Source organism: Ruegeria sp. BHSC223, from assembly GCF_059613025.1.
On the sequence record NZ_JBXWRR010000001.1, the window covers coordinates 445,578 to 500,953 of the forward strand.

A 55,376-nucleotide genomic window follows, 5' to 3' on the forward strand; every position below is an offset into this window, starting at 1 on the left:
TTGGGAAAACCGTGGGGTGCATAGGACACCCCGTCGACACAGACAAAGGCCCCGGCGGCATGGGCGATGGCGGTGATCTCGGTCACCGGGTTGATCTCGCCCACCACGTTGGAGCAATGGGGGAAACAGACCAGCCGCACGCTCTCGTCCAGCAGATCCTCCAGATCCTCGGGGTTGAGATGGCCGGTTTCCGGGTCGATCTGCCATTCGCGCACCTCGATCCCCGCCTCGGCCAGCCGCCGCCAGGGGCCGGAATTGGCCTCGTGATCCTGATTGGTGACGATGATCGCCTCGCCCGGCTGCATCCATTGCCGGAACGCCTGCGCCAGAACATATGTGTTCTGGGTAGTCGAGGGGCCAAAGCTCAATTCGTCAGTTTCGACCCCCAGGATCGCGGCCATGCGCGCGCGTGCCTCGTCCATCTCGGCACCGCCCAGCCGGCTTGCCTCGTAGGGCGCATAGGGCTGTACCTTGCGCTGGGTATAGAACCGGGTCAGCCGGTCGATCACCGGCTGGCAGGTATAGGACCCGCCCGCGTTTTCGAAAAACGCCTGACCGTTCAGCGACGGCTCGGCAAATGCGGGAAACTGCTTGCGGACAAAGTCGATATCCAGCGCCATCTTGACCCTCTTTTCTGCTGGCAAATGGATGCCTTCCGATTGGGGCGGGGTCAAGTCACTCCGCTGATGACAGGATTTGTCTGCATGCCGCGCGATACAGCCCTCATCGCAAGCAATGAGGTAAGACGATGAGCTACAAACCCGCGCATTTCCTGGTCTGGGGCGAACTGCCCGTGACCGATATGAAGCGCAGCCTGGCGTTCTATCAGACCGTCACCGGCGCCGAACTGAGCATCGACACCAGCGGCCCGAACCCGATGGCGGTGTTCAAACCCGCCAATACCGAAACCGGCGTGGCCCTGCATCTTTATCCCGGAAAACCCGCGGGTGACGGGCGCGGCCCGACCCTGCACCTTGCGGCCCAGGGTGCGCTGGAACAGACCATGGCGCGCGTGACCGAAGCCGGTGGCGAGGTGCTCTCGCCCGCCATCCCGCTCCCGGCCGGGCGGTTCTTTTACGCCAAGGACCTCGACGGGAATTCGGTGGGCTTCTTCGAAACCGCCGCTGCCTGACAAGGAGAGGCCCCCGGAAATGTCTCCGGGGGCCTCATGTCATTCATACCGGATCAGGCGTTGACGTCGACGACCACGCGCCCCTTGACCTGCCCCTTGAGGATATCGGCCCCCAGCTGCGGCAGATCGGACAGGGTCGCCGGTTGGATCATCGCCTCCAGCTTGTCCATCGGCAGATCGCGGGCGATCCGCTCCCAGGCCCGAACCCGGTTGTCATAAGGCTGCATGACCGAGTCGATGCCCAACAGGTTGACCCCGCGCAACAGGAACGGGATCACCGTGGCAGGCAGGCCCGCGCCCCCGGCCAGACCGACCGAAGCAACCGAGGCGCCGTATTTCATCTGGCCAAGCACCCGCGCCAGCATGGCACCGCCGACCGCGTCGACACAGCCCGCCCATGTCTCGGATTCCAGCGGGCGTTTCACGGTCTCGTTGATCTCTTCACGCGCCACGATCTGGGTGGCACCCAGCGATTTCAGGTAATCGGCGGTCTCGGGCCGCCCGGTGACCCCGGCCACCTCATAGCCGAGATGAGCCAGGATCGCAGTCGCGACAGAGCCGACACCGCCCGCGGCGCCGGTCACCAGAACCGGCCCGTGACCCGGTGTCAGGCCGTGATCCTCCAGCGCCATCACCGCCAGCATCGCGGTGAAACCGGCGGTGCCCACGGCCATCGCCCGACGGGTATCCAGCCCCTCGGGCAGCGGCACCAGCCAGTCGGCGCGCACATTGGCCTTCTGGCTGTAACCGCCCCAATGGGCCTCACCAACACGCCAGCCGGTCAGCACCACCTTGTCACCGGGCTGATAGCGCGCATCGGACGAGGCCTCGACCGTACCGGCAAAATCGATCCCCGGCACATGCGGATACTTGCGCACCAGACCGCCCCCCGGCCCGATGCACAGACCGTCCTTGTAGTTGACCGTGGAATACTCCACCGCCACCGTCACCTCGCCTTCGGGCAAATCCGCCAGCGACAATTGCTTGACTGCGGCCTGTGTCTTGCCGCTCTCTTCGTCCTTGTCGACCACCAAAGCATTGAACATCTGATCACTTCCTTCCCAGAGGAGCTTTCCTCTTGCCAAAAATATCCCGGGGGAGCCGCGGCCTGCCGCGGCGGGGGCAGCGCCCCCTTCTAACGCCAGAACCCCTCGCGCACCGTAACCGGCCGCATGCCGTCGGATGTCTCCACCTCCATCGTGCTGCCGGGCGCCCAGTGGCTGCGATCCACCATGCCGATCGCGACATTCACGCCGAATTCAGGGGAATGAATCGCAGACCCCACCTGCCCCACCCGGCGACCATCGGCCAGCAGTGGCCAGGCATCCTGACAGGGCGGGATATCGCCACCGATCACCAGCGCCCGGATCTGGCGTGCCGGTCCGTTCTTGGCCTGTTCGGCCAGAGCGGCCTTGCCGATATAGTCCTCGGGCGAGTTGCAGAACTTGCCCAGGCCGCATTCATAGGGCGTATTCTCGCGGGTCATGTCGTTGCCATAGCTCAACAGCCCGCTTTCGACACGTTCGATGTTGTTGGGGCAACCCGCGCGCACGTTCAGGTCCTCGCCCGCCGCAAACAGCGCGTTCCAGAGCGGCATGCCCAGTTCCGACCCCTCGACATAGATCTCGAAGCCGCCCTGTTTCGACCAGCCAGAGCGCGCCACCACCAGCTCGACCCCCTGAAAGGCCAGCCGTTTGTAGCGGAAAAAGCGGATATCGCGCACCGTATCGCCAAAGACCCGCGCCATCAGATCGTCCGCCTTGGGCCCCTGGACGGCCAGCGGCGACACATCGGGCTCCTCGATCTCGACATCAAAGCCGCGGGCGATGGCGATCCCCAGCGCAAATTGCAGCAGATCTCCGTCAGCCAGCGACAGCCAGTAATGATCGGCGGCCAGTTTCACCGCCACCGGGTCGTTCAGCATGCCGCCGCGATGATCGACCGTCGGCACGTAATAACACTGATCATCGGCCATGCGGTCCATGTCGCGCGGGCTGATCAGCTTCATCAGCCGCAGCGCATCGGGTCCCTTGATGCTGACCTGCCGTTCGCAGGCCACATCCCAAACCTGCACATGCTGCTTCAGATGCGCGCAGTCCGCTTGCAGACTCTCGAACACCGTGGGCAGCAGCATGTGATTGTAGACGGTATAGCCTTTGACACCAGCCGCCTCGACACCAGACGAAAAGGGAGTGCGCCGAACCCGGCGTGAGGGAAAGATGCTTGCCATGCTCAGATCTCCATTCGAGCTATTCCAGGCCGCGTTCAACAGCGGCCGCCGGTGGGTGGGCAACAATTCGGCACATGACATCAGGGCCGGTTTCCAACGCGCGCCGGCATCCAAGGGATTGCGCTTTGCCGACTCACGCCATAAGCTCTAAATGTCAGACTTTTAAATGTCAGACAAATGATTTCTGACCACCACTCCGCCGGTTCCATCACCTCACAGGCCTCCAGACATGCGGATAGACCCCAACAGCGCCACCGATCTTCCGGTTCAGATCGCCCAGGCGATCAAGGATGCGATCGTCTCGGGCGCGTTGATCGTGGACGAGCGCCTGCCATCCGAGGCGGAACTGGCCGAACAGTTCCAGGTGTCTCGTCCCACGGTGCGCGAGGCACTCAAGCGACTGGCGGCGCAATCGCTGATCCGGACCCAGCGCGGCGCCTTTGGCGGCGCTTTCGTGAACCGGCTGAGTTTCGAGGATGCGCAGGCGCAGCAGATAACCACCTCGACCCTGCTTCTGTCGATGAACGCGGTCAGTTTCGACACCGCCTGCGAGGCGCGGTTCGCGCTGGAGCGCGCCTGTGCGCCCCTGGCTGTCGAACGGCGCGGCGACACGCATCTGGCCGCGATGCGGGCCGAGATTCGGCAGCAAGGCGCGCCCGACCTCAGCGACGAGGCGTTTTGCGCCTCGGACGTGGCCTTTCACCGTGCGCTGGTCGATGCGGCCGCCAATCCGGTGCTGTCCTATCACCTGGCCGGCGCGGTCGAGGCGATGCAGCCGCTGATGAACATGATCACCTTTACCGCCCGTTCGCGCGGAACCATCGTGGCGTTGCACGCACGGATCGCCGAGGCGATCGACGCACGGGATGCGGCGCAGGCCGACACCGCGCTGGCAGAGCTGATGCACTATTCGATGTCGCTCAAGGATGATGTTATGGCGGCCCGCGCGGCGGCGCGGTCTTAACCGCGTATTTACCCTTGCCGGGCAAGTTCGGGGCATGTTCGCCTCAACCAGCCCATTCTCCCCCGAAATCTGGCTCCGGGATGTCTTTGACTGCAAGGCCGTCACCCATGGTCAGGTGATCCGCCGCAAGACCCGCGATATCGAACGATATGTCGGTATGAAACGGTTCCTGGAAGAAGTCCGCCAGCGTGGTTTTCAGGCGGTGCAGAACCGCGAACAGGTCATCATCTTCTGCAACAGCGCCCCGATCCGCCGCCTGGTCTGAGCCGTTTTCCGGCGCGGAAAACGGGCGGAAATCCTGCGAGGATTTCCGGACGCGCCCCGCCAGCCTGTTTTCCTTGCAGGAAAACAGGCCGACATCCTCGCAGGATGTCGGTTGCCGTTGCAACCGCTGCTGGAGCGACTATATTCAAGCCGTTCCCTCGGGAACTATGGACATAAACGCGCTCGTAATAAGCGGATCGGACCCGGGGGCGGTACCCGGCGGCTCCACCAGATACCCTCGTTGGGGGACCTTGGGGCCGAAACAGGATCGACGGACGTCTAAAGGGGTTAGCTTTGTCTCGGCGGGGTACCACCGTTATCGGTCCGTAAAGCATAATTGCCAACGACAATCGTGCTCCGGTCGCTCTGGCTGCGTAAGCAGTCCGAAACACCGAAATCTAAGCCCTTGCGCCTAGCAGCGTAAGGCGGGGTTCGCAGGTACCTGGCAACAGAAACCTGCACTTTCTCTCAATAAGTGTGTTTTTGATGACCGTTTCATCGACGCCATTCAGCATTCGTTCACCAATCGGGCCCATTGTGAAGACAGCGACGATGGAGGCTCAGATGAACAAGTCCGAGTTGTTGAAGGAATGGTATGCCCGGGTTTGGGAACAAGGCGATGTCGATGCGATCGATGATTTCTTTGCCGGCGACACGATGGCCGAGGGTCTGATCCCCGAGATGCAGGTGGGCGCCGACGATTTCCGCGAATTCGTTTCGGCCTTTCGCTATCACCTGGGCGATATCCGGGTGGACATCCCCAAGACGATCGAAAACGGCGACTGGCTGTCGGCGATCCTGCATGTGCATACCTCGCGCGCCGACAATGGCGCCCCGATCGAGGTTACGGGTCAGGTGATGGCCCGTTACAAGGACGGCAAGATCGTCGAGGCATACAACCAGTTCGACCTGATCTCGCTGTTCGAGCAGCTGGGGCAGATGCCGGCCGATACCCTGCCCATCTGCATGACGGGCCAGCGCCTGGAATGGGCCTGACCAAACCCCGGCATTGACGCCCAAGCCCTCAACGGGCTAGCGAGGGGCCGCAGCTTTGCTGGGGTCCGTGTCGGGATGGTTCCGCACTCTGCGCGTATCGTGACAGCTAGAGGGTGCGGGCATGACGGTAAAAACCTCCGAGGGCGGAACGCATGCTACCACCGCGCCAGCGCCGCCACCGGCACTGACCGAGATGGCCAGCGTTTTCGGCCGCATTGGCCTTCTCTCCTTTGGCGGGCCAGCGGCACAAATCGCGCTGATGCATCGCGAACTGGTCGAGACCCGCCCCTGGCTGGACGAGCGGGCCTATCTGCGTGCCCTGTCGCTGTGCATGTTGTTGCCGGGCCCCGAAGCCATGCAACTGGCCACCTATGCCGGCTGGCGTCTGCGCGGGGTGACGGGCGGGTTGCTGGCGGGAGCGTTGTTTGTGCTGCCCGGCGCGCTGGTGATCGCCGCGCTGGTGGCGGTCTATGTGCAGGTCGGCAGCGTGCCACTGGTACAGGCGGGTTTTCTGGGCATCAAGGCTGCGGTGATCGTGATCGTTGTAGAGGCGCTGCGCAAACTGGCCGCCCGAGCGCTGAAGACGCCCTCAGCCTGGATTATCGCCGGACTGGCCTTTATAGCGATCTTTGCTTTGTCACTGCCTTTTCCGCTGATCGTTCTGGCGGCAGCACTCTGGGGGGTTTTCCGAACCGCAGCGGGGGCACCGGACAAGACCGCCCTGCCCCCGCCGCCCTATCGCATTGCAGCCACCCTGCTGGTTCTGTGGCTTGGGCCACTCCTGCTGCTGGAGTTATCTGACGCGCCCCTGCTGGCCGACATAGGCTGGTTCATGGCCAAGCTGGCCGTCGTCACCTTTGGCGGCGCCTATGCGGTGCTTGCCTATATGACCCAGACCGTGGTCGATCAGTATCACTGGATCACCACCACACAGATGATCGACGCGCTGGGCCTGGCCGAAACCACGCCGGGCCCGCTGATTCTGGTAACCCAGTTCGTCGCGATGCTAAGCGCCTATCTGGCCGGTGGCGCGGGGCTGGCAGCGCTGGCGGGTCTGGTGGCACTCTGGGCTACCTTCGTGCCCTGTTTCCTTTGGATATTCACCGCCGCACCCTATCTCGACCATATCGCCGGACGCCCGCGCCCGGCGGCGGCCCTGGCCGCGATCACTGCAGCCGTGGTCGGCGTCATCCTGAACCTGTCACTGTGGTTCACGCTGCATGTCTTGTTCACCGATATCTCGATCCTACACGCCGGTCCGGTGTCGCTGCCCGTCCCGCGACCGAGCAGCCTCGACCCGCAGGCGCTGGCCCTTGCGGCGCTGGCAGCACTCTGGCTGATCCTGCTGCGCCGGGGCATGGGGGAAACGATATTGCTGCTGGTGCTGGCCGGCACAGGCAGTCATTTCATCTAACTGCGAAATGCGGCGCTGGATCTCTTTTGTTTCCAGCCGAATCCCCTATGCTGGGCTTCAAGACGGAATGAGGGCACTACATGTCGAGAGACATCGACTACGGCAACCTGATGCACACCGCGATGCGCGGCCTGATCAAGACGGTTCTGGCGGATGTGGCACAGCACGGCCTGCCGGGCGCGCATCACTTTTTCATCACGTTCGACACCCAGTACGAAGGGGTGCAGCTGGCCGATTGGCTGGCCGATCGCTATCCGGGCGAAATGACCATCGTGATGCAGCATTGGTACGAGAATCTCGACGTGGGCGAGGACGGGTTCGCCATCACGCTCAATTTCGGCGACTCGCCGGAACCCCTCTACATCCCCTATGACGCGATCCGCACCTTTGTCGATCCGTCGGTGGAATTTGGCCTGCGTTTCGAAAGCCCCGATTTCGACGAGGATGACGAGGACGATATCGAGGTCGAGGAAGAGCCCGACGCGCCCAAACCCGATGCCGAGGTGGTGTCGCTGGACAGTTTCCGCAAACCCTGATCCGCGATCGCATCCCAAACGCCCGCCATCCTTGCAAGAATGTGGCAGGCGTTGCGAAACCGGACTATTGTTTCTGCAAGAATGTCTCGACCGACTTGGCTGGGCGACCGTTCTTGACGCGCGAGAAATTCAGGATCAGCCCGCCCTCGGCAAGGGTTCGGTCGAATTGCTGCATCTCGTATCCGCCGTCATCGGCCACGAACAGCGAGAACACCGTCAGCGTATCGCCCGCGATGCGGCCCCAGACATAGGGCTCTCCCTTCATCGGATCGAGTTGCACGGTATGGCCGAATACATTGCGTCGCATCGCGGCGGCATAGACTCCATCGCGGGTGCTGGGCAGGAAATCGACCGAATAGTCGCTTTCCTTGATACGACCGTCCGGTTTCTGGATGGTGGTCGACCAACTGACGGTGAACCCGTCCTTGGTCTCTTCGATCATCACATCCATATCGCGCATCTCGGTACTGCCATCGGCGCGCTGCACCTCGGCGCTGCCCATATAGGTACCGGCAAAGCGCGCGGCCTCGCCGGCAAAGGCAATCGGCACCAAGAGCAGCAGCACCACCAGCGCCAGTACCGGACGTGTCAGGGCGGACAGGGGAATGGCAGGCATCGGGTGCTCCTGAATGCTGGGTTTTCACGATCATATTACAGGCCGCGCGCGGCGGAACAATGAACGAGTTCACGCAGCCCGCTGATTTGATCGCCCCGGCGCTATACCTTGCCCGCGCCAGACCCTATCTTTGGCGCAACCACGCCACGAGATGGAGAGGCAGATGACCGCGACCCGCACCGAGACCGACAGTTTTGGCCCGCTGGAGGTGCCCGCCGACAGGTATTGGGGTGCCCAGACCCAGCGCTCGATCCAAAACTTCCCCATCGGGTGGGAACGTCAACCCCTCGCCATCATCCACGCGCTGGGCGTGGTGAAAAAGGCCTGCGCCCTGCGCAACAGGGAAACCGGCGCGCTGGCCCCGGAACTGGCCGATGCGATTGTCGCAGCCGCCGACGAGGTGATTGCGGGCAAGCTGGACGACCATTTCCCGCTGGTGGTCTGGCAGACCGGTTCGGGCACCCAGTCGAACATGAATGCCAACGAGGTTATCGCTAACCGCGCCATCGAACTCTTGGGCGGGACGCTGGGCAGCAAGGACCCGGTACACCCGAACGACCATGTGAACATGGGGCAATCCTCGAACGACACCTTTCCCACCGCGATGCATGTGGCGGTGGCAATGACCGCGCGCGACGTACTGCTGCCGGGGCTGCGCGCCCTGCTGGCGGGGCTGGAGCAGAAGGCCGAGGAATTCAACGGTATCATCAAGATCGGCCGCACCCATACCCAGGACGCGACGCCGCTGACCCTGGGACAGGAGTTCTCGGGCTATGCCCATCAGATCCGCATGGGGCTGGCCCGGATCGAGAGCGCCTTGCCCGGCATCCATGAACTGGCCCAGGGCGGCACCGCCGTGGGCACCGGCCTGAATACAAGCGCGGGCTGGGCCGAGGCGGTGGCCGCCAACATGGCCCGGATCACCGGCCTGCCGCTGGTCACCGCGCCCAACAAGTTCGAGGCGCTGGCCGCCCATGACGCGATGGTCTTTCTGTCCGGCGCGCTGGCGACGGTGGCGGGCAGTTGCTACAAGATTGCAAACGACATCCGCTTTCTGGGCTCCGGCCCCCGCTCGGGCCTGGGGGAATTGATCCTGCCCGAAAACGAACCGGGCAGCTCGATCATGCCGGGCAAGGTCAACCCTACCCAGGCCGAGGCGCTGACCCAGGTCGCCGCCCATGTGATGGGCAATGACGCGGCGATCAAGTTCGCAGGCTCGCAGGGGCATTTCGAACTGAATGTCTATAACCCAATGATGGCATTTAACCTGTTGCAATCCATGCAACTTCTGGGGGATGCGGCGGACAGCTTCACACAGCGGATGCTGCTGGGCATCCGCGCCAACACCGCCCGGATCGATCAGTTGATGCGCGAAAGCCTGATGCTGGTCACCGCGCTGGCCCCCACCATCGGCTATGACAACGCCACCACGGTCGCCAAGACCGCGCACAAGAACGGCACCACCCTGCGCGAAGAGGCGGTGCGGCTGGGCTTTGTCGACGGCGAGACCTTTGACCGGGTGGTGCGCCCCGACCAGATGATCGGGCCGCGCGACTGATGGGCAAGCCGGTCAACCTCAACCAGTTCCGCAAACAGAAGGCGCGCGCCGAGAAAAAGGCGCGTGCGGACGAGAATGCAGTGAAATTCGGCCGCAGCAAGGCCGACAAACAGCTGGACCGCGCCCGCGCCGACAAGGCCCGGCGCGATCACGACGGCCACGAGGTCGAGGAATGAGCGGCCGCCCTGTCAAACGCTCGCTGACGCTGCGGGGGCACCGCACCTCGGTCTCGCTCGAGGATGCGTTCTGGCGAGCCTTTCGCGAGATTGCAAAGGAAAAGGATATACCGATCAATGTCCTGGCGGGCGACATTGATGCGGCGCGCGACCCCGAGACCGGCCTCGCGTCGGCCATCCGCGTCTATGTTCTGACATGGTATCGCCGCAAGGGGTAAGGCGCACTCCACCACAGCAAAGGAGACAATATGAGCACCATCCCCGGCCCCGACGGACAGCCGCGCTGTCGCTGGTGCAATGCGGCGCCGGAATTCTTCGACTATCACGACCGCGAATGGGGCTATCCGGTGGATGACGACCGGCGCCTGTTCGAAAAGCTCTGCCTTGAGAGTTTTCAGTCCGGCCTCAGCTGGCGCACCATCCTGGCCAAGCGCGAGAATTTCCGCGCCGCGTTCGACGGCTTCGACTGGACCCGCATCGCCGCCTATGACGACACGGATATCTCCCGGCTGCTGGGCGATGCCGGCATCATCCGCCATCGCGGCAAGATCGAAGCGGTGATCAACAATGCCCGTCGCATGGGTGATCTGCTGGCCGAACATGGCAGTCTGGCCGCCTATGTCTGGTCCTATGAACCTGCGTCCTCCGACCTGCCTGAGCCGCAGACGGCCAGCATCATCCCCGCCTCGACCGCGATGTCGAAGGATTTGAAGAAACGCGGCTGGAAATTTGTCGGCCCCACCACCGTGTTTGCCTTCATGCAGGCGATGGGGCTGGTCAACGATCACGCGCGCGGCTGCGTCATGCGGGACAAGGCGGCGCGGATGAGGGCCGAATTCACGCCGCCCAAATGAAAACGGGCCGCGATATCGCGGCCCGGTCTCTAAACAGCGCCGGATTTACAGCGAAGCGCGATAGATCTTGTCGATATTGCCGCCCAGGGCCGCGTTGAACTCGGCATCCGACTGCTGTTTCGACAGGCCTTCGGTCAGCGCGCGCGAGAAGGAGGCGATCATCTTGCCGTTCCGGCTCAGCAGATCGCAGGCCTGATCGGTGGAATAGCCACCCGACAGCGCCACCACCCGCACCACGCGGGGATGATCGGCCAACGCGTCATACAGGTTGGCCGTGCTGGGAATGGTCAGTTTCAGCATCACGTCCTGCCCCTCATTCAGGGTGTCGAGATGTTTCAGGATTTCCTCCTTCAGCATCTCTTCGGCCTGAGACTTGGTGGTCGAGTGGATGTTCACCTCGGGCTCGACAATCGGCACCATACCGGCGGCGATGACTTCGCGTGCCACGTCGAACTGCTGTGCCACCACCGCGGCGATGCCTTCGGCATTGGCTTCGTGAATAACCGAGCGTTCCTTGGTGCCGAATACGCCTGTCGCCTTGGCCAGGGTCGCGGCCAGACCCGGGATCGGCTTCATCATCTGCACGCCATTGGCCTCGTCTTCGAGACCCTTGTCGATCTTGAGGAAGGGCACGACACCTTTGACGTTCCACAGGTAATCGGCCACGCCGCGGCCCTCGATGCTCTCGCCCAGGGTACGTTCGAACAGGATCGCGCCGATCACCTTCTTGCTGGTGAAATCGTCGGCCAGGATGATCCGGGCGCGCATGCGCTGGATCTCGGCGAACATCTCTTCCTCGGAGCCGTATTGCGCCGCGTCCACACCATAAAGCGCCAGCGCCTTGGGGGTCGAGCCGCCGCTCTGATCCAGGGCCGCAATAAAGCCCGCGCCATTTGCCATCTGTTCGCGCATTTGTGCCTTGGACATAAGTCTTTCCCGTCTAAATGATTCCGCTTGGCACCGCATACAGTAAGGCAAACGCGGATGGTAGGATGTTAGCGCTCAACCACGCGCAGCCAGATGCCATCTGCCGCCCGGACGGTCAAATGCGCCACCGGAACCGGGTCGCGCCCCGCAACCCGCTCGAACCGGAACCGGCTGAGCAGCATCGACAGGATCAGCGGCCCCTCGACCATGGCAAACCCGGCCCCGGTGCAAACACGCGACCCGGCCGAAAACGGCATATAGGCAGTGCGCTGGCAGGTCTTGCCATTCTCGGTCTGCCAGCGAGTGGGGTCGAAGTCATCCGGCCGCTCCCACAGGCGTTCGTGCCGGTGCAGGTGCCAGGGGCTGAGGACGATCTGCGCTCCCTTCGGTACATCGCGGTCGCGAAAGTGTTCGGGGCAGGTCGTCTCGCGCACCATCATCGGCACCGGGGGATACAGGCGCAGCGCCTCGCGGAACACATCGCGGCTGAGGCGCAGTTTCGACATCACGCTGAAATCCGGGGCACCGTCCAGCGCCCGCGCCTCCTCGGCCAGCTTGTCCTGCCAGTCGGGGTAAAGCGCCATCAGGTACAGCGTCCAGGCGAGCGCCGAGGCGCTGGTTTCGTGCCCGGCCAGGAAAAAGATCGCCACCTGATCGACCATCTCGTCGGTGTCGAACCGGTCGCCCGTCTGCGGATCCGTGGTGGTCATGATCTTGGTGGCCAGGTCGTCGGGCGCGGTGCCGGCGCGGATCTCCTCCATCCGGGTGTCTGTCAGCTGCCGGATCAGGCCCCGGATCACGGCTGCATTGCGCCGGGTCTCGCGCGAATGGAACCGGGGCACCCAGCGCGGCACCGGCACGAATGCCGCAAGGTTCAACAGCGGCTGCGCCCGCTGATAGGCCCGGAACCGGGTGAACACCTGCGCCGCCACCTCATGCTCGATCGGGATCGAGAACAGGGTGCGGAAGATCACATCCGCTGCCGCGTGGCTGGTGACCTCTTCGATCTCGGTCTCCTGCCCGGCCTGTGCCGCCAGCCGGTTCACCGCCGCCTCCGAGGCCGCCCACATGGCAGGAAAGGTATCGCGCAGGCGCCCTCCTTCAAAGGCAGGATCGATGATGCGCCGCTGGCGTTTCCAGGTCGCGCCATTGGTCAGAAAGACCGAATTGCCCAACAGCGGCCGCAACCCCTCGCTGATGCGGTTCGACTTGGGGAAATCGTCGGGCCGTCCCTTCAGCACCGTGTCCACCAGGTCAGGCTGGTTCACCAGATACGAGCGAAAGAAGGGCGTGCGGAACTCGGCCATCCAGGCGCGGTACAGCCGCGCGGGCTGCGCCGACAACAGATCCTGGCGGAACAGCTTGAGATAGCGCCAGAGCGAGACCTTGTCCGGGCGCGCGGGGGGTTTGGGCGGGATCATGCGGCGCCCATGTCGGTATATTTGCTTACCGCCCGGTCGATCCGCGATTTCGACGGCGCCCGGTCGCGATAGCGCACGGCCAGCGTCTGCGGCCCGGCAGTGATGCGGAAATAGTCGTAGTCCCCCACCCGGTCAAAGGCGCAGAGATACTGAAAATGCAAACGGAAAAAGCGCCAGCGCAACTCGGCCCAGCGGGCCGCGCTCAGCGTCTGGGTAAAGGCCGCCGACAGCACCAGCGGCCAGCGCTTACCCGTCGCCGGGGCAACCCCGCTGACCGACACCGGATCGCACAGCGCGAAGGCACAGCCATCGCCCGGGGCCGAGACATCGACCCAGGCCAGCTCGTCCCGTGTGCAGAGAAAGTGCAGATCGGCGCGCAGCCGCTGCGCCTTGGGTAGGAACGAGACCATCGGCACCACCTGCCCCAGGGTCAGAAACCCCAGCGCCGGACCGTCCGCGGGCACCCTGCCCGCGCGGATCAGATCGGCCAGCACCGATACGCCCACATGCGCGCCCGAGGAATGACCCACCACCAGCACCTCGTCAGCCTCCCCCGACAGGGCCTCGGCGATACGGTCGGCGAATTCACCGATCCGCGCCTCCAGCTCGGGCGGATTGGCGCCGCGCCAGCGCGCCGAATAGGCATAATCATGCATCAGGTAATAGGCAAAGAAGGTGCCATCCTTGGCGCGGAACCACCGCAGCAGATAGACCGCCGCGCCCGCGCCCGCTGCCATCCCGGCCAGCGCGACAAGCGGCCATCCGGTCAACTCGCCCAGCCGCCAACCCAGCCAGACCAGCAGCAGTGCCGCCAGCAACTGCGCCAGCAACATCCCCACCGGGTAAAGCGCGGCGATCACCGGCCCCTTCCGCAGCCGCATCAGCCGCCACAGCACGCCCGACGCGATATAGGTCCAGGCGGTGCGCGCCAGCTGCGCATAGGTGGCCGGGATCGTGTTCGACATGCTGCCGCGCACGATATCGGACCAGACCAGCACCTCCACATCCGCCGCGACCGCCTCCCCCTCCTGTTCGGAACTGACATGCCAGCCATAAGGGCCCTTGGTGGTCTTGGGCTTCAGCGTGACGGAATAGCCCGAGATCCGCGCCTGCTCGGCGCTTTCCTTGCGATAGAGCTCGCGATACCGGCGGGGATGAATCGGGTCGTAGCCGGGGATATAGAACACCCGGCGTCGGCGCACCTGACCTGCGGATGGAACACTGCTCATGGCTCGACCTCTTTGACCCGAGCCTAGCCGATCACTGGGGCAAGATTAAGCCCAAGCAATGGCAGCGCCTGCTTCTTTCTGGTTCGAAATACTCTCGGGGGGCGGCGGGCCAAGGGCCCGGCGGCGGGGGGCAGACAGCCCCCCGGCCCCGCTCAGCCCAGCACCGCCAGCGCCGGAAAGGTTTCCAGCAGCCACCAGCTGAACTGGGTGAAGAGGCCCGTGACCAGCATGATGCCGACAAACAGCAACAGCCCGCCCATCACCTTTTCGATCAGCCCCATATGCGGCTTGATCCGGTTCATCACCGCCATCGAGCGGCTGAGGAACATCGCCGCCAGCAGAAACGGCACCCCCAGCCCCGCCGCGTAGACACCCAGCAACAGCGTGCCGCGCGCCACCGAGGCCTCGGACGCCGCCAGCGACAGGATCGCACCCAGCTGCGGCCCGATACAAGGGGTCCAGCCAAAGGCAAAGGCCAGACCCAACACATAGGCGCCAAATACCGAGCCGCCTGCGTCGCCGGTCTGCATCCGCGCCTCGCGATCCAGCAGCGGAATGCGAAAGACACTCAGAAAGTGCAGGCCAAAGACGATGACCACCACGCCCGAGACCTTGGCGAAGAGTTCCTGATTCGACAGGACAAAGGCGCCAAAGGCCGAGGCGGTGAAGCCCAAAAGCAGAAAGACGGTCGACAGGCCAAGCACAAAGAACAGTGCCGCCAGCGTCGCCTTGCGCCGGGCGGCGACCTGGTCCTGGATCTCGCCCAGGCTGACCCCGCTCATATAGGCCAGATAGGGCGGCACGATGGGCAGCACACAGGGGCTGAGAAAACTGACGATCCCGCCAAGGAGCGCCACGAACATGGCGGGCAAAAGCCCCGCGTCGATGATCTCTATTCCAAACATGACCTGCACATAGGTGATCGCTGCGGCCGCGTCACGGGGCCATGCGGTCACATCCTCGTGGCCGTGTTGTAGCAATGTCGCGCCGGGCGCTGGACAGGCGCGCGGCCCGGGCGTATCTGCGAGGCATGACCGACGATTTCGAGACCCTCGACGCGCTGGGGCTGCTCTGCCCCCTGCCCGTGCTCAAGGCCCGCAAGCGGCTGAAATCCATGGCGCCCGGGGCGGTGCTGCGGCTGTTGGCCGACGATCCGGCGGCGGTGGTGGATGTGCCCCATTTCTGCGCCGAGGCCGGTCACGCGCTGATCGGCCAGGACGAGGCGCCGGGCCACCAGATTTACCTGATCCGCCGCGCGGAATGAAAAAGGCGGGTCCCTGAGGGGCCCGCCTTTTTGGTTACTGTCCCAGCGACCACCAGCCGCGCCGTTTCGGCTTTGGCGGGCTGTCGGGTTCTGCCTCGGCCTCGGCCACCGCCAGTTCGGGCGCCGCCTCTGCCTGCGCCACTTCCGGTTCGAGCGCCGCTTCCGGATCTGCCGGGGCCGCTACGGTATCCTCGGCAGGCTGCGCGACCGTCTCGGCCACGGCCTCGGGCGCTGCTGCCTCGACGACAGGAGCAGGCTCGGGTTCGGCCACAGGGGCCTCCGCCTCGGATGCGGCTGGCTCGGCTTCGACGCTTTCCGCTGCCGGGGCCTCGGCCTTTTTGCTGCGACTGCGCGGTTTGCGCGGCTTGGGCGTTTTCTTGACCGGCGCCGCCTCAGCCTCGGCATCCGCCTCGGCCGGGGTATCGCCAGCGTCGCTTTCAGCTGCGAGGACATCCGCGCTTGCCACCGCGTCGGTGGGCGCCTCGGCAGCCGCTTCGGCCTTGACCGGTTTCTTGCGCGTGCGCGTGCGCTTTCTCGGGGTCTTGGCCGGAGTCTCAGCCTCAGCCACGGCTTCAACCTCGGCTTCGCCGCCCTCGACCGCTGCAGGTTCCGCCTCGGCCTCGGTCACCGCTGCGGCTTCGGCTGCCTCGGGCGCGGCATCCGCCGCATCCTCGACCGCCTCGTCACCGCTGTCGCCATTGTCGCCGTCGGCCGTGCTGTCCTCGCCACTATTGCCGCCGTTCTTGCGCCGACGCCGCCGACGCCGTTTCCGCTTGGGCTTGCCGTCGCCGTCCCCTTCGCCAGCTGTTTCGCTGCGGGGTTCGGTCCGGGCCTCTTCGGCCTCGTCCTCGTCCTCGGCGGCCTCGTCGGCGTCGATCTGGTCCATCAGCCGCGAGTCGACCGAGACCACGGGCGCCTGGGCCTGCGGCACCGCGCGGGTAGCGGTTTTGAACTTCTCAAGGCTGAAATCGGGGCTGACCAGATGCGCGTCGCCCTCGATCCGCACACTCAGACCATAGCGCGCCTCGATCTGCGCGATATGCTCTCGTTTCTGGTTCATCAGATAGTTGGCAATGCCCACCGGGCAGCGCACCAGCACCTCGCGCGAGCGGCGGCGGGTGCCTTCCTCCTCGATCTGACGCAGGATGCTCAGCGCCATGTTGTCATCCGAGCGGATCAGGCCGGTGCCGTGGCACGAGGGGCACGGCTGGGTCGTGGCCTCGATCATGCCGGGGCGCAGGCGCTGGCGGCTCATCTCGAGCAGGCCAAAGCCCGAGATCCGGCCCACCTGGATGCGGGCGCGATCGGATTTCAGCTTGTCCTTCAGGCGCTTTTCGACGGCGGCGTTGTTCTTGCGCTCGTCCATGTCGATGAAGTCGATCACGATCAGACCGGCCAGGTCGCGCAGGCGCAACTGGCGGGCCACCTCTTCGGCGGCCTCGAGATTGGTCTTGAGCGCGGTTTCCTCGATCGAGCCTTCCTTGGTGGCGCGGCCAGAGTTCACGTCAATCGCAACCAGTGCCTCGGTCACGCCGATCACGATGTAACCGCCGGATTTCAGCTGCACCGTCGGGTTGAACATCGAGTTCAGGTAGCTTTCCACCTGGAAACGCGCGAACAGCGGCAACTGATCCTCGTACCGCTGCACGTTCTTGGCGTGGCTGGGCATGATCATCTTCATGAAGTCCTTGGCGATGCGGTAGCCGCCTTCGCCCTCGACCAGAACTTCGTCGATATCGCGGTTGTAGAGGTCGCGGATCGAGCGTTTGATCAGGTCGCCTTCTTCATAGATCTTGGCAGGCGCGATGGATTTCAGCGTCAGTTCGCGGATCTGCTCCCACATGCGCTGAAGGTATTCATAGTCGCGCTTGATCTCGGCCTTGGTGCGCTTGGCACCGGCGGTGCGCACGATCAGGCCCGCGCCCTGGGGCACGTCCATCTCGGCGGCGATCTCTTTCAGCTTCTTGCGGTCGACGGCGTTGGTGATCTTGCGGCTGATCCCTCCGCCACGCGCGGTGTTGGGCATCAGGACGCAATAGCGGCCCGCAAGGCTCAGATAGGTGGTAAGCGCCGCGCCCTTGTTGCCGCGCTCTTCCTTGACGACCTGCACCAGCATCACCTGGCGCACCTTGATCACTTCCTGGATCTTGTATTTGCGCGCGCGCGGCTTGCGGACCGGGCGCAGATCCTCGGCATCGTCCTCTTCGGCGATGGATTCGATGCTGTCATCCTTAGAGGCGGCATCGGCCTTGCCACGACGGGGGCGCGGCGTATCCTCGCCATCATCCGCGTCCTCATCCTCGTCATCGGCGTCGTCAGCGCGATCCTCGGCACTGTCCTGCGTGGTGTCACCGTCGGCCTTGGCCGTATCGGTGTCATCGGTCGTATCAGCAGCCTCGCCCTCGGCCTGATCCGTGGCCTCATCGGCCCGGTCCTCGGGCTCTTCCACCGGGGTATCGGCCACGCGTTCCATCGGCGAGCTGCCCTCGGGCACTTCGAACATGTCGCGGTCATCGCCCTCGTCGAGGTCGATCGTCTCCATGCCGCTGATCTCAGTCGCGCTCACGTCCTTGGTTTCGACCGGATCCGAGCTGCGCAGGCTTTCGGCCTTGCTGCGCGACCGGCTGCGGCTGCGCTTGGGCTTCGGGCGCGACTTGCCGCCCTCTTCATCCTCGTCGCGCGCCTTCTGCGCCTCCGCATAGGCGCGCTCTTCCTCCATCAGCGCCTGGCGGTCGGCGACGGGGATCTGGTAGTAATCGGGATGGATTTCCGAAAAGGCGAGGAACCCGTGACGGTTGCCGCCGTAATCGACAAACGCCGCCTGAAGCGAGGGTTCGACCCGCGTGACCTTTGCCAGATAGATATTGCCAGCTAGCTGGCGTTTGTTTTCGGACTCAAAATCGAATTCCTCGACCTTGTTGCCGTCGACCACCACGACGCGGGTTTCTTCCGCGTGGGTGGCATCAATAAGCATCTTCTTTGCCATGTTTCCTTGGTGCACCGCGCAATGCGCGCCCTCCCAGGCGGCAGAACCGTCCTAAGGGGGTTACGATTTGGCGGGTGTCTTGTCAGGGCGATATGAGACGCCGCGCGGCAGAGATCGGCGCTTGGCCCCTCTGCTCGTCCACTCAAAAGTTGCGCGCGCGTCATCGCGGTTCTTCTCCGACAGGTCGGGCGTTTCCCGGGCCTGCCCATTTATTCCTGTCACCCGGCAAGCGGGCGAAGGCATTGTATTGCCCCGGTTAGGGGCCAATCGGTCTGCTTTGTCTCCGGGATCTGTGCCAGCGGGGGCAGAGCAGCGAAACTCTATTGGGTGCGGGAGCAAGGAACCCTTGGGTCCGCCCCGTTCTGTCACAATAAAAGCAGAGCTGTGGAAAAGACAATGGGCAAAGTGCATGTTCACGAGGGTCAAGGGTTCGACAGGCCCGCGAACGCACCAAAGTCCGTCCGGACGGAGGCGCGGCCGACGCCTTCCGGTCGCAGGCGGTGGCCCAGGTTCGGCCAGCCATGCCTCGGCCGCACCGGTCGCGCTTGCAAGAGCCGGTGCCGCCGGGCTGGATCAGAGGTAATCCGAGCGCTGAAGCCCGTATTTCGCCATCTTCTCGTTCAGGGTCCGGCGCGGCAGGCACAGTTCGTCCATCACCGCCGCGATCGAGCCCTTGTGGCGCCGCATCGTGTTGTCGATCAGCATCCGCTCGAACGCCTCGACATATTCCTTGAGCGGCTTGCCCTCGGTGGTCATCACCGGCTGCATGTCCTCGTGATCGGACATCAGGAGAGAGGCGATGGTGCCCGAACCGCGCCGCGCCTGCAGCACCGCGCGTTCGGCGATGTTGATCAGCTGGCGCACGTTGCCCGGCCAGGGCGCCTGCAACAGCTGCGCGGCCTCTTGCGCGCTGACCTGCGGCGCGTCACAGCCGTATTCCTCGGCGAACTGCTCGCTGAGCCGGGTGAACAGCGTCAGGATATCCTCGCCCCGCTGGCGCAGCGGCGGCATGGTCAGGCGCAGCGCGGCCAGTCGATAGAACAGGTCCGGGCGCAACACGTCCTCGCTGGTCTTGCCTGCCTCTTGCAGGTTCGAGATGGCCACGATCCGGGTTTCCGCCGGCGTGCCCTGCTGGTTCATCACTGACAACAGCTTGGCCTGAAGCGCATCGCTGAGCGACTCGATATCCTCCAGCACCAGCGTGCCACCGCGCGCTTCCTCGACTGCGGGCAATTGCGCATCCTCGGGGATCATCGGGCCAAACAGCCGCTTGGCCAGCGCCTCTTCCTCCAGCGCCGAACACGAGACCAGCACGAATTTCTTGCCCGCGCGGCTGCCCACCGCGTGCAGCGCATGGGCCACCAGGGTCTTGCCGGTGCCGGTCTCGCCGTCGATCAGCACATGGCCGTCGGCCTGGCCCAGGTCCAGAATGTCCTCGCGCAGCCGCTCCATGACCGGGCTGGTACCGATCAGCTTTTTCATAATCTGGCTGCCATCGCTCAGCTCACGCCGAAGCGCCCGGTTGTCCAGCGTCAGCCGGCGCGCATTGCTGGCGCGCTTGGCCAGATCGGACATCCGGTCGGGGTTGAACGGCTTTTCCAGAAAATCGAAGGCACCGACCCGCATCGCCTCGACCGCCATCGGCACATCGCCGTGACCGGTGATCATGATCACCGGCAGCGAGCTGTCGGCCCCCATCAACTTCTTGAGGAACTGCATGCCGTCCATGCCCGGCATCTTGATATCCGAAATGACGATGCCGGGATAATCCGAGCCCAGAACCTTCAGCGCCTCTTCGGCGCTGGCAAAGGTCTCGGTGTCATAGCCCGACAGGGCCAGCCACTGGCTGATCGACTGGCGCATGTCCTGTTCGTCATCGACAATCGCAATCTTCATCGCCTGTGCCATAGGGTATTCCCTCTTTATTCTGCGGCTTCCAGACCGTCTTCGAGGATCGGTAACTGCATCTCGAAAACGGCACCGCCATGTTGCCCATTGCGCGCCGTCAGGCGCCCTCCAAGGTCGTTGACGATCCCCGAAGAGATTGCAAGACCCAGACCCACCCCGTCGCCGGGCTGTTTGGTGGTGTAGAACGGCTCAAAGATATTATCGAAATCACTGATTCCATGGCCATTGTCGCGCACCGTCAATGTTGCGGTCTCGCCGGCAGCCAGGATGATCTCGACCTCGGGGTCACGTACCGATTTGGTGGCGTCCAGTGCATTGCGCAAGAGGTTGACCATGACCTGTTCGATCCGCATCCGGTCGCCCATCACCAGCACCGGGCGGTCGGGGAGGATCTGTGTTATCTGCACTTGCCGCTGTCGCAGCTGCGGCTCCATCATCGAAAGAGAGGCCGCAAGCGCATCGCCCATGTTTATTGGCGAAAGCGCCTCTTGCCCCTTGCGGGCATAGGATTTCAACTGCCGCGTGATCGCCCCCATCCGCTCGATCAGATCGTCGATGCGGCCAAAGCTCGACAACGCCTCTTCGGACCGGTTGCGGCGCAGCAGCAGGCGGGCACCGGCCAGATAGGTCTTCATCGCCGCCAGCGGCTGGTTCAACTCGTGGCTGACAGCGGCCGACATCTCGCCAAGCGCCGCCAGTTTCGAACTCTGCGCCAAGGTCTGCTCGGCTACTTCCAGCGTTTTTTGCACCCGTTCGCGTTCGGCGATTTCCCGCTGCAGCCGAGCGTTCAGCGCGCGAAGCTCCGCCGACTCGCGCTGAAACAGGGCCATGCGGAACGCCGTGCGCCGACTGAGCGCATAGAAGCTGAGCGCCAGAAGAATCGCGAATCCCATGATTTCCAGCGCCAGAACCCCGTTCACCCGCTCGCGGATCGAGGCATAGGTGGTGAATGAGGTCATCTGCCAACCCCGGAACGGGATACGGCTGTCCATTCGCATCACCGCCTCGCCCCGCAGATAGGCGTCAGCGGGCAGCGCGGTCCAATCGGCGGTTACCCGGATCGCCCGCTCGATCGCGTTCTCGGGTGTTTGGTGGCGCAACGCCTCAGCCTGGTTCATCCCGCGCCAGCGCGGTTCGGTGGCCAAGATGATGGTCCCCGCTGAATTGGTCACGTACACCGCGTCCGAAATTCCTGACCAGGCGCGTTCGAACTTTTGCAGATCGACCTCGACCACGATCACGCCCAGTACACCAGAACTGTCCTCCAGCCTGCGCGAATAGGTAAAGCTGTAGCCGCCAGCCTCGCGCTGGATGGTTGAGAACACGGTGGAATTGGATCGCACCGGATCAACGAAATAGGCGGCCGAGCGGTGCTGTTCGCCCAACCGGTTGCGGTCGGTCGCGGCGACGGTGCGCCCGTCGCGGTCGAGCAACATAAGCGAGGCCGCACCGATCTCTTCGACAAAGGAAATCAGCCGCTGGGTCGATTGTGAGAAATCGCTCGATTGCAACGCCGCGATAAGAGTCGGGTCGCGCGACAACAGCTGCGGTACAATGGCGTTGCGCCTGAGTTCGCTCAGCAGGTTGCCCGAGTAAAGCGCCAGTCGCAACTCGGCCCGATTGCGAGTGCTTTCAGTGAAGCGATCGGTCAGGAGCCTGTTGGTAACCCAGACAGTTGCTGTAGCGATCAACAACAGCGACACCAGCGCCACCCGCACCCGCCAGCTGAGCTGGCCGGAGCGGATCCAGTTCTGCGCCATAGGGTCCTTGCGAGCGGTACTCATGACACCACGCTACGCGCGCAGGGCGCGTTGCTCAAGTCACGCCGGGGTCAGTGCCCCCGCCAATGCGCGGAAGAGCGCCGCCCCATCCGTGCCGCCATGGCCCGCATCGGCGGCCCGTTCGGGATGCGGCATCATCCCCAGCACCCGCCGGTTGGCGCTGAGAATGCCGGCGATATCGTCGCGCGCGCCATTGGGGTTGTCGGTATAGGTGAAGGCGATCCGGTCCTCGGCCCTGAGCGCGGCCAGCGTCTCGTCATCGGCATAATAGTTGCCGTCGTGATGGGCGATCGGGATACCGATCACGTCGCCTGCATTGTAGCCCTCGGTAAAGACGCTGTTCGAGGTCTCGACCTTCAGCTCAACGGTCTTGCAGATGTATTTCAGACCGGCATTGCGCAGCAGGGCTCCGGGCAGGATGCCGGTTTCGGTCAGCACCTGGAACCCGTTGCACACGCCCAGGGCATAGCCGCCACGCTCGGTATGCTCGACCACCGCCTTGCAGATCGGCGATCGTGCGGCGATGGCACCACAGCGCAGATAGTCGCCATAGCTGAAGCCGCCGGGAATGCCGACAATGTCGATCCCCTGCGGCAGGCTGGCATCCTTGTGCCAGACCATCGAGACATCGAAGCCGGCCTGTTCAAAGGCCACGGCCAGGTCCCGGTCGCAATTCGATCCGGGGAAGACGACAACGGCTGCACGCATGGGCGAGACCTCCTAGCTAGCAAAATCGGTGATCACCGCCACGCCCGGCGGGGCGGGACGGTCAAAGGCGGCAAGCTCGTCGCTTGCCTGGGACAGGGCGATGGTGCGGGTCACCAGCGGCGACAGGTCCACATGGCCGCCGTCGATGAGAGAGAGAAGCGAAGGATAGCGCCAGGCGGGCATGCCGCGGGTGCCTTGCAGGGTCAGTTGCCCGGAATAGAGCACATCCATCGGCAGAGTCATGGCCGTATGCTCGCCCGCCGGCATGCCGATCATCACCAGCCGTCCCAGCTTGCGCAGGGCCCGCATGGCGCCGGTCATGGTGGCGGCGATCCCCAGCGCCTCGATGGCGACATGGGCGCCGCCGCCGGTCAGCGCGCGCACCGCCTCGGCCGCGTCGGTTTCGGCGGCGTTGACCACCGCATCGGCGCCAAGGCTTTTGGCATGGGTCAGTTTGTCCTCGACCACATCGACCACGACGACGCGGGCGCCAAGCGCGCGGCCCAGAAGCAGCGCCGACAGTCCGACGCCGCCGCCGCCAAACACCGCCAGCCATTCGCCCGGTCGCAGCACGGCCCGTCCGACCAGCGCCTGCCAGGCGGTGGTGACCCGGCAGCCAAGGCCGGCGGCCACATGCGGCGGCAGGCTCTCGGGCAGCGCGGTCAGGTTGGTATCGGCAAAGGGCACCGCGATCAGCTCGGCAAAGGCGCCATCGCGGGTAAAGCCCGGCACCTGCTGGTTGGCGCAGATGGTCTGATGTCCGGCCGCGCAATCGCCGCAGCGCCCGCAGGCCAGGATAAAGGGCGCGATCACCCGGTCGCCCGGCCGCCAGCGGCTGACACCGGCCCCCAGCGCCACCACCTCGCCGCAGAATTCGTGACCCGGCACCATGGGCAAGACCACATCCGGGTCGGCCCCGGTCCAGGCATGCCAGTCCGACCGGCACACCCCGCAGGCCAGCACGCGCAGCACCACCTCTCCCGGCCCCGGTGTCGGGTCCGGCAGGGTCGCCAGCGTCAGGGGCTGGCGCCAGGCGGTCAGCTGCGCGGCGCGCATGGCTCAGACCAGCTCGATCTCGTAGCGTTCGATGACCGTGTTGGCGAGCAGCTTTTCGCACATCTCGGCCACATCGGCCTCGGTGGCGCCTTCGACCAGATCGAGGTCGATCACCTTGCCCTGGCGGACACCGGTCACCTTGTCAAAGCCCATGGCGCCAAGCGCGTGGCGCACCGCCTCGCCCTGCGGATCGAGTACCCCGTTCTTGAGCATCACATGCACGCGTGCCTTCATCTTTCCTTGTCCTTCATCCTGCTCCTGCCGGACCGCGCGGCGCCACCCCTCACAGGGCCGGTCGCGCGCCCGCATAGCTGTTTCGATCTGTTGCGCGCGGCGGTCGCCATCCGCCGACGCAATGTCCCGATTTCCTGCGCCGTCCCGACCTCAGTTGATCAGCGTCGGTTTCGTCACCTGGCTTTTCGGGATCACGCCCAGGCGGCGGGCCACCTCGGAATAGGCATCGGTCAGGCTGCCCAGGTCGCGGCGGAACACGTCCTTGTCCAGCTTCTGCCCGGTGGCGATATCCCACAGACGGCAGCTGTCGGGGCTGATCTCGTCGGCGATGATCAGGCGCGGATAGTCGTTCTCGTAGACCCGGCCGATCTCGATCTTGAAGTCGATCAGCTTGATGCCGACGCCATACATCAGCCCCGAGAGGTAATCGTTCACCCGCAGCGCCAGGCTCAGGATATCGTCCATGTCCTGCTGGCTGGCCCAGCCGAAGGCCGCGATATGCTCCTCGGTCACCAGCGGGTCGCCCAGCTCGTCATTCTTGAGGCAATATTCCACGATCGGGCGCGGCAGTTGCGTGCCCTCTTCGATGCCCAGCCGTTTCGACATGGTGCCGGCGGCAAAGTTGCGCACGATCACTTCCAGCGGCACGATCTCGCAGGCGCGCACCAGTTGTTCGCGCATGTTGAGACGGCGGATGAAATGGGTCGGCACGCCGATCTGGGCCAGACCGGTCATGAAATACTCGCTCAGGCGGTTGTTCAGCACCCCCTTGCCTTCGATCACGTCCTTTTTCTGGGCGTTGAAGGCGGTGGCGTCATCCTTGAAATACTGCACGATGGTGCCCGGTTCCGGGCCTTCGTACAGGATCTTGGCCTTGCCTTCGTAAATCTTGGTGCGACGCGCCATCTGCGACCTTTCCGACTGGGGCGGGGAAATGAGTCCCCCGTCATGGCGCTCTCATACGGCAAGCGCCGCAGTGTCGCAAGGTTACCGCTGCCTCTTGCGGTCCGCCCCCGCGAACGGCATATCAGAAGCAGAGCATAATTCACTGAGGGGACGCAACCCATGACCACCTTCGACGATCGCGAACACGCATTTGAAGCCAAGTTCGCCCATGACGAGGAAATGCAGTTCAAGGCGCAGGCCCGCTGCAACAAGATGCTGGGCCTGTGGGCTGCCGGCCTGATGGGCAAGACCGGAGACGAGGCCGCCGCCTATGCCAAGACCGTCGTGATCGCCGATTTCGAAGAGGCCGGCCACGAGGACGTGGTGCGCAAGGTCACCGCCGATCTGGACGGGCTGGCCGATGCCGACACGGTGCGCGCCAAGATGGCAGAACTGCTGCCCGAGGCCAAGGCGCAGATCATGGGCGAAGCGGGCTGAACCACGCAATTCCTTTGCGATTTCAATCGCATGGAGAACCCGCAAGCACCTGCTTGCGGGTTTACTTTTGGGAAAGGGATGCACGGCTAGTCTTTGGCCAATTGCCAAAGGACCCCGCATGCATCGACCCGTCCCTTCGTTCCCCCGCCTGACCCGTCTGCTGCTGCGTCTTTGCGGCACGCTTGCGCTCACCCTTTGGCTGTTGTGGATGCTGGTCGAGCGTCTGGCGGCGATCGAGCCGGGCGCGGTGGCCCAGGCCCTGTCCGGCCTGCCCGTCTGGCGGCTGGCGGTGGCGTTGCTGGCCGCTGCGGTCAGTTTCTGGGCGGTGGGCCGCTATGACGGGGTGGCACATCGGCATTTCCGCACCGGTCTGGCGCAGAAACAGGCCCGGCTCTGCGGCATGGCGGCCATCGGGTTTTCTCAGTTCTGCGGCTGCGGCGTGCTGAGCGGCGCATTCGCCCGCTGGCGCCTGATCGGTGATCTGACCCCGGCGCTGGCGTTGCGCCTGACCGCCTTCGTCGCGGTTACCTTTCTGCTGGCGCTGGTCTTCTGGGCCTCGATCCTGTGCCTGATTGCGCCCCCGCTGCCGGGGTTGCGGCAAACCGGGTCGGTGGGGCTGGCGCTGCTGCTGCCGATCGGGGTGGTCCTGTTCCTGCTGCCACGGCTGCGGCTGGGTCGGCTTGAGCTACGCCTGCCCAGCCTGCGGGCGCTGGGGGCGATCCTGGGCTGGGCGGCGCTGGACCTGGCGGCGGCGGCGCTGGTGCTGGCGGTGCTGCTGCCCGGCCTGTCCTGGGCCGATCTGCCCTTGCTGCTCACGGCCTATGTGCTGGCACTGGCGGCGGGGCTTCTATCCGGGGCACCGGGCGGGCTGGGCGCGTTCGAACTGACGCTGCTGTCGCTGCTGACCGCTCTGCCCGAGGCCGAGTTGATGGCGGCGGTGCTGGCCTATCGGCTGATCTATGTGGCCCTGCCGGCGCTGGTGGCGGTGCCGCTGCTGTTGTCGCCGCCCGACCTTCGGCTGGGGCGGCAGAGCCGTCTGTCACGGTTGGGGCATTACCACCCGCCCGCACGCCCCCGCGCCGAAACCGCCGTGGTGACGCAATCGCGCGGCTATGTGCTGAGCGGCGGGTTTGCCGACATGGCCGTGGTCGAGACCGACCACAGCCTGATCATGCTGTTCGATCCGGTCTGTGGCGGTCGCCATCCCGACCTGTCCCTGCTGTCGCACCGGGCGGCTCAGCGCAATCTCTGCGCGCTGGTCTACAAATGCTCGGCCCGCGTCGCCGTCTCGGCCCGGCGCGCGGGCTGGCGCGTGCGGCATGTCTCGGACGAGGCGACGCTGGTGCCTGCGACCTTTACCACCGAAGGCGCGGGGCGGCGCCAGATCCGGCGCAAGCTGCGCCATGCGGTGCGCGCGGGCCTGCAAACCGATCGGGCCGGCACCCTCCCGCTGGCCCAGATGGCCGAGGTCGACAGCCTGTGGCAAAGCGCGAACGGACGGGCATGGGGGCTGACCATGGGCCGCTTCGCGCCCGGTTACCTGGCCCGGCAGGCGGTTTTCCTGGCCTGGCGCGGCCCACGGCTCGAAGGGTTCGTCAGCTTTCACCGCAGCCGGGACGAATGGTGCCTGGACCTGATGCGGGTCCGCCCCGACGCCCCCGAGGGCACCATGCATGCGCTGGTGGTCGAGGCGCTGACCGTCGCCGCCGCAGCACGGGTGCCCAGGCTTTCACTGGCGGCGGTGCCATGCGGGCAATTGGGTCGCCGCTTTGACGGCCTGCGCCGGTTCAAGGACAGTTTCGCCCCCCGCTGGCAACCGCTTTACATGGCGGCCCCGGGCTGGACCGTGATGGCAGTGGCGGCGCTCGACCTGGCCCGCCATGTCCAGGCGCCACCACCGCTGGCCGGGCGCTACCCACAGTCGGCTCATGATCATGATGAAGAGTTTGAATTTGCCTCTCTCACGGGAACGTGACACATCTGCCGGTCAAGGCGGGCCCGCGCGGGCGCCGCGCAATCGGGGAGTCGCAAGACCATGACCAACGCTTTTGCCGAGATGCTGGCCAGCCATGACGTGCTGCTGGCCGATGGCGCCACCGGCACCAACCTGTTCGCCATGGGCCTGCAATCGGGCGATGCGCCCGAGCTGTGGAACACCGATGAACCCGCCAAGATCCGCGCGCTCTATCAGGGCTCGGTCGATGCGGGTAGCGACCTGTTCCTGACCAACACTTTTGGCGGCACCGCCGCGCGGCTGAAACTGCACGACGCCCAGGGCCGCGTGCGTGAGCTGAACCGCGTCGGCGCCGAGCTGGGCCGCGAGGTCGCCGACCGCGCCGGGCGCAAGGTGATCGTCGCGGGCTCGGTCGGCCCCACCGGCGAGATCATGGAACCGGTGGGCGCGCTCAGCCATGCCGCCGCGGTCGAGATGTTCCACGAACAGGCCGAGGGGCTGAAAGAGGGCGGCGTCGACGTGTTGTGGCTGGAAACGATCAGCGCCCCCGAGGAGTTTCGCGCCGCCGCCGAGGCCTTTGCGCTGGCCGGCATGCCCTGGTGCGGCACCATGAGTTTCGACACCGCCGGGCGCACGATGATGGGCGTCACCTCGGCCGATATGGCGCAGCTGGTCGAGACGCTGCCCAACCCGCCGCTGGCCTTTGGCGCCAATTGCGGCACCGGCGCCTCGGACATCCTGCGCACGGTGCTGGGCTTTGTCGCCCAGGGCACTGAACGCCCGATCATCTCCAAGGGCAATGCCGGCATCCCGAAATATGTCGATGGTCACATCCATTACGACGGCACGCCCGAGCTGATGGGTGTCTATGCCACCATGGCCCGCGACGCCGGCGCCAAGATCATCGGCGGTTGCTGCGGCACCATGCCCGCGCATCTGACCGCAATGCGGGCGGCGCTGGACAGCACCCCGCGCGGTGCGCGCCCGACGCTTGATGAGATCGTAGACAAGATCGGCCCCTTCACCTCGGCCTCGGACGGCACCGGCGACGATGCGGGGCCCGAGCGCCGCGCGCGCGGTGGCCGCCGCCGCCGCGCCTGAGCCTGACGCCTAGTCTGCGGGTGCGCTCAGCAGCGCCCGCAGACGCGCCACCGGCACGCCCAGGTTCGAGCCGCCGAAATCCGGCAGGATGGCGGTATTGACCGCCACCACCTGACCGCGCAGGTTCAGCACCGGCCCACCGCTGCCGCCATGGGTGGTTTCGGCATCATAGGTCACCAGCGCCGGGGTCACCTGCCCTACGATGCCCCGGCTGGCCAGCGGCCAGATCAGCCCCTCACCCGCCAGCCGGGCCGCCACCTCCCAGAACCCGGTGACACCGGCGCTGCGCAGTTCCTCGACGAATCCGGTGCCCGAACGCGCCAGCATCGACATCAGCCCGGTCGGGTAACCCATCACCAGCACCTCGAGCCCCGGCGGCGGAGACACGTCTGCCAGCGGCAGACCCGGCGGCAAATCGACCGGCGCGACGGGCGCCACCAGCGCCAGATCGGCACTGTCGCTGAGGCCGCGCACCTCCAGGTCGACCGGATCGGACCGGGCCGGAAAATAGGCAATGAAACGGGTAAAGACCGGCTCCAACGTCTCCCCGCCAAAGCCCATGGCGGCGGATTTCTCCCAAGGAACAGCCACATGACGGTTGGTGGCGATCAACCCGGTCTCGGCCAGCACAAAGCCGGTGCCGGTATATTGCACCTCGGCCACCGGCCCGGTGCCGTCGAGCGAGAGCATCGGCTGCCCGTTCGGCAGCATCAGCCGGGTGCCGCCCGCATCCAGCACGTGGCGCAGCATCCGACCACTGTCGCGGTGACGCAGCCCATAGCCACCCTGGATGAAGGCCACCGATCCGGCGGCGGTCGAAATCACCCGGGTCCCGGCGCCCGAGCGCTCCTCGAGCGTGTCGAGCCGCTCGGCATTCAGTTGCAGGCGGAGGCCGATCTCGTCCTGAAGCGCGTCCAGATCGCCGGGCCGGATCGCCTCGCGCCGCGCCTCGGCCAGGGCCGAGGCCAGCGCCTCGACCTGAAAGCGACCGCTTTCATATTGCGCGCGCAGAGCACGGTCGGCGCGGATCTGCCAGATCGCCAACCCCGCCAGCCCCACGAGGCCAAGCAGGACCAGCCCGCGAAACAGCAAGGCCCCGTTGCCCAGAAGCCGGGCCAGGAACATCCCCGCCGCGCGCGGCAGACGCGCCAGCAGCGGGCGTCGGCTGGTACGCAGATAACTGAGCGCGTCCCCCAACATCTCGGCCAGGGTCGGATGCGGGCGGCGGCGCTCGTCATAGATGCGCAGGCGCGACAGCGGCCCCTGCTCGCCGAACTCGATCACATCGCCATGGGACAGGTCAGCGGCCTCGACCGGCTGACGATTGACCCAGACCCGTGCGCCCGGCGCGGTGATAAGATGATAGACCCCCTCTTGCCGTCGCACCCGCGCGATCAGCTCTCCGGGGATACCGACGTCTCCCGGTGCCAGCACCCGCAGCCACCCGTCGCGGTCAAGCAGCAGCTCGACCCGATCCGAAGTGATCCAGGAATAGAGCCCCCGGTTGCGCCCGGTCAGGTGTTCCAGGACGGCCGCGTCGGGGGTATGGCTGGGCACGCTCATGTCGCCATGATGCCCAGCCTACATGGTCGGTTGTCAATCCGGCCTTCGTTCACCGACCTTCAAACTTGGCGGCGCGCTTTTCCATGAAGGCGACGACGCCTTCCTGAAAATCGCGGCTGCGGCCGCATTCGCCCTGCAAATGCGCCTCGGTCGCCAGCTGGTCGGACAGCGCGGTGCCGTAAGTACCCCGGATCGCCTTCTTGATATTGGCGAAGGCGGCGGTGGGACCATTGGCCAGATAGGCAGCGCGCTTGCGCCAATGGGCGTCGAATTCGGCGTCGGGGACCGCCTCCCAGATCATGCCCCAGGCCTCGGCCTGGCGGGAGTCGATCTTGTCGGCGAACAGGGCCGCGCCCATCGCCTTGGCCAGGCCCATCTGGCGCGGCAGGAACCAGGTGCCGCCGGCATCGGGCATCAGGCCAATGCGGGCAAAGGCCTGCAGGAAATAGGCGCTTTCGGTTGCGATCACCACATCGGCACAGAGCGCGAGATTGGCCCCTGCCCCCGCCGCCGGGCCATTGACCGCCGCGATGGTGGGCACCGGGCAATCATAGATCGCCTCGAGCATGGGGTTGTATTCGTCGCGCAGGGTGCGTTCCAGGTCGATCTTGCCGGAACTGCCCGCATCGCCCAGATCCTGACCGGTGCAAAAGGCCCGCCCCACACCGGTCAGCACGATGGCGCGCGCCTCGCGGGCGGCGGCCTTCATGGCATGGGTGATCTCGGCCCGCATCCGGCTGGTCAGCGCGTTCATCTTGTCGGGGCGGTTCAGGGTCAGAACCGCCAGACCGTCGGCGATGTCCAGAGAGATGGTGTCGTATTGCATGCGAGAGGCCCCCGGTTGGATGCTGTTGCGCCGCAAACTGGCGCAAGTTGACGTGCTGGGAAAGCGAAACCGCGCGTCACTCTTCCAGAATACGGCGCAGACGCTCCTGCTCGTCAGCACTCAGAGCGGCCTCTGTGGCGGGGGTCGCCGCTGCCCGCCCGCGCACAAAACCCCAGCCCATGCCCGCCGCCGCCAGCAGCATCAGGGGACCGGACAGCCACAACAGCCAGTTGGCCCCCGTGGTCGTGGGTTTCAGCAGCACATATTCGCCGTAGCGGTCGACGATATAGGCCACTGCCTGTTCGTCGCTGTCCCCCGCCACCAGACGTTCGCGCAACAACAGGCGCAGGTCGCGGGCAAGTTCGGCATTGGATTCGTCGATGCTCTCGTTGCGGCAGACAAGGCAGCGCAACCCCTCGCTCAGGTCGCGCGCGCGGGATTCGAGCACGGGATCATCCAGCACCTCGTCAGGCTGCACCGCCCAGAGCGGCGCCGCGATCAGCGACAGGATCAGGATCAGGCGTTTCATTCCGCAGGCACCCCGCTGGCCGGCGCCTTGCGCGCGCCTGCCGCCACCCGGAAGCGCCGGTCGCTGAGGCTGAGCGCGCCGCCAAGCGCCATCAGGATACAGCCCCCCCATATCCAGTTGGCAAAGGGCTTGATATAGGTCCGCATGGTCCAGCCGCCGTCATCCTGACGGTCGCCGATCACCACATAGACATCGCGCAGAATGCGATAGTCGATCGCCGCCTCGGTGGTGGGCATGCGCGCGACCGGATAGTCGCGCTTTTCAGGGTGCAGCGTGGCGATGGCACGACCCGCCTTTTCCAGCCGGACATTGCCCATGGTCGAGATATAGTTGGGTCCCTGTACCCGCTCGACCCCGTCGAGCGTCAGGGTAAACCCGCCCACCTCGAACGGTTCGCCGATACGCGCGACGCGGATATCCTCGACCTCCCAGGCCATCAACCCGGCAATGGCGAACATGGTGACACCCAGACCGGAATGGGCCACCGCCTTGCCCCAGTCGGCGCGCGGCAGGCGGAACAGCCGCGCCACGCTGCCGCCGCGCCCGGTGCGGCTCCACAGATCGACGATGGCGCCGAAGGTGATCCACGCCCCCAGGAACAGGCCCACCGGTCCCAGAGCGCTGCGCCCGGTCTGCATCACCCAGACCAGGATCGCCAGCGCCAGCGCCATCACAAAGGCATAGCGCAGGCTGTGCGCCACCCGGCCCAGCTTGCCGCGTTTCCAGGGCAGCATGGCACCCAGCGGCAACACCACACCCAGCGCCACCATGAACGGGGTGAAGGCCGCGTTGAAGAACGGCGCCCCGACCGAGAGTTTGCGGTCAAAGAACATCTCGGCCAGGATCGGCCAGAGCGTGCCAAAGAACACCACAAAGGCCGACACCGCCAGCAGGATATTGTTGAGCACCAGCGCGCTTTCCCGACTGACCATGGAAAAGACGCCCTTGGCCTCCATCGCCTGGGCGCGCGCGGCGAACAGCGTCAGCGCGCCTCCGGTAAAGAGGCCCAGAATGATCAGGATGAACACGCCCCGCTCGGGGTCGTTGGCAAAGGCATGTACGCTGGTCAGCAAGCCCGAACGCACGATGAAGGTGCCAATGAGCGAGAAGCCGAAGGCAAGGATCGCCAGCAGGATGGTCCAGCTTTTCAGCGCCTCGCGCTTTTCCACCACGATGGCCGAATGCAGCAAGGCAGCCGCCAGCAGCCAGGGCATGAAACTGGCATTCTCGACCGGGTCCCAGAACCAGAAGCCGCCCCAGCCCAGCTCGTAATAGGCCCACCACGATCCGAGCGCGATCCCGATGGTCAGGAAAATCCACGCCGCCAGCGTCCAGGGACGCACCCAGCGGCCCCAGGCGGCATCGACGCGCCCCTCGATCAGGGCGGCCACGGCAAAGGAAAACGCCATGCTCAGGCCGACATAGCCAAGATACAGAAACGGCGGATGGAACGCGAGGCCCGGATCCTGCAACAGCGGGTTCAGGTCCTGCCCGTCAAAGGGCGGCACCGCAAGGCGCAGAAACGGGTTCGAGGTGAACAGGATGAAGGCAAAGAACGCCACCGCGATCGCCGATTGCACCGCCAGCACCCGCGCCTTGAGCGTTGGCGGCAGACCGCCGCCGAACCAGGCCGCCATGGCGCCAAACAGGGTGACGATCAGCACCCAGAGCAGCATGGACCCCTCGTGATTGCCCCATGTGCCGCTGATCTTGTACAGCATCGGCTTGGCCGAATGGCTGTTCAGCACCACCAGCCGCAGCGAGAAATCCGAGGTCACAAAGGCCCAGACCAGCGCCGCAAAGGCAAAGGCGGTGAGCAGGAACTGCGCCCCCGCCGCCGGTTCGGCCAGCGCCATCCAGCCGGGCCAGCGTTTATGAGCTCCGATCATCGGCACGACCATCTGCACGATGGCGACCATGAAGGCGAGGATGAGGGCGAAGTGACCGAGTTCCGTAATCATGACCCGAGATATAGACCCGGGTCCCGGCACCGCCAATCCCTTTCGCCGGGATCGGCGGCGCATAGTGTCGCGCCGTCAGGCCCGTTTCAGGCGGCGCCACTCCTCCAGCGCGGGGTTGGCCTCGGGGGTTGCGGCCGCCAGCGCAAGGCGCGCATCGGGCCCGGCATCGGCCACGCCGGGGCTGTCATGGCGCAGGGCGCGCAGCGCGCGGATGTTCTCGACCGCCTGCGGCACGCGCGCCATGGTGGCGGCCAGATCGCGCTGGAAATCCTGCGTTTTGGCCTGGTGGCGAGCACCGAAATAGAACGACACGATGACGCCCAACAGCCACCACAGCGGCTCGGGCACCAGCGCCAGCCCCTGCATCCGCTCGCCGAACCAGATCGGATCGGCCATCGCCGCAATGAACAGGCCCAGCGTCCCCAGCGCCAGCGCCGGGCGCGGCAGCCGGTTCAGCCCGTCCATGAAGCGATCGAACGCGCCACGCCGGGGCACGGTGAACTCCGCCGCGAACTGGTCCAGCGCGCCCATCTGCACCTGGGTTGCGCGTGCCGCCCCGGCCTCGGCATTCTCTCGGAACACCTCGACCGTTTCGCGCACCGCGTTGCGACCGCCGCCAAACAGCATTCCCAGCAGATCACCGATCAGCCCCATGCCGAAACCCTCCGCTGGAACTCCGCCTCGCTCAGATGGTATTCGGGCGCCATGAATTCCTCGGCCCGCTTGATCCAGCCGCCCTTGCCGCCGGCGCGGGTGCGGGCGTATTTGCGGCTGGCCGGGCGCCGGTCGGCCAGACGGAAATAGTAGTTTCGCCGCGCCACCCCATAGGCATCGCGCAGCGCCTCGGGGCGCGGCACCGCCGCATCCCGCGCGGCGCGCAGGGTCTGCGGGCCGATCGCGCCATCCAACGCCACCTCATAGCCCATATCGCGCAGCAGCTGTTGCAGGATTTTCACCGCGTTGCCGCCCGCATTCACATACATGTCAAAGAGCGAGGCCTGTACCGCCTCGGGCATCTCGCCGATCCGGGGGCGGGCATAATAGTGGGTCAGGAATATCTCGACCGCCTGATCCCGGCTCAGCGCCCGCACATCGGCCACATCCACGGTGCCGTCGCCGGTCACATCCAGCCCCAGCCGCCGCATCGTGTGGATCGTCACCCCGAAATTGGTCGCCCCGCCCGGATCGTCGGGATCGTTCACGAACCCGCCCTCGCGGGCCACGATCTCCAGGGCGATCTGTCGTACCGTCTGCATTGGTCTCGACCTCCATCAGAACCGCCCTGATGAGGCCGAAAAAGAGTTAAACCCCCGCAAGTGCAAAGGGCGCCGCTTGCGCAACGCCCCTGTCTTCAGTCCGCCTGAAATACTCCCGCCGGAGGCGCCCTTTCAGTTTTTGGTGTCAGCTCTCGGGCGCCTGATAGACGCCCTGCTCCTTGAGCGCGTCCATGACCTCTTTCGGCATATAGGTCTCGTCATGTTTGGCAAGGATTTCAGAAGCTTCAAAGACGCCATTCACGTAACGCCCGGTGCCGATCATGCCCTGGTTCTCGGCAAAGAGATCGGGCAGCACACCGGTAAAGACAACCGGCACGCTGGCGCCGCCATCGGTCACGGAAAAGCGCACGGTCTCGCCCTGACCCCGCACAAGGGTGCCGCCCTCGACCAGCCCGCCGATGCGAAAGGTCTCGCTGGGCTGCGGCGGTTCGGCGATGATGTCGCTGGGTGCCCGGAAGAAGTTGATGCCGTCGCGCATGGCATAGCCGATCAGCCCCGTCGCCAGAACCAGAGCGACAGTGGCCAGTATGATCACCTGGATACGTCGTTGTTTCTTCAGCGATTTCATCTCGTCCTCACGGGAATAGCGGGGCCATGGTCAGCCCGGTGGTCTCTGTTTCACCTAACATCAGGTTGGCGTTCTGCAAGGCCTGGCCACTGCTACCTTTTGTCAGGTTATCCAGCGCCGCGATCACGATGGCCCGGCCCGCGATACGGTCGCCCGTCACCCCGATATGGCAATGGTTCGAGCCGCGTACATGATGGGTCGAGGGTGTCTCGCCAAAGGGCAGCACATGCAGGAACGGTTCGTCCGCATAGGCCGCGGCCAGCGTCTGATGCACGGTTTGCGCATCGCCGCGCACATAGGCGGTGGCCAGGATGCCCCGGTTGGCGGGGATCAGATGCGGGGTGAACTGCACCTGCACCGGACGCCCGGCCAGCGCCGAGAATTCCTGATCGAACTCACCCAGATGCCGGTGGGTGCCGCCCACCGCATAGGCGGTATAGCCCTCGCTCAGCTCGGCATGCAGCAGGTTTTCCTTCAGGCTGCGCCCCGCACCGGATACCGCGCATTTCAGGTCAAGGATGATCTCGTCCAGGTCGATGACGCCGGCGGCGATCAGCGGTCGCAGCACATATTGCCCGGTGGCCGCGTTACAGCCCGTTCCCGCCACCAGCCGCGCGGTGCGGATCTGGTCGCGGTAGAACTCGGTCAGGCCGTAAACCGCCTCGGCCTGCTGCTCCAGCGCCACATGGTCGTTGCCATACCATTTACGATAGGCCTCGGGATCGCGCAGCCGGAAATCGGCGCTCAGATCGACGATCCTGAGCGTTGAAGGCAGGGCGCGGATCACCTCCTGGCTGGTCTTGTGCGGCAAGGCACAAAAGCACAGGTCGACCCCGGCAAAGTCGATCTCGTCGATCTTGCACAGCACCGGCAGGTCCAGATGGCGCAGATGCGGGAACACCTCGGCCATGCTCTGCCCGGCCTTGCGCTCGCCCGACAGGGCGACGATTTCCATGTTCGGATGTTCGGCGATCAGCCGGATCAGTTCGGCCCCGGTGTAACCGCTGGCGCCCAGAATTGCGATCTTGTGGGTCATGTCAGACCTCTTCTCAACTGTGGTTTCGTCGCATCGCGACCGCCCCGCATGGGGCATAAGACGGTGAGGCAGCGCGCGCCTTGACCGAAGTCAGGCGGCGGCAAAGGTGATCTGTCGTCGCAGGAACTGGGTCGCGCGATTGCTGACGGTGGCGGGCTTGCCGGTGGTGAGATACCCCGCCGCGCCGCTGCCGCGCATGTTCGGGTGACGCTCCAGGTAATCGGCCAGGCTGTCGGCCACCAGATTGCCCTGGCTGAACACCCGCACATCGGGGCCCAGTGCGTCCTGAAAGATCGGCTCCATCAGCGGGTAGTGCGTACAGCCCAGGATGGCCGCCTGCGGATAGGGCATCTTGCGTTTCAGCGCGTCCACATGGCTGCGCACCAATGCCTCGGCCAGGATCAGGTCGCCCTCTTCGATGGCATCGACCACACCACCGCAAGCCTGCGCCTCGACATCCACACCGATGGCGCGAAAGGCCAGTTCGCGCTGGAACGCGCGGCTGGCTACGGTGGCGGGCGTGGCGAACAGTGCGACGTTCTTGACCTCGACCTCGCGCGGGGGGCTGTTATCGCCCCATTGCCGCTCGGTCAGCGCCTCGATCAGCGGCACGAACACGCCCAGCACCCGCTTGCCCGGCGGCACGCCCTCTTCCTGCATCCGGCGTAGCGCGGCGGCGCTGGCGGTGTTGCAGGCCAGGATCACCAGGTCACAACCCCGGTTCCACAAATCATGCACCGCCGCGCGCGTCAGTTGAAAGATATCCTCAGGCGTGCGCACCCCATAAGGCGCATGGGCGCTGTCGGCATAGTAGAGGAACTCTACCTCCGGCAACCGTTTCTGCGCGGCTTCCAGTACGGTCAGACCACCCAGGCCCGAATCGAATATCCCTACTGCCATCTTTCCCTTCAGGCGCGATGCCGTTCCTCGAATTCATAGCCGTAGTCATAGGACTTGAGCGGCGTCGGAGACAGCTCATACGTCGCCTTGCGCAGAAAATCCATCATCTTGCGCGTGTCCCGCGCCAAGGGGTCCAGAATGTCGCGCCCAATGGGCTGGCCCACCACCACCCGCACCGGCGTATCCACCCGTTTGCGGAATTCCTTGATCAACAGACCCATGCGCAGGGTCGAATGCAGATGGCTGGCGATCTGGAACAACCGGCTGGTATGGCCGTCAAAGAACACCGGTACCACCACCGCGTTGGATTTCGCCACCATTCGCGCGGTAAAACCGCGCCAGCCCGGATCCATCGGATGCGAGAACGGATGCAGCCCGGTCGAGACGGTGCCGCCGGGAAAGATGCCGATCGCGCCATCCTGCCCCAGATAGTTCAACGCCTGTCGGCGGGTGTCGATGTTCAGCTGCATGGCCTCACGGGTGTCATCGAACGAGATCGGCAGGATGATCCGGTTGATATCCTCGGCCTTGCGGAACACGCGGTTTGCAATGATGCGGAAATCTCCCCGTGTGTGAGACAGGATATGCCCCATCATCAGCCCGTCGAGGATGCCGTAGGGATGATTGGCGATCAGGATCAGCGGGCCGTCCTGTGGAATATTCGCCAATTCTCCGCCCACCACATCCAGTGTCAGGCCATATCGCTCGGCCATCACCGCCCAGAAATCGCGGCCCCGCGCCACTTCGCGTTCGTATCCCTGCGCCCGGCGGATCAGGCCCAGACGACCGGTGGTGTTCTCCATCAGGCGGATCACCGCCCGTCCTCCCCTGGTCGCGGCGGAATGGGCATAGCTGATATCGCGGGCGATATGGCGCTGTGCGGTCATGAATAGCTCCGAAAAAAAACTGCCCCTGAAATAGGGGCAGTCCTGGATTTTGCATAGAGCCTGTAACAGTCAAATGACGCGTTATTCCGCCGCTTTTGCCAGTTCCGGCCCGCCATGACGGATCACCGACAGCAACTCCTCGCGCCGCTTGGCGGCCTTGGCCTCGTTTGCCATCTTCACCGGGCCAAAGCCGCGGATGTCCAACGGCAGCCGTGCCAGCGCCACGATGGCATCGCGGGTGCGGCTGTCGAGTTTCAGCAGCACCTCGCGCATGTCCTTTTCATATTGCCGGATCAGCGCCCTCTCCATCTTGCGCTCGGCGGTATAGCCGAACAGATCGAACGGCGTGCCGCGCAGTCCCTTCATCCGCGCGAGCAACTTGAAGAGCCCCAGCCAGCGCTCGGAAAACTCGCGCTTTTTCGGGCGCCCATCCGCATCTTTACCGCCCAGGATCGGCGGCGACAGGTGCAGGGTCAGCTTCAGATCGCCATCAAACTCGGCCGCGGCCTTGTCGCGGCTGTCGAGCAGCAGGCGCGCCACCTCGTATTCATCCTTGTAGGACAAGAGCTTGTGATAGCCCTCGGCCACCGCCGCGCGCAGATCGCCGTCCTCGATCGCGTCGACCAGCTTGCGATAGCGCTTGGCCAGTCGCGCGCCCTGATAGGCAGTCAGATGTTCGGCGCGATAGGCGATCTTGTCCTCGGGCGATTTCGGCAACTCGACCACGCCGGGCCGGATCAGCCGCGCGGCCTCGTCCGGGTGCAGCACCGCCCAGCGGCCGATGTCGAAGGCGCGCTTGTTGCGTTCGACCGCGGCACCGTTCAGTTCGATCGCCTGCATGATGGCCTCGTGGCTGACCGGCAGCAGCCCGCGCTGCCAGGCGGCGCCGAACACCATCATGTTGGAATAGATCGAATCGCCCATCACTGCGCGCGCCAGCTCTGATGCATCGAACAGGTCCAGCCGCTCTTTCAATCGCGCCTCAAGCGCAAGGCTCAGCCGATCGGCGGGGATGGTGAAATCGGTGTTGCGGGTGAAATCACCGGTGATGATCTCGTGGCTGTTGACCACCGCGCCTGTGGTTCCGGTGCGGGTCAGGCCCAGCGTCTTGGCCCCGGCGCTGACCACAAGGTCGCCGCCGATCAGCGCATGCGCCTCGCCGGTGGCGACGCGGATGGCGCTGATATCCTCGGGCCGGTTGGCGATGCGGCAATGGATATGCACCGCGCCGCCCTTTTGCGCCAACCCCGCCATCTCCATCATGCCCGCGCCCTTGCCGTCGATCTGGGCGGCCTGCGCCAGTACCGCGCCGATGGTCACCACGCCGGTACCGCCGACACCGGTGATCACCACGTTATGGGTGCCGGAGATGGCGGGCAGGTTCGGCATCGGCAGATGCGGCAGGTCGATCTCGGCTGTGGCCTCCTTGCGGATCTTGGCGCCCTGCACCGTCACGAAGGACGGGCAGAACCCCTTGACGCAAGAGAAGTCCTTGTTGCACGAGGACTGGTCGATGGCGCGTTTGCGGCCCAGTTCGGTTTCCTTGGGCACGATCGAGACACAGTTCGACTGCACCCCGCAATCGCCGCAGCCCTCGCAGATATCGGTGTTGATGAACACCCGCTTGTCCGGGTCGGGGAAGGTGCCGCGCTTGCGGCGGCGGCGTTTCTCGGCGGCGCAGGTCTGGATATAGACTATGGCGCTGACGCCCTCGATCTCGCGGAAGCGCTTTTGCACCTGCATCAGCTCCGCCCGCTCGTGGAACGGCACCCCCGAGGGGAACTGCGAGCGGTCCATATCCTCCTTGTCGTCATATACAACGGCCAGTTCCTTGACGCCCATCGCCTTCAGCTCGGCCACGATGCGGGGCGCGGTCAAATCGCCTTCGTTCTCCTGTCCGCCGGTCATTGCGACCGCGTCGTTGAACAGGATCTTATAGGTGATGTTGGTGCCAGCCGCCAAGGCGGCGCGAATCGCCTGCACGCCCGAATGGTTATAAGTGCCATCGCCCAGGTTCTGGAACACGTGCTTGGTCTTGGAAAACGGCGCCTCGCCGATCCAGTTCGCCCCTTCACCGCCCATATGGGTGAACCCTTGGGTGTTCCGGTCCATCCACTGCACCATATAGTGACAGCCGATCCCGGCATAGGCGCGGCTGCCATCGGGCACCTTGGTCGAACTGTTATGCGGGCAACCCGAGCAGAAATACGGCAGGCGCGACGCGATTTCCTGCGCGTTGTCGTTGCGCCGCGCATCGGCCAGCGCGTTCAGGCCGGCGCGGATCCCATCGGTCTCGCGCCCCTCTTCGATAAAGATCGCGCCCAGCTTCTCGGCGATCAGGATCGGGTCCAGCGCGCCCCGGGTCGGGAACAGTTCCTCTCGGTGCAGCGCCCCGGCACCGCCCTTGTACCAGCCATAGACGCGGCGCCCCTGACGGTCGTCAAAGATGGCTTCCTTGACCTGCACCTCGATCAGCTTGCGCTTTTCCTCGACAATCACCACCAGGTCGAGATCTTCGGCCCAGTCATGAAAGCTCTGCATGTCCAGCGGAAAGGTCTGGCCGACCTTGTAGGTGGTGATGCCCAGCCGCTCGGCCTCAGCCTCGTCGATGTTCAAGAGCGACATCGCATGCACCAGGTCGAGCCAGTTCTTGCCCGCCGCGGCGATGCCGATCTTGGCGCCCGGCTTGCCCCAGACCCGCTTGTCCATCCGGTTGGCGCGGCTGAACGCCTCGGCGGCAAAGCGTTTGTAATCGATGATCCGCCCCTCTTGCAGGTGCGGCGTGTCACCCAGTCGGATGTTCAACCCGCCCTCGGGCATGTCGAATTCCGGGGTCACCAGTTGCATCCGGTCGGGACGGCCATCCACGACCGAGGTCACCTCGATCGTGTCCTTCATGGTCTTGAGACCCACCCAAAGGCCCGAGAACCGGCTGAGCGCATAGCCGTAGATACCGTAATCAAGGATTTCCTGCACACCTGCGGGGCTGACCACCGGCATATAGGCATCGACCAGCGCCCATTCCGACTGGTGCAGCACGGTCGAGCTTTCGCCGGTGTGGTCGTCGCCCATCGCCATCAGGACGCCACCATGTTTGGCGGTGCCGGCCATGTTGGCGTGGCGCATCACGTCGCCCGAACGGTCCACCCCCGGCCCCTTGCCGTACCACAGGCCAAATACGCCGTCATATTTGCCGTCACCGCGCAGCCCCGCCTGTTGACTGCCCCACAGCGCGGTGGCCGCCAGATCCTCGTTCAGCCCGAACTGAAAGGTGACATCGGCCGCGTTCAGCTGCTTTTGCGCCCGGCTCATCTGCAAATCGACCGCGCCCAGCGGCGAACCGCGATAGCCGGTGACCAGACCGGCGGTGCTCAATCCGGCGGCGGCATCGCGCGCTTTCTGCATCAACATCAGGCGAACCAGGGCCTGGGTGCCATTCAGCAGAACCGGACTCTTCTCCAGATCGAACTTGTCATTTAGCGTAAGTTTGGGTTGGCTCATCAGACGTCTCCCCTGCGCCGGACCGGCTTGTCATTGATGCCCAAATATAGGTCACAATTGCTGACCTGCATAGGTGGTTTTTTCGCCTTCACGCGCAGTTATACATCGTTCCTTGTGGAATTTGTCATGTGTTTCATATAGGTGATCGGGCGCATAAAGAAAGTTGCGGATATGGACTGGGACAAGCTTCGGATATTTCACGCGGTTGCCGATGCGGGCAGCCTGACCCATGCGGGCGACCGTCTGAACCTGTCGCAATCGGCGGTCAGCCGTCAGATCCGCGCGCTCGAGGAATCGTTGAACGCGACGCTCTTTCACCGCCATGCGCGTGGCCTGATTCTGACCGAGCAGGGTGAGCTGCTGTTTGACGCTACGAAATCCATGGCCAAGCGTCTGGATGCCGCCGCCGCCCGCATCCGCGACAGCGAGGAAGAGGTGTTCGGCGAATTGCGCGTCACCACCACCTTTGGCTTTGGCACCTTGTGGCTGGCGCCGCGCCTGACCGCGCTCTACCAGAAATATCCCGACCTCAAGGTCGATCTGATGCTCGAGGAACGGGTGCTGGACCTGCCCATGCGCGAGGCCGACGTGGCCATCCGCATGAAAGAGCCCAGCCAGGCCGATCTGATCCGCAAACGGCTGATGACCGTCGAGATGAAGCTCTATGCCACCCGCGCCTATCTCGACTCGGCGGGCACGCCGCAGGATATCAGCGACATCAGCGAACACCGGCTGATCTGCCAGAACACCAACGCCGCCCAGGTGGGTGCCAGCGTGGTGCTGGCTCAGCACCTGCTGGCCTACAACCCTTCGTCGCTGCTGACGGTGAACAACTATTTCGGCGTGCTTCAGGGCGTGCTGCACAATCTGGGCATCGGCGTCCTGCCCGACTATGTGACACAGGATTTCCCCGACCTCATCCATGTCCTGCCCGATATCAAATCGGCCCAGGTCCCGGTCTATCTGGCCTATCCAGAGGAGCTGCGTCATTCCCAGCGGGTCGCGGCCTTCCGCGACTTCGTTCAGGAAGAGATCATCGCCCATCGCAAACAGCTGAAGGAGTTGGGGATTCTCTGATTTTGACCAGCCATGCAACAGTTGCATAGCGGGAATGCTGCACCTGCGACATCAAAGTTCTTGAAGAAACGCCCCATGCCTCCTAAATCAGCACTCGAAGGCGATGATGCTTAGACGCTCGTCACCTTCATACCTACCTGTTGGACTATGGCCGAGCTTAGTGCTCGGCCTTTTTTTTCGTCTTTCGCCCGGAACCGCTCTCTTTCCGGTGAAACTGTTTGAGTTCACGCCAACGCGCGGTAGAAACGGAACATATAAAGAATACACGAGGGCAATTCATGAAACCGCTATTCAAGGTGCTGGCCCTGCTGGCCGCCCTGTTCTGTATATCCGTCCCGTTGGCGGCCCAGGTTCCGTTGCCCTCGGGCAGCGCGGCGGAAACCACACCCACAGTTCCCGACGACCTGACCCCCGACCAGGTCGACGATCTGGTCGCGCGCCTGTCCGACGATCAGGTCCGCGCCCTGCTGCTGGAGCGGCTGGATGCCGTAGCGCAGGCCAGCCAGGAACAGCCCGAACCGCGCAAGGGGCCCATCGCCCGGGTCGGTGACGCCGCCAAGGCGCTGGTCGCCTCGTGGCTGGATGCCCTGCGCAAGGTGCCGCTGCTGGTGACGAAACAGGGCGAGGCGCTGTCGAATTTCGCAAACTCGCTGGGCAGCGCGGGCATGGCCACCCTGTTCGGCTACACCCTGTTGGCCCTTGCAATCGGCTTCGCCGCCGAAAAGCTGGCGGTCTATGTGACCCGCTCGTGGATCAAGGCTGACCCCGCTGCTGCTTCCGACGACTTGCGCGGCGCGGTCAGTTATCTGTTCCGGCGGTTCTGCCGCGAGGTTCTGGGGCTGGTCGTGTTCTACTATACCCTGGTCTTTGTCGGACGCCGCCTGCTGGAGCCCGAACAGATCGCCTATGCGGCGCCCTTCGTGCTCTACCTGATCTGGTTGCCGCGTCTGGGGGCGGCGATCTCGCGCTTTATCCTGGCGCCGAACCGGCCCGATCTGCGGCTGGTCAATGCCGATGACCGCTGGGCGCAGTATCTGCACCGCAACCAGATCGGCCTGTTCCTGCTGATCGGCTTTACCCTGTTCATCGTCACCTTCAATAATCTGAACGGCGTGGCGATGGGGGATATGCGGCTGGGATTCTGGCTGAACAGTTCGATCCATATCTATATCGCGCTGATCGCCTGGACCGCGCGCAGTGGCCTGACCGAGATGATGCGTGGCGATGATCCCGACCGTACCGCATTCGACGAGAAGGTCGCCAGCTACTACCCCTATTTCGCCATCGCGGTCTCGGCCGTTGTCTGGCTGATCGTCGAATATTTCGTGGCGATCCGCGACATGGCGGTTCTGGCCAATGTGGGCGCGGGCGCTCATTACGTGACCATGTTCTGGCTGCTGATGGCCCCGGCCATCGACACCCTGATCCGGGGGCTGGTGCGGCATCTGCAACCGCCGATCATCGGCACCGGCGCCATTGCCGAACAGGCCTATCGCGCCACCAAGCGCAGCTATATCCGCATTGGCCGGGTTCTGGCCGGGGTCTTTGTCGTTCTGATGATCGCCAATGCCTGGCAGATCGACCTGCGCAACGTGGCGGGTGCCGGATCCGATGTTGGCGGGGCGGTCATCCAGTTCCTGATCATCATTGCCGTGGGTTACATTCTGGACGAGGTCATTTCGCTCTGGATCAACCGTCGCCTGGCAAAGGAGCAAACGGCGGTCGATCAAAGCCCGGACGAGGAAGCGGGCGAAGGCGGTGGCGCCGGAGGCTCGCGCCTGGTGACCGTTCTGCCCCTGATGCGCGTCACGGCGCAGGTCGCCATCGCGGTGATCTTCGGCCTCTTGGCCCTGGGGGCGCTGGGGCTGGACATCACGCCGCTGCTGGCCGGTGCCGGGATCCTCGGCCTGGCCATCGGTTTCGGTGCCCAGAAACTGGTCGCCGACATCGTGGGCGGGGTGTTCTTCCTGATCGACGACGCGTTCCGCGTGGGTGAATATGTCGATGTGGGCGGCACCACCGGCACGGTCGAAAAGATCTCTATCCGCTCGATGCAGCTGCGCCACCATCGCGGCCCGGTGCACACGATCCCCTATGGCGAGATCGCCAAGCTGACCAATTTCAGCCGCGACTGGGTAATCATGAAGCTGAAGTTCACCGTGCCTTTCGACACCGATCCCAACAAGGTCAAGAAGATCTTCAAGAAGATCGGCGCCGAGATGATGGCCGACCCGACCCATGCCGAAGGCTTCCTGCAACCGTTCAAATCGCAGGGCGTGTTCGATTTCGACGATGTCGGCATGATCATCCGGGGCAAGTTCATGGCCAAGCCCGGCAAGCAGTTCACCCTGCGCAAGGAGATCTTCAACAAGGTCAAAGCCGAGTTCAAGGCCAACGGCATCGACTTTGCCCGCCGCGAGGTGCGCGTGGCCATTCCCGGTCTCGACGACGCCGAACATATGACGCCCGAGCAGAAATCGGCGGTTGCCGCCGCCGCCAGCCAAGCCGTCAACGAACAGACCCAGGGCGAATAGGCCCATGACCCGGCCCGGCGGCAGGCGCGGCAATGTGGGGCTTTGGCACCCGCTTTGCGCGCTTGCCGCCGGGCTGTTGCTGTGTCTCTGGTCGGCGCCGCAAGCGGCCGCCCAGGCGGGCAAGTCCACGCTGGAAACCGAAGTCGGCCGCTTCACCTCGGTCGAGAAGGAAGAGCTGCCCGGATTTCGTCGGGGCTCCTTCGTGGTGGCACCGATCCCTTTTTCCAACCCGACCATCGGATCGGGGCTGGTGCTGGGGGCAGGATATCTCTTTACGCTGGACCCGGCCTCCAAACCCTCGATGATCGGCATCGGGGCGCTGAGATCGGACAATGGCAGCGAGGGCGTGGGGCTTGCGGGCAATTTCGCCTTTGACAACAATCGCTGGCAGATCGAAAGCCTCTATGCCCGTGCCAACCTGAACTATGACCTGCATACAGGGATCGGCCTGCTTCCGATCCACCAAAAAGGGGAACTGGCCCGGGTGAGCCTGTCCTACGGGTTCACCCCACAGTTTTCGGCGGGCCTGTCGCTGCGCTATCTCGACACCACGATCGACCTTGCCCGCACCGGCCTCCCACCGCTGCCGCCGCCGTTCAACCGGTTCACCTCGATGCGCATCGTCAGTCCCGGCCTCGTCGCCAGCCTCGATACACGCGACGACACCATCTATCCGACCCAGGGCGCGCTGATCGATTTCGAAGCCACGCGCGGTCTCACGCTCGAAGGAGTGACGGGCGACTATTCCCGCGCCTATCTGAACCTTGCGGTCTATCACAAGCCCTGGAAAGGGGCGGTGCTTGCCGCCGCCGCCTCGGTCTGCGGGGCCAGTTCCGACACGCCCTTTTTCGATCTCTGCTCGCTGGGCGGCACGGACGGGTTCCGGGGCTATTCCGTCACCGAATTTCTCGACCAGCGCTCGGCCTCGCTTCAGGTCGAGTTGCGCCAGCGCCTGGGAAACAGGCTGGGCGTCGTGGCCTTTGGCGGGGTCGGCACCACCGGGCGACGCTTTGCGGATTTCTCTCTCGACACCGTGCGCTCGGCCTGGGGGGTCGGCGCGCGCTACCGCCTATCGCGAAAGTTCCCGCTGGATTTCTCAGTCGATCTCAGCCGCAACAGCGTAGGCGAGGACCTGCTCTACATCTATGTCGGGCAACGTTTCTAGGCGCATCCTCCTTCGCGCCGTTTGCCTGACGGAGCCGACCGACTTCGCTCGATGTCCGAACTCGGTCCGCCGGAAAAGTATAATGACAAATCCGTGGGAAATCCGGGCCAACCCAGCGAGGCCCTTACACCGGCGCGGTCTTGGGAAAGCAGAGACTGATGGTACAGTTCGGCATCTCCACGATCTCGCTGATGTTCAGGCCGCCTCAGACCGAACGGAGCATATACGCTTTCTGTGCGCTTACCCTCCAGTGGCAGCGGAATCCAGGTCGGTCATGCTCCACACCGCGTCACGCGCCCCCTGCATCAGGTCGGGGCCCGTTACCGGGTTCACACCTTGTCGAACGAGAGAGCGCCCGGAAGAAACCCGACCAAAACCGCTCCGGGCAGGCTGCCAAGGCAGTCTAAACGCAGGCACAAGGGTATGAGCGCCGGACCACGCCCCAGATGCGGATCGACCGGTCCACGCCGCGTCATGGTGAAGACACAGACGATCCCCGCTGACGGCCCGGAAATCGTGAGCGCCATGGCAAAGGCCTGGTTTCGCGGATACCGCTCAGCCGCACCATCTCGAAATTCAGCGACGTCCGTATAGCCAGCCGCAGCACGGTGCGGTGTAAGGACTGCATCATGCAACGATCACTACAGCCATGGTCAGCGCCTTCGAAAAGTTGCAGCGAGCAGGCCCGGATCGCGCCCAGACCGACGGGCCAGTCTACGAAAGAGAGAGGTCACCGTGGTCGGCCGGGGCGCGACGAGCAGCAGGATGCGCGGCTCAGACATCAGCGCGCGGCTAATCGCAAGCATCTGCGTTCACCGCCCGACGGAGTGCCCGCCTGCTGGTCGCACTGCGCCCCCCAGGATCGGGAAGGTTTCAAACCAATGCGCGAGATCCGCTCGGCCTGCCCCTCGGGCCGCATGGCGGCGCCTAGCCGTAGGCTCTGGCTAACCGTCAAGTTGGCAATGAGACGCCACCTCTCGGGCGAGATTGCCAGCCCACGCCGCATCCGCGCTTCGGCCGGAAATCAGTCTTTGCCCGACCTCAAGGAGTCCGACCTGTTGCATGGCGCGTCGATTACCCGGCACAGCATCGGAGGATTGGGCTAAACCGCTGGCGGCAAAGTGACGTTCATCCGTCCGGTCATAATTGGGAACTCAGGATGAAGCTCCATCCGGTATCTCGTATTGTTCTCATCGCTTACGAGCGTCGATCAGTCTGGCTTCGAGAGAGCCTGCTGGCCGGCACATTTGCGCCGCGTTTCACCGGTTCAGGACCCTGGCCAAGACCGGTGCCCCGACAACTTCGGGCCGCCCTCCTATCGGATCGTGGATCTGGACACCAACTGTGTCACCAGGTTAATGCACGCGCGCACTGATCGGCTCGAGTGGCTCCCACTTTGAGGGGCTAGCTGCCGAGCGCGCGCCAGATCAGGTTTGCGCCCAGCACCACGAAGAGCAGGATTAGAGCGCGGCGGAACAGGGCCGGGGCGGCACGGTGGCGCAGGCGCTCGCCCAAGGCAAAGCCCGCGAAGGTGGGCGCCAGTAGCACAGCGGAGAGACCCAGCCCGCGTGGATCGGCGTGGCCCGCTGCCACATAGGAGAGCATCAGCGGCAGACTGCCGGCGGCAATGAGCAGACCGCTGGCCTGCACGAACTCGTCCCTCGGCGCGCGGCGGGCGCTGAGATACATTGCCATCGGCCCGCCCCAACCCGCGGTCAATCCGCCGATCACGCCTGTGAGTGCAGCCCAGATCACCTCGATCAAACCAACGTGGCGTTCGGGCAGCGGCGGCACCCGGCGCAGGCTGTCGAGCAGTGCGTAAAGCAGCAGGATCGCCCCCAGCGCCCCCATCAGCAGCCGGTCGCCCGCCGCGCGACTGAACCAGGCGGTCAGCCCCACCGACAGGCCCAGCACCAGCGCGAACCGGCCATACCGGCGCAGCAATATGCCTAACGGCCCGCCCCGCGCCATCTGCCAGAGATTGCTGAGCAGCATCGGCATCAGGATCAGCGTGATCGCCATGCGCGGATCGGTGCCAAGCGTCAGCAGTGCCAGCGACACGGTGGGCAGGCCCAAGCCGATAAAGCCCTTGATCGTCCCCGCCAGCAACAGCACCGCGCTGGCAAAGAGCATCAGGTCGAGCGTGGTCATGACGCCTCTCCGACTGGCCCCGGACAGGCCCGCGCCCGACCAGAGCCGCGCGCGTCGGATCTGTCAAGGCAACAGCGTTGACGGTTGCCTGTGCGACCGCCGCTCACCCTGCCAGCACCTCGCGCATCAGCATTCCCAGCCCCAGGCAGAGGCAGAGCAGCACCAAAAGGCGCTGGAACTGCGCGTCGGTGATGCGGCGAAAGGCGAAGATCCCAGCCTGCGCCGCCAATACGCCGGCCGGCAGCACCACGGCGAAAGCGGTCCAGACCTGCGCCTCGTAGGCGCCGCGCAGGGCCAGCCCGGCAACGGTGATGAGCAGGATCGAAAAGTTGTAGCTTTGCAGCACCGCCCGTGTCTCGGCCCGGGGCCAGGCCCGCATCGACAGCCAGATGGTCGGCAGCACGCCCGACAGCGAGGCAAAGCCACCCAGAATGCCGCCAATGAACCCCAGGGCACGGTCGATCCAGCGATACTGTCCCTCTAGCCGGGGCAAGGACCGGCGCAGGCCGAAGTAACCACCGTATAGGACCAGCCCCGCCGCGATGATCCGGCGCAGCACCGCCGGATCGACCCAGTCCAGCAGCATCAGCCCAAGCGGAACGCCCAGAATGCCCGGCAGGGTGAAGCGCAGCCAACGACGCGGATCCTCCCAAAGCACCGAACGCGAGATCCAGAGGCCCTGCACCCCCGCCAGAACCGCCAGAAGCGCGGTCAGCGCCACCGCCGAAACCGGGTCGAGCACCACCAGAAAGAACCCCAGCGCAAAAAGCGAGGTGCCCATGCCCGCAAGCCCGTTGACGAAACCGCCCGCCAGACCGCCAAGCAGCACATAGATGACGGTCTCGATCTGCATCCGGTCTGTCCCCCTGCCCTGCCCGTTGCCGTATCGTGGCATTGGGCAGGGGTCAACGACGCTCTACCCGGCCAATGTCGGCAGCCAGAGAACGATCTGGGGAAAGGCGACCAGCAGGCCGATGGTCACGGCATCGGCGACAAAGAACGGCATGACACCGCGGAACACGTCCTGCACGCTCAGGTCTGGGCGCACACCGGCCACCACGAAACAGTTGAGGCCGATGGGCGGGGTGATCAGGCAGAACTCGGCCATTTTCACCACCAGGATACCAAACCAGATCGCACACATCGGACCCGACATGCCGAACGCGCTGTCGGCCGCGCTGACCGCCTCGCCCCCGTTCAGCGCCATCACCGCCGGATAGACCACCGGCAGGGTCAAGAGCAGCATGCCGATCGCGTCCATGAACATGCCCAGCACCGCATAGGCCAACAGGATACAGATCAGGATCAGAATCGGCGACATGTGCAGGCTGGTGATCCAGTCGGAAAACGCCCCCGGCAGATCGGCAAAGCCAAGGAAGCGCACATAAATCAGCACCCCCCAGATGATGGTAAAGATCATCACCGTCAGCTTGGCGGTCTCTATCAGCGCGCTCTTGAACTCGGCCCATTTCATGCCGCGCAGCACGGCCATGCAGAACACCACAAAGGCCCCCAGCGCGCCGCCCTCGGTAGGCGTTCCCCAGGCATCGCCGCCAAAGGGGTTGTAGACAAAGAAGATGATGATCACGACGACAAAGACGATGGGCAGCGCGCCAGGCAGCGACGCGAACCGCTGGCGCCAGGTAAAGCCGGTCACCGGCGGGCCCACCGATTTGAACACCACCGCGATGCCCACGATCAGCGCCACATAGATCACCGCGCTGAACGCACCAGGCACGAAGCCCGCCAGCAACAGCTTGCCCACGTCCTGCTCGACGATGATGGCATAGATCACCAGGATCGCCGAGGGCGGGATCAGCGAGGCCAATGTCCCCGCCGCCGCCACCACGCCCGCCGCAAAACGCTTGTTATAGCCGATTGCCAACATCTCGGGGATGGCGATGCGGGCGAACACGGCAGAGGTCGCGACCGACGCCCCGGACACCGCCGCAAAGCCCGCGGTGGCAAACACGGTCGATACCGCCAGCCCGCCCGGCACCCAGGCCATCCAGCGCTTGGCCGCCTCGAACAGCGCCCGCGTCAGCCCCGCATAATAGGCGAGGTAACCGATCAGGATGAAGGTGGGGATCAGGCTCAGCGCCTGGCTGGCCACCTTGGAATGGGGCACCTGCCCCGCCGTCTTGACCGCCACCGTCAGCGCCCAGCCGAAATCCTCGGGGTCATAGCCCTTCTTCGACCAGAAGATCCAGATGAGCCCCACCAGCCCCGCCAGCGCGGCGGCAAAGGCCACGCGCATGCCGGTCAGAACCAGAACCAGCAGCCCGCCGGTGACCCAGAGGCCGATCTCGATACTATCCATTGTCATGCCCCGCCAGTTGCTCGGCCTCGGCCGCCGCCTGGGCGGCCACATCCTGGATCAGCGGCACCGCTACCGGCGCATCAAGCCCCAGCAGAAAGGCCCGGCCATAGCCCCAGACCTGCAAAACCAACCGCAGGCACAGAACCGAAAACGCCACCGGCGCCAGCAATTTGGCGGGCCAGAGCGGAATGCCGATATCAATCGAGCTGTCGCGGCTCCAGAGCGGCGCGTTGATGTCAAAGGCGCGCAGGAAATGCGCCCAGCTGCCCCAGACCAGAAGCATCATCAAGCCCAGGATCAGCAGCACCGAGATCAGCTCGAACAGCCACAGCGCCCGGCCCTGAAGCCGCCCGATGAACAGGTCCATCCGGATATGGCCGCCCTCGCGCTGGACAAAGGCGATCCCCATGAAGGCGATCAGCGACATCGCCTGCTCGATCCAGTCGACATAGCCGGGCAAGGGCGCGTTCATCGTGTTGCGCCCGCCAACCGAAACCACCGCCAGCAGCATCAGCGCAAACACCGCCAGCCCGCTGATCAGCGCCAGGACCCGCTCCAGCCGCAAGAGCGCCCGGTCCAGACGGCTCAGCGCGCTGCCGTCCTCCAATACTGATGCATGCCCTGCCATGGCAAAGCCCCCTTACGTCCGGTATTCTGAAAAGAGCGGACCGGGCACATATGCGCCCGGCCCCCGTTGCGGCCTCAGCTGCCGCGTGCCGATTTCAGCGTCGCATGGACCAGATCCAGCAGTTCCTGCCCCGGCAGGCCCTGCGCGGTCATGTCCTCGACCCATTTGGCGCTGATCGGTCCGGCAACCTTGGCGCGGAACTCTTCCAGCACCTCGTCCGAGATCATCACCTTTTCAACGCCCTTTTCGGCCAGCACGTCATCCCATTTCTTCAGCAGAGTGCCGTAGTTGGTCAAATAGTGGTCGATGGCCTCGTCGATCGAGCTGTCGAGCGCCGCGCGCTCGTCATCGCTCAGCGCCTCGTAGGCGTCGATATTTACCACCACGGGGCAGTTCACGGTGCCCGGGTTCAGGTTGGCGGTCCACCAGTCGGCCTTGTTGATGGTGCCAAAGCTCAGATGCGCGTGCTGGGCAAAGGCCACGGTATCCACAACGCCCGACTCCATCGCGTTATAGGCCTCGGTCGCAGGCACCGAGGTCGGCACCCCGCCAACCGCCGCGAATGCCGCGCCCAGACCGCCGGTCGCGCGCACCCGCATGCCCTCGAACTCGGCCAGCTCGTCACGCGGCGAACCGGTGCCCACCAGGTTGTATTGCGGCATCGGTGAGGTCATCAGCAGCTTGGCATTCCACTGCGCCATTTCCTTTTGCGCCGCCGGATGGGCATAGACCGCGTTCGACACGGCAACCTCTTCGGCCAACGTATTCACGCCCAGGAACGGCAGTTCCAGCACCGTGATCGCCCGGTTCTTGTCGGCGTGATAGCCGGCACAGAACTGCGCCATCTCGAACGCACCGATCGAGATCCCGTCCAGGTTCTCGCGGGGCTTGGACAGGCCGCCATAGCTGACATTCAGGGTGAACGACCCACCCGTCTTCTCGCTGACCAGTTCTGCCAGCTTCTCGACATGCTCGGTAAAGGCGCGGCGCTTGCCCCAGACCGACACATTCCATTCGGTAGCACCTGCCTCGACGGCAAAAGACACGGTCAGGGCGGCCGCAACCGCGCCGCTCAACATCTTGTTCATGAAGTCTCTCCCTATGCTGCGGTCCTTCCGTCCGGACCGCTTGCGGTCAAGCTAGCGCCAACATGGCAGCATGCCAAGCCCGCAACCCGGCGAGTCGGCCATGCCGCTGCGCAGCATGATTGCCGGTGCAGGCCCGGCACCGAAACATTATGTCACACCCGAAATGCGGCTTTCGCGCCTTCCGGGAAACCCGGATAGGCCACGACCGCCAGCCGGTCGGGGAAAAATCCTTGACAGGAATAGAGATTGATTTTCATCGGTATTTCCCAGTTCGAGTTCACGAAATTTACAAATCACCCCTGAAATCATCAACTAATTTACAGTCAATCCATTGTTTTACAGGTATTTATTTTCTTCTTTTCAGTTTTCGCTATGATTTGCGCAGGGTTGGAACGCAGATCGACAACACCCATGGGGATGGGTGAAAACGGTCGCAATGAAATCAGTGAGAGGGAGGAGCCTCATCCATGTCACCAGCAGCTCAGACCGAGACCAAGCTCTATGCACCGTCCGCCGACACCGTGGCGCGCGCGCATGTGAACGCGGAAACCTATGACCGGATGTATGCCGCCTCGATGGCCGATCCCGAAGGGTTCTGGGCCGAGCAGGGCAAGCGGGTCGACTGGATCAAGCCCTTTACCCAGGTCAAGGACGTCAACTACAATTTCGGCGAGGTTTCGATCAACTGGTATGCCGACGGCACGCTGAACGTCGCGGCCAACTGTATTGACCGCCACCTGGCGACCCGTGGCGACCAGACCGCGATCATCTGGGAGCCGGACTCGCCCACGGAACCCGCCAAGCACATCACCTATAAAGAGCTGCACGGCTCGGTCTGCCGGATGGCCAACATCCTCGAGAGCCTGGGTGTTCGCAAGGGCGACCGCGTGGTGATCTATCTGCCGATGATCCCCGAGGCCGCCTATGCCATGCTGGCCTGCGCCCGCATCGGCGCCATTCATTCCATCGTCTTTGCCGGTTTCTCGCCCGACGCGCTGGCGGCCCGCATCAACGGCTGCGACGCCAAGGTGGTGATCACCGCCGACGAGGCGCCGCGCGGTGGCCGCAAGACGCCGCTGAAATCCAATGCCGACGCGGCCCTGCTGCATTGCAAGGACAGCGTGAAATGCCTGGTGGTCAAGCGCACCGGTGGCCAGACCACCTGGATCGCCGACCGCGACTTTGACTATAACGAGATGGCGCTTGAGGCGTCGGATTACTGCGCGCCTGCCGAGATGGGTGCCGAGGATCCGCTCTTCATCCTCTACACCTCCGGCTCGACCGGTCAGCCCAAGGGCGTGGTGCATACCACCGGCGGCTACCTGGTCTATGCGGCGATGACGCATGAGATCACCTTCGACTACCATGACGGCGACATCTACTGGTGCACCGCCGATGTGGGCTGGGTCACCGGCCACAGCTATATCGTCTATGGCCCGCTGGCCAATGGCGCCACCACGCTGATGTTCGAGGGCGTGCCGACCTATCCCGACGCGGGCCGCTTCTGGGAGGTCTGCGCCAAGCACAAGGTCAACCAGTTCTACACCGCCCCCACCGCCATCCGCGCGCTGATGGGTCAGGGCACCAGCTTTGTCGAAAAGCACGACCTGAGCGACCTGCGCCTGTTGGGCACCGTGGGCGAGCCGATCAACCCCGAGGCCTGGAACTGGTACAATGACGTGGTGGGCAAGGGCAAATGCCCGATCGTCGACACCTGGTGGCAGACCGAAACCGGCGGCCACCTGATGACGCCGCTGCCGGGCGCCCATGCGACCAAGCCGGGGGCCGCGATGAAGCCCTTCTTTGGCGTGCAGCCGGTGGTGCTCGACCCGCAATCGGGCGTCGAGATCAGCGGCAACGGGGTCGAGGGCGTGCTCTGCATCAAGGACAGCTGGCCGGGCCAGATGCGCACCGTCTGGGGCGATCACGAGCGGTTCCAAAAGACCTATTTCGCCGATTACAAGGGCTACTACTTCACCGGCGACGGCTGCCGCCGCGATGCCGACGGCGACTATTGGATCACCGGCCGCGTCGATGACGTGATCAACGTCTCGGGCCACCGCATGGGCACCGCCGAGGTCGAAAGCGCACTGGTGGCGCATGCCGCCGTGGCCGAGGCCGCCGTGGTGGGCTATCCGCACGAGATCAAGGGCCAGGGCATCTATTGCTATGTCACCCTGATGAACGACCGCGAGCCGTCGGACGAGCTGATGAAGGAGCTGCGCACCTGGGTGCGCACCGAGATCGGCCCGATTGCCAGCCCGGACGTGATCCAGTGGGCGCCGGGCCTGCCGAAGACCCGCTCGGGCAAGATCATGCGCCGCATCCTGCGCAAGATCGCCGAGAACGACTTTGGCTCGCTGGGCGATACCTCGACGCTGGCCGATCCTTCGGTGGTCGACGACCTGATCGCCAATCGCGCCGGCAAATAAGGGGATGACCATGGACGCTGCCACTCTGACCACCCCCGCCGTTCTGATCCTTCTCGGCCCTCCGGGCGCCGGGAAGGGCACCCAGGCTCGCATGCTGGAAGACAAGTTCGGGCTGGTGCAACTGTCGACCGGCGACCTGCTGCGCGCCGCCGTGGCCGCCGGCACCCCCGCCGGCAAACAGGCCAAGGCGGTGATGGAGGCGGGCGACCTGGTCAACGACGAGATCGTCATTGCCATCCTG

52 protein-coding genes and 1 other RNA gene (2 of these 53 cut by a window edge) are annotated in these 55,376 nt (G+C 64.7%); 21 read left to right on the forward strand and 32 right to left on the reverse strand.

Annotated elements, in window-relative coordinates; translation table 11 throughout:
• Positions 1 to 620 carry the 5' portion of an aminotransferase class V-fold PLP-dependent enzyme gene (locus AC2FNY_RS02175; RefSeq protein WP_496801493.1) on the reverse strand. It extends 604 nt beyond the left edge of the window, so 620 of the gene's 1,224 nt are visible here — the first part of the coding sequence; the start codon lies at positions 618 to 620; the stop codon falls past the left edge of the window.
• Between the two features lie 128 nt (positions 621 to 748).
• On the opposite strand from AC2FNY_RS02175, the gene AC2FNY_RS02180 reads away from it, so the two are divergent.
• Positions 749 to 1,132: a VOC family protein gene (locus AC2FNY_RS02180; protein WP_496801494.1), complete on the forward strand. Its 384-nt coding sequence runs from the start codon at positions 749 to 751 to the stop codon at positions 1,130 to 1,132.
• Positions 1,133 to 1,185: 53 nt separating this feature from the next.
• Here AC2FNY_RS02180 and acuI read toward each other — a convergent pair whose 3' ends face one another.
• Both acuI and AC2FNY_RS02190 read right to left on the reverse strand, forming a co-directional pair.
• Positions 1,186 to 2,178 (reverse strand): acryloyl-CoA reductase, encoded by a 993-nt coding sequence (acuI, locus tag AC2FNY_RS02185; protein ID WP_234136606.1) that lies wholly within the window; start codon positions 2,176 to 2,178, stop codon positions 1,186 to 1,188.
• A gap of 89 nt (positions 2,179 to 2,267) precedes the next feature.
• Entirely contained in the window at positions 2,268 to 3,362 is a 1,095-nt protein-coding gene (locus AC2FNY_RS02190; protein ID WP_496801495.1) for a dimethylsulfoniopropionate demethylase, read from the reverse strand.
• A 229-nt stretch (positions 3,363 to 3,591) separates the two neighbouring features.
• On the opposite strand from AC2FNY_RS02190, the gene AC2FNY_RS02195 reads away from it, so the two are divergent.
• The 6 genes from AC2FNY_RS02195 to AC2FNY_RS02220 all read left to right on the forward strand — a co-directional run bounded on the left by AC2FNY_RS02195 (position 3,592) and on the right by AC2FNY_RS02220 (position 7,536).
• Entirely contained in the window at positions 3,592 to 4,326 is a 735-nt protein-coding gene (locus tag AC2FNY_RS02195) for a FadR/GntR family transcriptional regulator (protein WP_496801496.1), read from the forward strand.
• A 34-nt stretch (positions 4,327 to 4,360) separates the two neighbouring features.
• Complete coding sequence (locus AC2FNY_RS02200) at positions 4,361 to 4,591, forward strand: aspartate aminotransferase (RefSeq protein ID WP_234136603.1); 231 nt, start codon at positions 4,361 to 4,363, stop codon at positions 4,589 to 4,591.
• A gap of 113 nt (positions 4,592 to 4,704) precedes the next feature.
• Positions 4,705 to 5,053: a transfer-messenger RNA gene (gene ssrA / locus AC2FNY_RS02205) on the forward strand.
• 101 nt (positions 5,054 to 5,154) lie between these two features.
• Positions 5,155 to 5,586, forward strand: a complete 432-nt coding sequence (locus tag AC2FNY_RS02210) for an ester cyclase (protein ID WP_234144073.1) — start codon at positions 5,155 to 5,157, stop codon at positions 5,584 to 5,586.
• A gap of 121 nt (positions 5,587 to 5,707) precedes the next feature.
• Positions 5,708 to 7,000, forward strand: a complete 1,293-nt coding sequence (gene chrA / locus AC2FNY_RS02215) for a chromate efflux transporter (RefSeq protein ID WP_496801497.1) — start codon at positions 5,708 to 5,710, stop codon at positions 6,998 to 7,000.
• A gap of 80 nt (positions 7,001 to 7,080) precedes the next feature.
• Positions 7,081 to 7,536, forward strand: coding sequence for an SspB family protein (locus AC2FNY_RS02220; protein WP_234136601.1), 456 nt, complete (start codon positions 7,081 to 7,083; stop codon positions 7,534 to 7,536).
• 64 nt (positions 7,537 to 7,600) lie between these two features.
• Here the strand turns inward: AC2FNY_RS02220 and AC2FNY_RS02225 are convergent, their stop codons facing one another.
• Positions 7,601 to 8,152: a hypothetical protein gene (locus tag AC2FNY_RS02225; protein WP_496801498.1), complete on the reverse strand. Its 552-nt coding sequence runs from the start codon at positions 8,150 to 8,152 to the stop codon at positions 7,601 to 7,603.
• 163 nt (positions 8,153 to 8,315) lie between these two features.
• Between AC2FNY_RS02225 and fumC the strand changes: the two genes are divergently transcribed.
• The 4 genes from fumC to AC2FNY_RS02245 are packed head-to-tail and all read left to right on the forward strand — an operon-like array spanning position 8,316 to position 10,740.
• Positions 8,316 to 9,710 (forward strand): class II fumarate hydratase, encoded by a 1,395-nt coding sequence (fumC, locus tag AC2FNY_RS02230; protein WP_496801499.1) that lies wholly within the window; start codon positions 8,316 to 8,318, stop codon positions 9,708 to 9,710.
• Positions 9,710 to 9,886, forward strand: a complete 177-nt coding sequence (locus AC2FNY_RS02235; protein WP_234166667.1) for a DUF4169 family protein — start codon at positions 9,710 to 9,712, stop codon at positions 9,884 to 9,886. The genes fumC and AC2FNY_RS02235 overlap by 1 nt, the downstream gene beginning before the upstream one ends.
• Positions 9,883 to 10,104 carry a ribbon-helix-helix domain-containing protein gene (locus AC2FNY_RS02240; protein WP_234136597.1) on the forward strand — a complete coding sequence of 74 codons (222 nt, stop codon included), beginning with the start codon at positions 9,883 to 9,885 and terminating at the stop codon, positions 10,102 to 10,104. The genes AC2FNY_RS02235 and AC2FNY_RS02240 overlap by 4 nt, the downstream gene beginning before the upstream one ends.
• A 30-nt stretch (positions 10,105 to 10,134) precedes the next feature.
• Positions 10,135 to 10,740: a DNA-3-methyladenine glycosylase I gene (locus tag AC2FNY_RS02245; protein WP_496801500.1), complete on the forward strand. Its 606-nt coding sequence runs from the start codon at positions 10,135 to 10,137 to the stop codon at positions 10,738 to 10,740.
• A gap of 45 nt (positions 10,741 to 10,785) precedes the next feature.
• On the opposite strand, the gene AC2FNY_RS02250 is transcribed toward AC2FNY_RS02245, so the two are convergent.
• From AC2FNY_RS02250 to AC2FNY_RS02265, 4 genes are all read right to left on the reverse strand, one after another.
• A complete protein-coding gene (locus AC2FNY_RS02250; protein ID WP_496801501.1) occupies positions 10,786 to 11,667 on the reverse strand; it encodes a fructose bisphosphate aldolase in 882 nt (293 codons plus the stop codon).
• A gap of 68 nt (positions 11,668 to 11,735) precedes the next feature.
• Positions 11,736 to 13,088 (reverse strand): cytochrome P450, encoded by a 1,353-nt coding sequence (locus AC2FNY_RS02255; RefSeq protein ID WP_234136594.1) that lies wholly within the window; start codon positions 13,086 to 13,088, stop codon positions 11,736 to 11,738.
• The gene (locus AC2FNY_RS02260) at positions 13,085 to 14,317 is read right to left on the reverse strand and encodes a hypothetical protein (protein ID WP_496801502.1); all 1,233 of its coding nucleotides are present in this window, start codon (positions 14,315 to 14,317) and stop codon (positions 13,085 to 13,087) included. Before AC2FNY_RS02260 ends, AC2FNY_RS02255 begins: the two co-directional genes overlap by 4 nt.
• Before the next feature lie 152 nt (positions 14,318 to 14,469).
• Positions 14,470 to 15,222, reverse strand: a complete 753-nt coding sequence (locus AC2FNY_RS02265; RefSeq protein ID WP_496801696.1) for a cytochrome c biogenesis CcdA family protein — start codon at positions 15,220 to 15,222, stop codon at positions 14,470 to 14,472.
• 125 nt (positions 15,223 to 15,347) lie between these two features.
• Here AC2FNY_RS02265 and AC2FNY_RS02270 point away from each other — a divergent pair, with 125 nt between their 5' ends.
• Complete coding sequence (locus AC2FNY_RS02270) at positions 15,348 to 15,581, forward strand: sulfurtransferase TusA family protein (RefSeq protein WP_234166672.1); 234 nt, start codon at positions 15,348 to 15,350, stop codon at positions 15,579 to 15,581.
• Positions 15,582 to 15,615: 34 nt separating this feature from the next.
• Here AC2FNY_RS02270 and AC2FNY_RS02275 read toward each other — a convergent pair whose 3' ends face one another.
• The 7 genes from AC2FNY_RS02275 to purC form a co-directional block, all read right to left on the reverse strand.
• Positions 15,616 to 18,567: an Rne/Rng family ribonuclease gene (locus tag AC2FNY_RS02275; protein ID WP_496801503.1), complete on the reverse strand. Its 2,952-nt coding sequence runs from the start codon at positions 18,565 to 18,567 to the stop codon at positions 15,616 to 15,618.
• Positions 18,568 to 19,140: 573 nt separating this feature from the next.
• A complete protein-coding gene (locus tag AC2FNY_RS02280) occupies positions 19,141 to 20,475 on the reverse strand; it encodes a sigma-54-dependent transcriptional regulator (RefSeq protein ID WP_234136589.1) in 1,335 nt (444 codons plus the stop codon).
• A gap of 14 nt (positions 20,476 to 20,489) precedes the next feature.
• Positions 20,490 to 22,259: a sensor histidine kinase gene (locus AC2FNY_RS02285; protein WP_234162479.1), complete on the reverse strand. Its 1,770-nt coding sequence runs from the start codon at positions 22,257 to 22,259 to the stop codon at positions 20,490 to 20,492.
• Between the two features lie 36 nt (positions 22,260 to 22,295).
• Positions 22,296 to 22,964, reverse strand: coding sequence for a phosphoribosylformylglycinamidine synthase subunit PurQ (gene purQ / locus AC2FNY_RS02290; protein ID WP_496801504.1), 669 nt, complete (start codon positions 22,962 to 22,964; stop codon positions 22,296 to 22,298).
• Between the two features lie 12 nt (positions 22,965 to 22,976).
• A complete protein-coding gene (locus AC2FNY_RS02295) occupies positions 22,977 to 24,020 on the reverse strand; it encodes a zinc-dependent alcohol dehydrogenase family protein (protein ID WP_496801505.1) in 1,044 nt (347 codons plus the stop codon).
• A 3-nt stretch (positions 24,021 to 24,023) separates the two neighbouring features.
• On the reverse strand, positions 24,024 to 24,254 hold the full coding sequence (gene purS / locus AC2FNY_RS02300; RefSeq protein ID WP_011047621.1) for a phosphoribosylformylglycinamidine synthase subunit PurS: 231 nt from the start codon (positions 24,252 to 24,254) through the stop codon (positions 24,024 to 24,026).
• Positions 24,255 to 24,404: 150 nt separating this feature from the next.
• A complete protein-coding gene (gene purC, locus AC2FNY_RS02305; RefSeq protein WP_234136584.1) occupies positions 24,405 to 25,160 on the reverse strand; it encodes a phosphoribosylaminoimidazolesuccinocarboxamide synthase in 756 nt (251 codons plus the stop codon).
• A 159-nt stretch (positions 25,161 to 25,319) separates the two neighbouring features.
• Between purC and AC2FNY_RS02310 the strand changes: the two genes are divergently transcribed.
• From AC2FNY_RS02310 to bmt, 3 genes are all read left to right on the forward strand, one after another.
• Complete coding sequence (locus AC2FNY_RS02310; protein WP_234144042.1) at positions 25,320 to 25,637, forward strand: DUF1476 domain-containing protein; 318 nt, start codon at positions 25,320 to 25,322, stop codon at positions 25,635 to 25,637.
• A 118-nt stretch (positions 25,638 to 25,755) separates the two neighbouring features.
• Positions 25,756 to 27,612, forward strand: a complete 1,857-nt coding sequence (locus AC2FNY_RS02315; protein ID WP_496801506.1) for a phosphatidylglycerol lysyltransferase domain-containing protein — start codon at positions 25,756 to 25,758, stop codon at positions 27,610 to 27,612.
• 60 nt (positions 27,613 to 27,672) lie between these two features.
• Complete coding sequence (bmt, locus tag AC2FNY_RS02320; RefSeq protein ID WP_496801507.1) at positions 27,673 to 28,692, forward strand: betaine--homocysteine S-methyltransferase; 1,020 nt, start codon at positions 27,673 to 27,675, stop codon at positions 28,690 to 28,692.
• 9 nt (positions 28,693 to 28,701) lie between these two features.
• Here the strand turns inward: bmt and AC2FNY_RS02325 are convergent, their stop codons facing one another.
• From AC2FNY_RS02325 to AC2FNY_RS02375, 11 genes are all read right to left on the reverse strand, one after another.
• Entirely contained in the window at positions 28,702 to 30,255 is a 1,554-nt protein-coding gene (locus AC2FNY_RS02325; RefSeq protein WP_496801508.1) for a trypsin-like peptidase domain-containing protein, read from the reverse strand.
• Positions 30,256 to 30,304: 49 nt separating this feature from the next.
• Entirely contained in the window at positions 30,305 to 31,081 is a 777-nt protein-coding gene (locus AC2FNY_RS02330) for an enoyl-CoA hydratase-related protein (RefSeq protein ID WP_496801509.1), read from the reverse strand.
• A 76-nt stretch (positions 31,082 to 31,157) separates the two neighbouring features.
• Positions 31,158 to 31,610: a cytochrome c-type biogenesis protein gene (locus tag AC2FNY_RS02335; RefSeq protein ID WP_496801510.1), complete on the reverse strand. Its 453-nt coding sequence runs from the start codon at positions 31,608 to 31,610 to the stop codon at positions 31,158 to 31,160.
• Complete coding sequence (locus AC2FNY_RS02340; protein WP_496801511.1) at positions 31,607 to 33,571, reverse strand: heme lyase CcmF/NrfE family subunit; 1,965 nt, start codon at positions 33,569 to 33,571, stop codon at positions 31,607 to 31,609. Before AC2FNY_RS02340 ends, AC2FNY_RS02335 begins: the two co-directional genes overlap by 4 nt.
• A 75-nt stretch (positions 33,572 to 33,646) precedes the next feature.
• Positions 33,647 to 34,225 carry a holin family protein gene (locus AC2FNY_RS02345; protein ID WP_496801512.1) on the reverse strand — a complete coding sequence of 193 codons (579 nt, stop codon included), beginning with the start codon at positions 34,223 to 34,225 and terminating at the stop codon, positions 33,647 to 33,649.
• Positions 34,216 to 34,827: a holin-associated N-acetylmuramidase gene (locus AC2FNY_RS02350; protein ID WP_496801513.1), complete on the reverse strand. Its 612-nt coding sequence runs from the start codon at positions 34,825 to 34,827 to the stop codon at positions 34,216 to 34,218. The genes AC2FNY_RS02345 and AC2FNY_RS02350 overlap by 10 nt, the downstream gene beginning before the upstream one ends.
• A gap of 145 nt (positions 34,828 to 34,972) precedes the next feature.
• Positions 34,973 to 35,416 (reverse strand): cytochrome c maturation protein CcmE, encoded by a 444-nt coding sequence (gene ccmE, locus AC2FNY_RS02355; protein WP_234166683.1) that lies wholly within the window; start codon positions 35,414 to 35,416, stop codon positions 34,973 to 34,975.
• 7 nt (positions 35,417 to 35,423) lie between these two features.
• Entirely contained in the window at positions 35,424 to 36,452 is a 1,029-nt protein-coding gene (gene argC / locus AC2FNY_RS02360; protein ID WP_496801514.1) for an N-acetyl-gamma-glutamyl-phosphate reductase, read from the reverse strand.
• 90 nt (positions 36,453 to 36,542) lie between these two features.
• Positions 36,543 to 37,352, reverse strand: coding sequence for a glutamate racemase (murI, locus tag AC2FNY_RS02365; RefSeq protein WP_234136573.1), 810 nt, complete (start codon positions 37,350 to 37,352; stop codon positions 36,543 to 36,545).
• An 8-nt stretch (positions 37,353 to 37,360) separates the two neighbouring features.
• Complete coding sequence (locus AC2FNY_RS02370; protein WP_234136572.1) at positions 37,361 to 38,239, reverse strand: lysophospholipid acyltransferase family protein; 879 nt, start codon at positions 38,237 to 38,239, stop codon at positions 37,361 to 37,363.
• An 81-nt stretch (positions 38,240 to 38,320) separates the two neighbouring features.
• Entirely contained in the window at positions 38,321 to 41,740 is a 3,420-nt protein-coding gene (locus AC2FNY_RS02375; RefSeq protein ID WP_496801515.1) for an indolepyruvate ferredoxin oxidoreductase family protein, read from the reverse strand.
• A 171-nt stretch (positions 41,741 to 41,911) separates the two neighbouring features.
• On the opposite strand from AC2FNY_RS02375, the gene AC2FNY_RS02380 reads away from it, so the two are divergent.
• From AC2FNY_RS02380 to AC2FNY_RS02390, 3 genes are all read left to right on the forward strand, one after another.
• Complete coding sequence (locus tag AC2FNY_RS02380) at positions 41,912 to 42,817, forward strand: LysR family transcriptional regulator (protein ID WP_234136570.1); 906 nt, start codon at positions 41,912 to 41,914, stop codon at positions 42,815 to 42,817.
• 278 nt (positions 42,818 to 43,095) lie between these two features.
• Complete coding sequence (locus AC2FNY_RS02385) at positions 43,096 to 45,351, forward strand: mechanosensitive ion channel domain-containing protein (protein WP_496801516.1); 2,256 nt, start codon at positions 43,096 to 43,098, stop codon at positions 45,349 to 45,351.
• 4 nt (positions 45,352 to 45,355) lie between these two features.
• Positions 45,356 to 46,516: a BamA/TamA family outer membrane protein gene (locus AC2FNY_RS02390; protein ID WP_234136568.1), complete on the forward strand. Its 1,161-nt coding sequence runs from the start codon at positions 45,356 to 45,358 to the stop codon at positions 46,514 to 46,516.
• A gap of 329 nt (positions 46,517 to 46,845) precedes the next feature.
• Here AC2FNY_RS02390 and AC2FNY_RS02395 read toward each other — a convergent pair whose 3' ends face one another.
• Entirely contained in the window at positions 46,846 to 47,043 is a 198-nt protein-coding gene (locus tag AC2FNY_RS02395; RefSeq protein WP_234166689.1) for a hypothetical protein, read from the reverse strand.
• Between the two features lie 354 nt (positions 47,044 to 47,397).
• On the opposite strand from AC2FNY_RS02395, the gene AC2FNY_RS02400 reads away from it, so the two are divergent.
• Entirely contained in the window at positions 47,398 to 47,622 is a 225-nt protein-coding gene (locus AC2FNY_RS02400) for a hypothetical protein (RefSeq protein WP_234162467.1), read from the forward strand.
• A gap of 298 nt (positions 47,623 to 47,920) precedes the next feature.
• Here the strand turns inward: AC2FNY_RS02400 and AC2FNY_RS02405 are convergent, their stop codons facing one another.
• The 5 genes from AC2FNY_RS02405 to dctP form a co-directional block, all read right to left on the reverse strand.
• Positions 47,921 to 48,667 (reverse strand): sulfite exporter TauE/SafE family protein, encoded by a 747-nt coding sequence (locus tag AC2FNY_RS02405; protein ID WP_496801517.1) that lies wholly within the window; start codon positions 48,665 to 48,667, stop codon positions 47,921 to 47,923.
• 103 nt (positions 48,668 to 48,770) lie between these two features.
• Positions 48,771 to 49,520, reverse strand: a complete 750-nt coding sequence (locus tag AC2FNY_RS02410) for a sulfite exporter TauE/SafE family protein (RefSeq protein WP_234215825.1) — start codon at positions 49,518 to 49,520, stop codon at positions 48,771 to 48,773.
• Between the two features lie 63 nt (positions 49,521 to 49,583).
• Positions 49,584 to 50,987 carry a TRAP transporter large permease gene (locus tag AC2FNY_RS02415; protein ID WP_496801518.1) on the reverse strand — a complete coding sequence of 468 codons (1,404 nt, stop codon included), beginning with the start codon at positions 50,985 to 50,987 and terminating at the stop codon, positions 49,584 to 49,586.
• A complete protein-coding gene (locus AC2FNY_RS02420; RefSeq protein ID WP_496801519.1) occupies positions 50,980 to 51,615 on the reverse strand; it encodes a TRAP transporter small permease subunit in 636 nt (211 codons plus the stop codon). Before AC2FNY_RS02420 ends, AC2FNY_RS02415 begins: the two co-directional genes overlap by 8 nt.
• A gap of 74 nt (positions 51,616 to 51,689) precedes the next feature.
• Positions 51,690 to 52,703, reverse strand: coding sequence for a TRAP transporter substrate-binding protein DctP (gene dctP, locus AC2FNY_RS02425; protein WP_234136561.1), 1,014 nt, complete (start codon positions 52,701 to 52,703; stop codon positions 51,690 to 51,692).
• A 467-nt stretch (positions 52,704 to 53,170) separates the two neighbouring features.
• On the opposite strand from dctP, the gene acs reads away from it, so the two are divergent.
• Together acs and AC2FNY_RS02435 are read left to right on the forward strand one after the other, a co-directional pair.
• The gene (gene acs / locus AC2FNY_RS02430) at positions 53,171 to 55,135 is read left to right on the forward strand and encodes an acetate--CoA ligase (RefSeq protein WP_234136560.1); all 1,965 of its coding nucleotides are present in this window, start codon (positions 53,171 to 53,173) and stop codon (positions 55,133 to 55,135) included.
• 10 nt (positions 55,136 to 55,145) lie between these two features.
• A protein-coding gene (locus AC2FNY_RS02435) for an adenylate kinase (protein ID WP_496801520.1) crosses the window boundary here: on the forward strand, positions 55,146 to 55,376 show its 5' portion. The gene runs 453 nt beyond the window's last position; the window shows 231 of its 684 coding nt (coding positions 1-231); it begins with the start codon at positions 55,146 to 55,148; the stop codon falls past the right edge of the window.

What these genes read in the sequence shown, in the direction of transcription:
- AC2FNY_RS02180 (WP_496801494.1), top strand. Translation starts at nt 749, where the DNA reads ATGAGCTACAAACCCGCGCATTTCCTGGTCTGGGGCGAACTGCCCGTG.
- acuI (WP_234136606.1), bottom strand. Translation starts at nt 2,178, where the DNA reads ATGTTCAATGCTTTGGTGGTCGACAAGGACGAAGAGAGCGGCAAGACA.
- AC2FNY_RS02190 (WP_496801495.1), bottom strand. Translation starts at nt 3,362, where the DNA reads ATGGCAAGCATCTTTCCCTCACGCCGGGTTCGGCGCACTCCCTTTTCG.
- AC2FNY_RS02195 (WP_496801496.1), top strand. Translation starts at nt 3,592, where the DNA reads ATGCGGATAGACCCCAACAGCGCCACCGATCTTCCGGTTCAGATCGCC.
- AC2FNY_RS02200 (WP_234136603.1), top strand. Translation starts at nt 4,361, where the DNA reads ATGTTCGCCTCAACCAGCCCATTCTCCCCCGAAATCTGGCTCCGGGAT.
- AC2FNY_RS02210 (WP_234144073.1), top strand. Translation starts at nt 5,155, where the DNA reads ATGAACAAGTCCGAGTTGTTGAAGGAATGGTATGCCCGGGTTTGGGAA.
- chrA (WP_496801497.1), top strand. Translation starts at nt 5,708, where the DNA reads ATGACGGTAAAAACCTCCGAGGGCGGAACGCATGCTACCACCGCGCCA.
- AC2FNY_RS02220 (WP_234136601.1), top strand. Translation starts at nt 7,081, where the DNA reads ATGTCGAGAGACATCGACTACGGCAACCTGATGCACACCGCGATGCGC.
- AC2FNY_RS02225 (WP_496801498.1), bottom strand. Translation starts at nt 8,152, where the DNA reads ATGCCTGCCATTCCCCTGTCCGCCCTGACACGTCCGGTACTGGCGCTG.
- fumC (WP_496801499.1), top strand. Translation starts at nt 8,316, where the DNA reads ATGACCGCGACCCGCACCGAGACCGACAGTTTTGGCCCGCTGGAGGTG.
- AC2FNY_RS02235 (WP_234166667.1), top strand. Translation starts at nt 9,710, where the DNA reads ATGGGCAAGCCGGTCAACCTCAACCAGTTCCGCAAACAGAAGGCGCGC.
- AC2FNY_RS02240 (WP_234136597.1), top strand. Translation starts at nt 9,883, where the DNA reads ATGAGCGGCCGCCCTGTCAAACGCTCGCTGACGCTGCGGGGGCACCGC.
- AC2FNY_RS02245 (WP_496801500.1), top strand. Translation starts at nt 10,135, where the DNA reads ATGAGCACCATCCCCGGCCCCGACGGACAGCCGCGCTGTCGCTGGTGC.
- AC2FNY_RS02250 (WP_496801501.1), bottom strand. Translation starts at nt 11,667, where the DNA reads ATGTCCAAGGCACAAATGCGCGAACAGATGGCAAATGGCGCGGGCTTT.
- AC2FNY_RS02255 (WP_234136594.1), bottom strand. Translation starts at nt 13,088, where the DNA reads ATGATCCCGCCCAAACCCCCCGCGCGCCCGGACAAGGTCTCGCTCTGG.
- AC2FNY_RS02260 (WP_496801502.1), bottom strand. Translation starts at nt 14,317, where the DNA reads ATGAGCAGTGTTCCATCCGCAGGTCAGGTGCGCCGACGCCGGGTGTTC.
- AC2FNY_RS02265 (WP_496801696.1), bottom strand. Translation starts at nt 15,222, where the DNA reads ATGTTTGGAATAGAGATCATCGACGCGGGGCTTTTGCCCGCCATGTTC.
- AC2FNY_RS02270 (WP_234166672.1), top strand. Translation starts at nt 15,348, where the DNA reads ATGACCGACGATTTCGAGACCCTCGACGCGCTGGGGCTGCTCTGCCCC.
- AC2FNY_RS02275 (WP_496801503.1), bottom strand. Translation starts at nt 18,567, where the DNA reads ATGGCAAAGAAGATGCTTATTGATGCCACCCACGCGGAAGAAACCCGC.
- AC2FNY_RS02280 (WP_234136589.1), bottom strand. Translation starts at nt 20,475, where the DNA reads ATGGCACAGGCGATGAAGATTGCGATTGTCGATGACGAACAGGACATG.
- AC2FNY_RS02285 (WP_234162479.1), bottom strand. Translation starts at nt 22,259, where the DNA reads ATGAGTACCGCTCGCAAGGACCCTATGGCGCAGAACTGGATCCGCTCC.
- purQ (WP_496801504.1), bottom strand. Translation starts at nt 22,964, where the DNA reads ATGCGTGCAGCCGTTGTCGTCTTCCCCGGATCGAATTGCGACCGGGAC.
- AC2FNY_RS02295 (WP_496801505.1), bottom strand. Translation starts at nt 24,020, where the DNA reads ATGCGCGCCGCGCAGCTGACCGCCTGGCGCCAGCCCCTGACGCTGGCG.
- purS (WP_011047621.1), bottom strand. Translation starts at nt 24,254, where the DNA reads ATGAAGGCACGCGTGCATGTGATGCTCAAGAACGGGGTACTCGATCCG.
- purC (WP_234136584.1), bottom strand. Translation starts at nt 25,160, where the DNA reads ATGGCGCGTCGCACCAAGATTTACGAAGGCAAGGCCAAGATCCTGTAC.
- AC2FNY_RS02310 (WP_234144042.1), top strand. Translation starts at nt 25,320, where the DNA reads ATGACCACCTTCGACGATCGCGAACACGCATTTGAAGCCAAGTTCGCC.
- AC2FNY_RS02315 (WP_496801506.1), top strand. Translation starts at nt 25,756, where the DNA reads ATGCATCGACCCGTCCCTTCGTTCCCCCGCCTGACCCGTCTGCTGCTG.
- bmt (WP_496801507.1), top strand. Translation starts at nt 27,673, where the DNA reads ATGACCAACGCTTTTGCCGAGATGCTGGCCAGCCATGACGTGCTGCTG.
- AC2FNY_RS02325 (WP_496801508.1), bottom strand. Translation starts at nt 30,255, where the DNA reads ATGAGCGTGCCCAGCCATACCCCCGACGCGGCCGTCCTGGAACACCTG.
- AC2FNY_RS02330 (WP_496801509.1), bottom strand. Translation starts at nt 31,081, where the DNA reads ATGCAATACGACACCATCTCTCTGGACATCGCCGACGGTCTGGCGGTT.
- AC2FNY_RS02335 (WP_496801510.1), bottom strand. Translation starts at nt 31,610, where the DNA reads ATGAAACGCCTGATCCTGATCCTGTCGCTGATCGCGGCGCCGCTCTGG.
- AC2FNY_RS02340 (WP_496801511.1), bottom strand. Translation starts at nt 33,571, where the DNA reads ATGATTACGGAACTCGGTCACTTCGCCCTCATCCTCGCCTTCATGGTC.
- AC2FNY_RS02345 (WP_496801512.1), bottom strand. Translation starts at nt 34,225, where the DNA reads ATGGGGCTGATCGGTGATCTGCTGGGAATGCTGTTTGGCGGCGGTCGC.
- AC2FNY_RS02350 (WP_496801513.1), bottom strand. Translation starts at nt 34,827, where the DNA reads ATGCAGACGGTACGACAGATCGCCCTGGAGATCGTGGCCCGCGAGGGC.
- ccmE (WP_234166683.1), bottom strand. Translation starts at nt 35,416, where the DNA reads ATGAAATCGCTGAAGAAACAACGACGTATCCAGGTGATCATACTGGCC.
- argC (WP_496801514.1), bottom strand. Translation starts at nt 36,452, where the DNA reads ATGACCCACAAGATCGCAATTCTGGGCGCCAGCGGTTACACCGGGGCC.
- murI (WP_234136573.1), bottom strand. Translation starts at nt 37,352, where the DNA reads ATGGCAGTAGGGATATTCGATTCGGGCCTGGGTGGTCTGACCGTACTG.
- AC2FNY_RS02370 (WP_234136572.1), bottom strand. Translation starts at nt 38,239, where the DNA reads ATGACCGCACAGCGCCATATCGCCCGCGATATCAGCTATGCCCATTCC.
- AC2FNY_RS02375 (WP_496801515.1), bottom strand. Translation starts at nt 41,740, where the DNA reads ATGAGCCAACCCAAACTTACGCTAAATGACAAGTTCGATCTGGAGAAG.
- AC2FNY_RS02380 (WP_234136570.1), top strand. Translation starts at nt 41,912, where the DNA reads ATGGACTGGGACAAGCTTCGGATATTTCACGCGGTTGCCGATGCGGGC.
- AC2FNY_RS02385 (WP_496801516.1), top strand. Translation starts at nt 43,096, where the DNA reads ATGAAACCGCTATTCAAGGTGCTGGCCCTGCTGGCCGCCCTGTTCTGT.
- AC2FNY_RS02390 (WP_234136568.1), top strand. Translation starts at nt 45,356, where the DNA reads ATGACCCGGCCCGGCGGCAGGCGCGGCAATGTGGGGCTTTGGCACCCG.
- AC2FNY_RS02395 (WP_234166689.1), bottom strand. Translation starts at nt 47,043, where the DNA reads ATGGCGCTCACGATTTCCGGGCCGTCAGCGGGGATCGTCTGTGTCTTC.
- AC2FNY_RS02400 (WP_234162467.1), top strand. Translation starts at nt 47,398, where the DNA reads ATGCGCGAGATCCGCTCGGCCTGCCCCTCGGGCCGCATGGCGGCGCCT.
- AC2FNY_RS02405 (WP_496801517.1), bottom strand. Translation starts at nt 48,667, where the DNA reads ATGACCACGCTCGACCTGATGCTCTTTGCCAGCGCGGTGCTGTTGCTG.
- AC2FNY_RS02410 (WP_234215825.1), bottom strand. Translation starts at nt 49,520, where the DNA reads ATGCAGATCGAGACCGTCATCTATGTGCTGCTTGGCGGTCTGGCGGGC.
- AC2FNY_RS02415 (WP_496801518.1), bottom strand. Translation starts at nt 50,987, where the DNA reads ATGGATAGTATCGAGATCGGCCTCTGGGTCACCGGCGGGCTGCTGGTT.
- AC2FNY_RS02420 (WP_496801519.1), bottom strand. Translation starts at nt 51,615, where the DNA reads ATGGCAGGGCATGCATCAGTATTGGAGGACGGCAGCGCGCTGAGCCGT.
- dctP (WP_234136561.1), bottom strand. Translation starts at nt 52,703, where the DNA reads ATGAACAAGATGTTGAGCGGCGCGGTTGCGGCCGCCCTGACCGTGTCT.
- acs (WP_234136560.1), top strand. Translation starts at nt 53,171, where the DNA reads ATGTCACCAGCAGCTCAGACCGAGACCAAGCTCTATGCACCGTCCGCC.